A 57671-nucleotide genomic window follows, 5' to 3' on the forward strand; every position below is an offset into this window, starting at 1 on the left:
CGAGAGCACGAAATAATGCATGCGCCGGCGCACTCCCTTCCAGTACACGTCGCTCTGGCCGAAATCGGCCTGCGCCTCGCCAGGATGCCACGACAGGTCCAGAAAGCCGCGCTGGCGTTCAAGGCCGAACTCACGTTTGAGCTCGCGCACCTTGCGCGTCACGGTGGACAATGACACATCAGCGCCGCACTCATCAACCAGACGCCGGTGGATACGGGTCGCCGTATGACGCTGCTTCGACCACGTCCGCCGGTCCTCGGCCAACCAGCCCTCGATCAACGGCACCCACCGGTCGATCTTCGACGGCCGCTCACGCCTCACCGGCGGCCTGTCGGACAGGTCGACCTCCCTGAGGTACTTGCGCACCGTCGGCTCGCTGATACCCAGCTCGCGCGCAATCGCGGCGACGGACGCACCTTCCTTTCGCATGCAACGGATAGAGTGAATGACGGACATGCTGATCATTGCCTTTCCGGACCTTTCAACTGGAAGAAGTCAGACGCTCCCAGTCAAACAAGGCCCTGTAACAGTGGTCGGCATGCTCCCATGACCAAACCCGAAACTTTTACATGACTAAAACCGCAATCTCTAATTGAACACAAACAGACGGGCAGGTCCATGACGTGGTGCACCTCGACGGCATCCATCTGGGACGCAAGGCGGTCGTGCTCATCGCCTACGCCGGCGGCCACGTCATCGGCTGGTACGTCGCCCGGCGCGAGACCAGCGCCGCATGGATGAGCCTGATGGCCCGCATCGCCGAGCCCGTGGTCGTCGTATGCGACGGGGGCGGCGGCATCCGCAAGGCCCTCAGGCACGCATGGCCCGGTGCCCGCGTGCAACACTGCCTGTTCCACATCCGCCCCGACATCGGCGCGCTGCTGGGGCAGAAGCCCCGCTACGAGGCCCCACGGCAGCTGCTGCGCCTGGCCAAGGAGCTCACCCGCGTCAAGGACGGCGACGCCATGGCCGCCTGGCTGGGCGCCTACAACGCATGGGAGACGCGCCACAAGGACTTCCTCGAGCAGAAAAGCATCTGGGCCGACGGCAGCGAGAACGACCTGCACCAACGCCTCGCCAAGGCCCGCGACATGCTACGCCGGCGCATCCGCGAACAGGCCATGTTCACGTTCATGGACCCCGGACTGGGCGTCGCGACGCCCGTGCCGACCACCAACAACGCCATCGAATCAGTCAACGCGCGCATCCGCGAGATGCCCGGGAACCACCGCGGCCTGTGCTTGATCCGGCGCATCAAGGCCGTGTGCTGGTGGTGCCACCAGCACACCGAGCGCCCCGAAAGCGCCGCATGGCTCGCCCGCCACGCATGGCGCGACGAACAGATCGAACACCTCTACCGACAGGCATGGGAACACAGCGACGAAGGCAGACAGCAAGTCTTCGGCATCCCCGCCAGATACGGAACCGTCATCGACTGGAACGAATTCCACACCAGCACACCATGGAAGGACACCGACTAGCCAGACACACATTTTGGCCTATAACCCGAAAAAAAGATGTGCGGCTACCCGTTGTTGCCGGATGGCCGCACACCTACGACTCGCGGAAGAGGTCCGTTCGCGGCTTGTTCCTTGTGGGAACCGTGGACGATGACTTCGTTCCGTTGACGTTGTTCCGTCTTTTTTTCACGAACAAAATGAAGATTGTGTCATCACTTTGTTCGCTTGTCGCTGAATCACATGATGCCATATTGTGGCGTGCGTCACATGATTTGCTCACATATTGAACACACGTACCGCAATGATCGCGAGGATCGTCGCCACGATGCATATGCAGAATGCCCAATCGCGCATATGCATCCTGAGAGGATGCCACAGTGTGCGCCGCACTCCTTCCTGATAACAGCGGGCGTCGAGCGCGAGCGCGAGATTGTCGGCGTGACGTATTGCACCGGCGAATACGGGGATGACGATCGCGCACATCGCGCGCACGCGTTGCGGCAGCGTGCCGGATTCGATGGATCCGCCACGTGCCGCCTGCGCATCGCGGATCGAGACCGCTTCGGTGACGAGTGTCGGAAGGAAGCGCAGCGAAAGCGACAGTACGAGGCAGATCTCCTGCACGTGGATCCACCGTCGTAACGGATGCAGCATCCGTTCGAACGCGTTCGACATCGCTGTGGGTGCAGTGGTGAGCAGGACGACCGCACCGAGGATGATGACGAACGCAAATCGCAGCATGTACAGCAGCGCGATGTGTATGCCTCCTGTTGTGATCGCCCAACCACCGATATGCACCAAAGGGGTGCCGTCATGCACGACGGCGAGGTTCAATAGGCCGGTGACGGCGAACAGGATGAGGAACACACGCACCGAGGACAGCAGCCGTCGGAGACCGATGCGGCTTGCGCATGCGATGACGCCCGTGGCGATGCCTCCGATAAGGAGCTGTGGCCAGGATGACATTGCGAATGCCGAGAACATGAGCGCGAGGATGCCGAGCATCTTCGCACGGGGGTCGAGTGAGGCAATCCACGAATAGTGCGGATCGCTCATCGACATGGTCTCGTGTGCCGCGTCCTGCGGCCTGCAGCTGGTGTCGGCCAGACTGTTACCGGTAGCGCGCGTATCGCTATCGGTAGTATGCGTACTGCTGCGGGTGGCATTCGTGCTGTCGGCAGCGTTCATGTTGTTACCGGTGGTGGTCGCGCTACCGGTAACAACATGAACGCTGCTCTTTGCGGTTGGTGAGGATGTGCTACCGGTAGCGCGATTGGCATTCGTGGAGCTGTGTGTGGATGGATGGGCGCGGCCGGGGAAATCGACGATGCTGTCGGCGAGTGTGTGCGCCATCGCCAGGTCATGGGTGATCATGACAATCGTGACGCCTTGGTCATGCAGTCTGCGGATGATGCCACGAATACGTGTGCATGCCGTTTCATCGAGGGAGGCGGTTGGTTCATCCATGACGAGGACGTTTGGGTGGCATGCGAGCACGCCGGCAATGGCGACGAGTCGTTGCTGGCCGCCCGAAAGCGTGAACGGGTCGCGGTCCGCCAAGTGCCCGGCGCCTACAATGTGCAGCGCATCCTCCACGCGATGTTGTGTCTCCTCCTCGTCCAGTCCTTGATTGCGTGGCCCATACGCGACATCCTGGGCGACCGTCGGCGCGAAGAGCTGACGTTCCGGATGTTGCATGATGAAGCCGAGACTGCGCCGAAGGGTTGCACGTTCCTTTCTGTTCGCTTTCGTGAGCGTGACACCATCGACCGTGATCGTTCCTGAATCCGGTTTCAACAATGCGCACAGCAGTTTCGCGAACGTTGTTTTCCCTGACCCGTTCCTACCTACGATCGCCATCGTGGAGCCGCGTGCCACCCGTAACGAATAGTCGTCAAGTATAGGGGTGGCGTCCCCGGGGTAGGCGAAAGTCACATGATCGAATCTGACCGCATCCGGTAACGTCCCGCGCACTGTTGTGGACACGTTGGTCTGTGGTACCGGTGGTACGGTTGCATCCGGGGATGCTGCCGGTAGTGCATCGTCTACTTGCGCTGCCGGTAGTGCATCGTTTGGCGATGTTATCGGTAGCGCATTGTCGGGGCACACTGACGGCGTCATCGTGGATGGCGGGTGGGACGCGTCGTCGACCGGTTCGTCGGAGAGGATGCGCCCATGTTCCAGACGGATGATACGGGTCGCATGGGCGAGTTCCTCGGCGCTGTGCGTCACGATGATAATCGATGTGCCGCGCGACTGGATGTCGTCGAGTGCGGCAAGCACGTCGGCGCGGGCGTCCGGATCGAGCATCGCGGTCGGTTCGTCGAGGATAAGCAGACGCGAATGCATCGCGAGCATCCCCGCGATTGCCACCCGTTGCTGTTGGCCGCCCGACAGATTCGCGGGATTCGCGTCTGCGAACGTGGTCATGCCGACGGTGGCGAGTGCATCGTGCACACGTTCGCCAATCTGTGCACGCGGCGTCGCGAGATTCTCCGGGCCGAACGCGACGTCTTCGCAGACGACTGTCGTGACGATCTGGTCCTCGGGATTCTGGAACACGATGCCGATGTCGCGGCGCGCGCGGCGGTATGCATCCGCGCGCGCGCCTTCGGCGTCGTCGAACACCAGTTCGCCGGCGAGCTCGACAGTGCCGGAATCCGGCGCGGTAAGCCCCGCGGTCAGCAAAGCCAACGTCGACTTGCCTGAACCATTCGCGCCGACGAGCGCGATGCGCTCTCCTTCGCGAACGCAAAAGCCGATGCCGTCAAGCGCCCACGTCTCGCCACCGTCGTAACTGAAACGCACATCGCGCATCTCGACGATGGAATGTGCGGCGTCGCTCATGCCTGACCCCGGTTGAGGAGTGTGGAAACCGGCTTGTATATGAGGAATGTGATGACGCCGTTGAGCACGAATTTGATGATGTTGAACGGCAAGAGCACAGGCACGATGAGTGCCGCCACCTGTTGCATCGTCATATGCGCGTACATCGGTGTGATGACAAGGTTGGCAGCGAGCACGACGACGAGCGCGATGACGGAGCCGACAAGGATGCCGATGAACGCGGACATGCGCGAGCGACGGCGGCGGTAGATCAGCGCCGCCGGTACGGAAAGCGCGAGCGCGACGAGCACGGCCATGAGCGTTCCCCACGGATTCGTGAACAGATGGGGGAGGAAACCGAGGACGCTGACGATGGCGGCCGCCGACGGGCCGAACGCGAAGCCGGCGACGAGGCAGACGACGCCGGACGGGTCGTACTTGAGCCATGGCGCCGCGGGCATGAGCGGGAATTCGATGAAGCTGAGCGCCATCGCGAGCGCGACGAACAATGCGTACATCGCGATGCGCCGTGTCGACCATCGTCCGCGGTCACCTACACCGGTCGAATGCGCATTGTCGGGGCGGCGGTTGCGCAACGTCGAGGATGCCGGCGATCGATGCATGTCCGCGGTGGTGCTACCGGTAGTGTTTTCGTTTTCGTTATCGGTAGCGGTCGCGTTATCGGTTGCAGTAGTGGTGCTACCGGTGGTGGTGTGCGAAGCGGCATCGGAACCGCTGCCGTCAGCGGTGGGAGTGCCGCCTATACCAGTGACGCCTGTGGTGTCGTTTGTGCCGGTGGTGGCGTCGGAGGGTATGGTTGTGCCATTGGATGTGCTCATCGTGAGCTCCGTTTCTTTCGTCCGGACTATGACCGTTGGCTTCGGAATCCGACCGAGATCCACCGCTTGCGCGGGTTGCGGGCTTCGTCGTAGGCGCATCGTGTGCGCGACGCTACCGCCAGTAAGGAATTGCACCTTCCCTGAAACTTACGTTCCCATCTGTATACGATGGGCAGGATAAATCAGCATCCCGTACATGCCACACACAGACGCACAGTCGGCGATTGCAGGTCCGACATAGGGAAAACGATGGCAGCAAAAAACGCGGCATCACAAAGGTCTCGCGAATGGCCGCACAGGAACAATCGTTTTCAAAAAAGTCGTTCCAAAATGTGAATACTTTGCGAAACATGAATATTTAGCGGATGAACTACTATATCATGGTGATAGTGGCCGGCCATTCGACGGATGCATGGCGTATCCTGCGGCCGCCCCATGAAGGTAAAGCACAGGGTGATTCCTGGACATGGTAAGGAAGGTTGACGATGATTGATACCGCACAGGCGTTCGGCGTGGACATTGGAGGATCGGGCATCAAGGCCGCGCCGGTCAATCTTGAGAAGGGCGAGTTCGCGGAGCCGCGTCTGAAGATCCTCACACCGGAACATTCGACCCCGAAGGCCGTCGGAGACATCGTCCGCCAGCAGCTCGAGCATTTCGAAGTGCCCGAGGACGTCCCGGTCGGCATCGCGTTCCCGGCGCCGATCAAGCCCGGGCAGAAGCTTGATTACATGGCGAACCTCGACCAGTCCTGGATCGGTGTGGATGTCACAGAAGTCTTCTCCGAAGCGTGCGGTCGCCCCGTGACCGTCGTCAACGACGCGGACGCCGCGGGCGTCGCCGAGCAGCGTTTCGGCGCCGCCGCGGGCCAGGAAGGCCTCGTCATCGCGACGACGCTCGGCACCGGCATCGGCACCGCCCTCATCTACGACGGCGTGCTCATTCCGAACACCGAACTCGGCCACATCCAGCTGCCGAAGGGCAAGGGCGACGCCGAGAAGTACGCGGCGTCCTCGGTGCGCGAAAAGCTCGACATGGGCTACAAGAAGTGGGCGAAACGCCTCACGAAGTACTACAGCCTCATGGAACTGTATTTCAGCCCGCAGCTGTTCGTCGTCGGCGGTGGTGTGAGCCGTGTGTCGGAGAAGTTCCTTCCGTACATCGACATCAAGACGCCGATCGTCGCCGCGAAACTGCACAACGAGGCGGGCATCATTGGCGCCGCGTACCATGCGAGCACGCAGATGCACAAGAACGACTGAACCATCCGTGTGAACGGAAAACGGGCGGCCGCCGGTACGATGTTCCGGCGGCCGCCTTTGTCGTTGACGATGGTGGTGGCTGATGGTGTCGTGCGCGCATTGTGTGGAGTGTGGAATGAGGTGCGTGGATTCATTCAATGGTCGGGGAGAGAAAAGATGGGTGGGTCGATGAGGGAATGGAAGAGGAGGACGCGAGGGGGAAAGGGGGGCGGCACAGGAGTGGGGTCGTGGAAGCCGTCTTGTGCTGGCGAAGGTGTCGTGATGCGCGTAGATTGGTATCGTGCGTTTTTCCCACAGAGTAGACATCGACGAACCCAATCCGATCGCGAAGGCCGAAGCCGCGCTCAAAGCCCAGGGCGTGCGGCTGCGTGCGCTCAACGATTCGAATCCGACGAGGCATGGTCTTGCGCCGTCATCGTTACCGGAGGCATATGCCGCAGATCCGCGGGGGCAACGGTATGCGCGCGAGGCGATAGCCGCATACATCAACGCCTCCGTGAATGCTGCCGGTAGTGGTGCCATTACTGGCACCAGTGGCCATGATGACGTTACCGGTAGCGGAGATGTTACCAGTAACGGTGGTGGCGATGATATTAGCGGCGACGAGATGCTTACCGGCAGTAGTGGGATCGATGACAGTACCGGTGGTGATGGCGGCAACGCCAACGGTGGTGAGAGTGCAGCCCGTAACAATGCGGCCCATAGTGGTGACACTACCGGTAACGGTGCTGCCACCTGCAATCGTGCAACCGGTGACAGTAGCGGTGCGGCCTATAACGGTGCCCTAGGTGACGAGGGACCTACCAGTGGCATGGGTGCTGCCCGTAACAATGCCGCCCGTGATGGGGATGCTGCCTGCGGCAGTGCTGCCGGTAGCGGTGGGGCTGGGGCAGAGGCGACGGCGCAGGATGTGTATCTGCTCAGTTCCACATCGCAGGCCTATGCGTGGCTCATGAAACTGCTGTGTGACGCAGGGGATGCGATCCTCGCGCCGAAGCCGGGGTATCCGCTCATCGAATCGATCGCGCGCCTCGAATGCGTTAAGACACAGTGCTACCAGTTGCGTTTCGACGGATCGTGGTTCATCGACGTGCCGCAGATCGCACGCATGCTCGAAGAGGACACGGCGCGCCGCATACGCGCCCTCGTCGTCATCAACCCGAACAATCCAACCGGCTCCTACGTCAAACCATCGGAGCGTGAGGCGCTTGTCGAGTTGTGCATCCGGTACGGGATCGCGATCATCGCGGATGAGGTGTTCTTCGACTACCCGTTGGAGCCGTTCGCCGGCAACCGTAGGTTCTCGGGGGAGTCACGTGTGCTCACGTTCGCACTCGACGGGTTTTCGAAGACACTGGCGGCGCCGCATGCGAAGGTCGGTTGGATACGCGTGAGCGGCCCTGCGGCCGATGTGCGCGAGGCACGGCGCCGCCTTGACGTCATCGCCGACGATTTCCTGCCGATGAGCGAGTTCGTCGCGCGTGAAGTGCCCGGCATGCTGCGTGAGGCGCCACGCCAGCTCGCCGCCGTCGGCGAGCGCGTGCGCGCCAACCTCGCCGTGTTGCATCGGATGCTCGATGCCGACGTCCTTGGCGTCGTCGACGTCCTGCGCGCGGAGGGCGGTTGGAACGTGCTGTTGCGCTTCCCGGGCGTCATCGACGAGAACGACCTTGTGCTCTCGATGATCGATACCGCCCGTACGAGTGGGCAACCCGGTTATTTCTTTGACATGACGTCGAACGGGTATTTGGCGATCTCATTGCTGCCGGTAACGGGAATATTCGAGGAGCATGTGCGCATCGTGCTCGACGCCGTGCGTCAGCGGCTCGACAACCGCTGATATTTGCTGCGGATGAGTTGTGTGTAGAACGCGGCCGCATGCTCCGGGGAACCATCGAACACGACGCGTGTGTCGTCCATGACGAGTGTGCGTCGGATCATGTACTGTTCCTCGGTGACGAGGTCGACATCGTGCGTCGTGAACACGACCGGCTTGCCATAGCGGAACAGCCGTTGCGCGACGTGTGCGGAACTGATCTCGTCAAGTCCACGCGTCGGTTCGTCGGCGACGAGCATCGCGGGCAGATGGCAGCAAGCGACCGCCATCGCGAGTAGGTGCACACGTTCGCCGTCGAGTGCGTCGAGCTGCATATGCCGCACTTCGTTGAGGTCGAATTTCGTGAGCAGGTCGCCGATGCGCGCGGCGCGTTCGACGGGTGGCACATGGTGCCTGCCGAGATAGTCGTTGAGCGCGTCCTCGACCGATTTCGCACGTTGGAAGTGCGTACGCACATGGTCGAGGCTCACATAACCGATCGCCGATTCGATGACCGGCCGACCATCGCGCGTCGCGAGTGCACGCACGTCGCCGTCGACGATGTAGTCGACCGCGCCCGTCGTCGGTGACGTGCGCGCGCCAAGCATGCGGATGAGCGTCGATTTTCCCGCTCCGTTGAGCCCGATGACCGCGACGTTGCCGCCGTCGTGCGCGATGCGCAGGTCTGTCGGGGCGCAGCCGACCGCACCATCCTCATAGACGTAGCCTGCGTCATGCATCTCGATATCGACGGTCTCGGCCGGTGACCAGCGGTGGCGGGAGGGGAACAACGAATCGAAAACGCTCATACCGCCATTGTATCCACGCACCCTATCCGCTCTTGGCGCACGCCGCTCACAGCAGTGCGCACCAGGAACGCACACGGTGGAAGAGTGCGGGGTCGTTCGCGATGAGCATGTCGTCACGTCCGACGACGAACATCGACATGACGGCGACGACAATCGCGAAACACACGACGACCGTGACCAGGGCGCGTGTCCACGGCCACTTTCGCATCATGAGCGCAGTGACCGGTATCGCCGCAATCATGAACAACCATCCGAAATCGGCGATGTACCGCCATCCGAAGCCGCCGACGTACGCGTCGAAGACGACAAGTGCGAGCGCGAGCGTGAGTGCCATGGCAAGCGTGGGCCACCATGCGCCGAACCGACGGCGCACCGCCGGCCATGGGATCGCGAACGCGCATGCGGCGAGCGGCATGAGCGCGAACAGGCCTCCGACGCATGGTTCGGTGAACGACCAACGTGGCAGTGGTGTTGGCGACAGCGCGAGGAACGGGAACGTGTCCGTGAAGCGCAATGGGAGGAACAGGTAGTACAGGACCGTGAGCGGCATGTTCGCGGCGGGCGTGTGGAACGCCGTCATATCGGTCACGGTGAGCTGGTAGGCGTTGCCGAAATCGAACAACGAACCGAAACGCATATGGTTGTAGGCAAGGATGGGCACCGCCACGACGAGTGCGGGAACGCACAGCGCGGCGATGAGCCGGCCGGCGGACCGCGCGTCATGCGCGCGCACGCGGCGGACGGCGTCGGGCGCGAACAGCGGGATCGCGAACAGCGCGGTGCATGCGAACGTCGGGCGGCAGCCGAGCGTTGCGGCGATGCACAACGCGCCCCCTGCGGCGCGCGGCACCGACGTGACCGTCAATGCCCGTGGGCGCGGGCCGCCATCGGCACGCACGGCGCCGAGCCACAGCCACAGGCCGAGCGTCGCGAGCAGGAGCGCCGATGAGAACGGAATCGAATAGAAGTTCGTACGGAACCACAGATACGGCAGGTTCGCGCCGAGCATGGCCATGCAGCACAGCAGGATGACGGCGGCGAGCGACGTACGCGGGACGAGGCGGTCGATGAGGCGGATGACGAGCAGGCACATGACGACGCTCACGGCGCCCATGAGCCACAATTGCGCGCATGTCGCCGGCAGCATGATGCCACCGGGGATGAGCCACGACGTGACGGCGCGGAACGGCACGAACAGCAGGAGGGCGGGCAGGACGCCGAAATACGCATACCACCTTCCGTCATGGAACGCGTAATCCCAGTAGATGGGACTTGTACCGTCCGCGAGCAGACGTGAGCGTTCGGCGACGTCGTACGGGTTCGCCGCATGCGCGAGCGCATCGGGGACTGGAAGGTCGAGCGATGTACGGCCTGCGAGCAATGCGTCGGCGAGGTGGCCGTACTGGTCGAAGTCGAAGGTGTATCCGCCGTCCTCATGGAAGGCGAGCGGCTGCGCATAGGAGATGACCGCGACGCTGCGCGCGACGACGAACACGCCGAGCGCGCCGGCGGCGGCGGCGAATGCGAGGCGTTGGCGCCGGCTTGATGTGTCGAGCGTGACCGTCCACAACCCTGTTGCCGGCAGCAGCAGGATGATGAACGCGGCCGCCGCGAGCATCGTCGCGATGCGCGCCCAATCGACCGAGAACGGCACACGCACGTTCGCACGGAAGTTCTCGATCGGCACAAGCGTGCCGCGCGGCTCCTCGATCCATATGCGCACGAGACCGTGTGCGGGTGCCTTGAAGTACAGCGAGGACGGCGCCGACGGGCTTACGACCGCGGACACGCCCCCGGACGCGCCATCCATGGCGTTCACGCGCAGATGGACGGTCGAGACGACATCATCGCCGCGTGCACCCTCCAACGCCGCCGTGACATGCGCCGCCGACGTCGCGTCGGCGCGCCAGTAGGGGCTGCTGCCATCCGCGACCACTTCGACGTACGCGTGCGCGGGGTCGCGCACTTCGAGCAGACCCTGCGCGGTGCGCGTCACCCCCGGTCCGAGTGCGTTGTTCGCCGACGCCGAATCGGTCGACGCCCCGATCGAACGCCAATGCGCGAGATTGCACACGACGCATTCGACGATGAAGACGAGCGCGAGCGCGATGAGCACGGCGCGCGCGACGCGCAGCGGACGCGAACGGTTGACGCAGGATTTCACAGCCTTTATTCTAACGGCACCTTGGCTATCGGCGAGAACGTTGTACATTAGTTCCTATGGCACAACGGCATGGAGCGCGAGAACGGCGAGGGCGGAACGGGACACATCGGACACAGGAGCGCCGCCCGGGGGAGGCCGCCATTGCCGACACGCTCACACGCACGTCACGTGCGTTGCGCGCGGCGCTGCATTGGAGCGCCGACGCCACACCGGACACCTACCGTGTGGGCGCGTTCGCGCGCAGGCATGTGTTCGTCGATTTCCCGATGGAACGGCACAACGCCGACCCTGGATGGCTGCAGATCCCCGGTACGCGGACGTTCGCGCTTGGCTTGTTCGTCGATCGTTCCCATTTCATGCAGCTCGCGCTCGCCGACGACCGCGGGCGCGTGTTCGCGACGGGTGATCCGCACGCGGACCTGCAGCTGCTCGACCCTTCACTCATCTTCGACGTCGACAAGGCGCGCGCATTCGATGCCCCATTCGACAACGCGGACGGTGCGGACAACATCGACGGTGCCGATGGCGCGCGCGCACGTCGTGCACACCGCACACCCGCGGTGAAACGCGGACGGATCACGGCCATTACCGACGTATCCGACGACATCATCGTCGGACGGTGGTCGAAGGTGCGCGACTCCTATGCGCTCGAATCGACACGTGCGGTGCTCCCGGACGCGTTGCGCAGCGGATTGGGCTATCGTGACCTTGTGACGGTCGCGTTCTTCGCATGCTATCTGCAACCGCATATGCAAGGCCGTCTCATCCCCTTTGGCATCGGTGACCTTGCCAGGCGGCTGTCAAGGCAGGCGCCATTGAGCGCGATCCGCATGGCCGTGCGCGACGAGGAGGAGACAAGGATGCGTGGCATGCGTGTCTCCGGACTCGAGGAGTTCGCGACACGCCTCATGCGCGAGGCGGGCGCGTTCGACGACATACCGGGACTGCAGCCCGAGCATGGAGCGGAGCCGATGCATACGTTGCGTTCGCCGTATTCAGGCAACTATTTCCTGACATGGGATACGCCGATGCCGTTCGACGCCGCGCTCACCTCACTCAAGATCGAAGGCAACCTCAACCGTATCGCTGCGTTGCGCGCATGGCTCGACGCGAACGCGGCGCGCGGCGCGCAGCCAACCGAGGAGACCGCCTCCGCCGCCGAGGTCGCGTTCGTCGACCGCGCGTTCCTGCGCAATCCAGCGCTCGTCGCGTTCGACGGCGTGTGCGACGCGACGATGTTCGACGACGAAGGCTTCGGCGTCGTCAACGATTTCCCCGCGGTCGCGCAGGCGGTTGTGCATGCGCTCGCGGCGAGGTATCCCGATCCCGTATCCGGAGACGGTACGGTGACGCACAGTGAATGGATCGCGCGGCAGGCGATTGCGCGGCTCATCCGCACGATACGCCTGCCGTACCGGTTCGACTGCGACATGCGCATGGACATCGAACGTGGCGCGGCCGCGCTCGCGTTCACGACGGCCGGTCCCGCGCTCATGCCGCACAAGACATACGACGTCGAACATGGCGATTGGGAGACGTTGGACGACGCGCAGCGCGCGCGCATGAGCGCCCGCTACAACCTGCGCGTTGGCCTCATCATCGCGGCCCTCATGTTCGGCGTTGACGAACGGATCGACGAAGTCGCCATCCGCATCGATTCGATCGGTCTGGAGGAGGCGATCGCGGAACAGGACAACGTCATCCGTTCGACGATAAGCGACGCACTCAACGCGTTCGAACGACTCAGCGACATCGTCTACGACAGGCCCGGCGACAAATCCGATCCGAAGGACGGCGACCGCCACGGCAACCCGACACGCATCATCGCATCCGCGTCTCCACTCGACCCGACGCGCGCGGACGACGACGTGCTCGCGGATGGTGATATGGACACGGGCACTGCGCACGACGAGGACTTCGACGCGCTCATGCGCGGCGACGGCATCGACGAAGTGACGTTCGCGTTCGACGACATCCATCCCGAACCGCATCCGGCGGCGTTCGACGACGCTGCCGACGCGGACGATGCGGACGAGGAAGCACGCGCAAACGGCGATGGTATGCATACGGCGGCGCCATCCGTGGATGCAATCGAACGGCTCCGTCAAGGACCGACGATGCGTGCGATGACGACCGTCACGTTCAACCGTGGCCAGTTCCTCGCACGTCTCAACGACGTCGGCCTCGCCCGTCCAATCGACACGTACCGGATGTTCGACGCGGCGCTCGCGCTCGACGAGGAAGGCGCGCTCACACCCATCGAACCGGGATTCTCGATATCGGATGCACACTTCTCGCCCACGGGTGCACAGGACACGCCCGAAGAGCATGACAGGACGCTCGACCCAGGGGCTGCACGCGTGCTCGGAACCGACGACACGTTCGGACTCGCGATCCAACGTGACGACCTCATCAGCAACGCCGTATCCCATTTCCATGCACTCGCGTCGGACAACCACATCGCATCCGCCGAAAAAGCACAACGCGCGATGGCGCTCATCGAACGCATCGGCGACCCCGAACTGCTCAACCATGCGACCGACATCACATCGGCGCTCATCGACGGCAACGACACGCCCGACTTCACATCGACGCTCCTCAAGGAACTCGACGACGCGCGGCTCAAAGCGCGCGACCTCGTGTTCTCAGGACAGGCGAGGCAGGCAATCGACGGCATCAGCCAAGCCGTCGAGGCACTCGACGACGTCTACCGCGGCATCGACGGCGTGCCACGGTTCTTCAACTCATACGCCGACCGCATCGTCTACAACCGGCTGTTCGCACTACCTGACGAACGCACCGTGCTCATCCCGGACGCGCTCTTCTACGCACACCTCGAACTCGCGGACGCGCTCGCCCAGTTCGACGGCCCCGAAGCGGCGCTCGCCCATCTCAACGCGCTCGTCTCCTACGCACCATCCTATGCGCTCACGCACCTCAAACTCGCGATCCAGCTCGCACAGAACGAGGATTGGGATTCGGCGAAGGCGGCGTGCCTCAACGCGTTGCGCGTCTCGCTTGACCGTGGAGACGCGTCCTACGCCTACTACCGCCTCGCGCAGGCGGCGTGGATGCACGACGAATTCGATGTCGCGTACGCCGCATACATGCTCAGTGGGGCGATCGGCGGCGACGCGACACCGACGCGCATGAACGAGATGAACGAAGTCCAAGCGCGCGCGGCGTCGCAATGCATCCATCTGCCCGTCACGCTCGAGGACGCGACGCGCACACTCGACGCACACGACATTCCGGTATGGCCGCGCACCGAAGTCGCACCAATCGTGCTCGACGCTGCGCGCGTATGCGTCGACCGTGCGATGTTCGTGCCCGCGCGCACCCTCGCCGTCGCCGCGATGCGCCTCGTCGGCGACGAGAACGACGCCGTGCAGATGCAGTTCCTGCGCTCGCTGAGCGCGTAAGGTGACCGAGGCTCGGCGGCGCGGCGAGGGCGTATCGCCGATATATTAAGTAAGGACGTCGGCGGCACAGTGGTTTTTGGTACGGCAACAGCTGTGACGCCTGTGGCACAACGAGAAAGGTGCGGGACATGGATGCAGGTCGGCGGACGACGCAGGAGGCGGGCGCGAAGGACACAATCGGCACGGACGCGTGGATTGACGCGCTGAAGTACGCCGACAACGACGCGATGGAGCTCGACGACCTCGACGTCGACACGTTGACGGCCGAACAGGCGGCGCGGCTGTGGTCGAGGATCGCGGCATGGGCGGAGACCGACCAGATGGCCTACTATGTGGACGACGCGCCCGTCTCGTCCGATGCCGCCTACGACGCACGCCTGCGCTGCCTGCAGCGGCTTGAGGCCGCGTTCCCACAACTGGATTCGCCGCAGTCGCCGACAAGGCGCGTCGGAGGTACGTTCTCGAATGAGTTCGCGTCGGTCCGGCATCCGTCGCGCATGATGAGCCTCGACGATGTGTTCTCGTACGAGGAGCTGCGCGCATGGTACGACGGTGTGCGCAACGCGCTCGAATGGCCCGAAGGCAAGCCGTTGCCGATGACATGCGAGATCAAGATCGACGGCCTCGCGCTCAACCTCATCTACCGCAACGGCGTGCTCACCCAAGGGCTCACACGAGGCGACGGCGTGACTGGCGAGGACATCACGATGAACGTGCGCACATTCCAGACGATTCCCGCGACACTCGGCGGCCCGGAAGGCGACATCCCCGAACTCGTCGAGATCCGTGGCGAGGTGTTCATGCGCTGGGATGATTTCCACGCACTCAACGAACGCCAGGAGGACGAAGGCAAGACGCCGTTCGCCAACCCCCGCAACGCCGCGGCCGGTTCGCTGCGCCAGAAGGACCCGCGCATCACTGCGAGCCGCCATCTGAGCTTCTATGCGCATGGCCTCGGCGAACTCGTCTGGGGGCCAGGCAAGCCCGTTGACGTTGCCGACGAGGTGCACGACCAGTCCGAAGCGTACGAACTGTACCACCGCTGGGGTGTGCCGATCTCACCGCACACACGTGAAGTGACGAACTTCGATGAGATCATCGCGATGATCGAATATTACGGCGAGCACCGGTACGACATCGAGCATGCACTCGACGGCATCGTCGTCAAAGTCGATGACCTCGCATTGCAGCGCCGCCTCGGCGCGACGTCGCGCGCGCCACGTTGGGCGATTGCATACAAATATCCACCGGAGGAAGTGAACACGGAACTGCTCGACATCATCGTGCAGGTCGGACGGACCGGACGCGTCACCCCCGTCGCGATCCTCAAACCCGTCTACGTCGCCGGTTCGACCGTCTCACGCACGACACTGCACAACGGCTACGAAGTCAAACGCAAAGGCATCCTCATCGGCGACACCGTCGTCGTGCGCAAGGCCGGCGACGTCATCCCCGAACTCGTCGGGCCGGTCCTCGCGCGCCGTGAAGGGCGTGAAGACAAACTGCGCGAATTCCATATGCCGACGCATTGCCCATCATGTGGCACATTGTTGCGGCCGATGAAGGAAGGGGACAAGGACCTGCGTTGCCCGAACGCGCAATCATGCCCCGCGCAGCTGACGGAACGCATCATCAACCTCGCCTCGCGCAAGGCGTTCGACATCGAACACCTCGGCGAACAGAGCGCGATCGCGCTCACGAACCCGGAGGACAACCGGCCTGACACAGTCGAGGCGTACGCGCCCGGCATAACCGAACTGCGCGTCAAACCGGGCGATGAGACTGAGCCATACATCGCCCCCGAGGGGCTCGCATTGCCCGAGGCGCAGCGGCCTGTGCTCACGAGCGAGGCGGACGTGTTCGGCATCGACGCGCGCGCACTCAAGGATGTGCGCGTATGGCGTGAGGCGCCGATCATCGAAATCGGCGAACGCATCGACGAGAACGGCAAAAAGCACAAGGTGCGCAAACGCATCGGCGGCTCCGGACTGTGGCACCAAGTGCCGGCGTTCTGGACGGCGCCGACGAAGGCGAGCGACGCGAAACCGGTGCCGGGGGATGGCGTCGTCATCGCTGTCGACGAGCGCACAGGACGTGACATCTATGTGTGTCCCGCCGAGAACACGCGCAAGATGCTCGACGAAATCGACAAGGCGAAGCACACGGACCTCGACAGGGTACTCGTCGCGTTGTCGATACGGCGTCTCGGGCCGCCCACAGCACGGCTCATCGCGCAGCATTTCGGCACACTCGACGCGGTTGCCGACGCGAGCGTCGACGACCTTGTGCAGATTGACGGCATCGGCCCGGAAATCGCCGAATCGGTCGTCGCATGGTTCGCCGAGGCGAAAGACCCGACGAGCTGGCGTGGACGCGTGCTCGACGCGTGGAAGAAGGCCGGCGTCGGCATGGAAGCGGACCGGAGCGATCTGCCACAGACGCTCGCGGGACAGACCGTCGTCGTGACCGGATCGCTCGAAACCTACTCGCGTGACTCGGCGAAGGAGGCGATCATGGAACGCGGCGGACGCGCAGCCGGATCCGTGAGCACAAAGACGGACTGGGTCGTCGTCGGCGCGAACGCGGGGTCGAAGGCGACAAAGGCGGAGGAACTCGGCATCCCGATGATCGACGAGGCACAATTCGACGAACTGCTCGAAACAGGCACCGTCGTCGGCGTCGCCGCTGCGAACGCCAGCGAACGCAGTGTGTCTGCGGAAGCGTGACGCCGGTCCGCCTTGGCGACGTGTGATGTTGTGTTACCGGTAGCGGTGGCACTTGCACTGTACTGCCGGTAGCGGTACCGCTACCGGCAGCCACGATGTCAGTTCGTCGTTGGGCCGACGTTGTTCGTGTTCCCCTCGATGAGCGCGTGCGCGAGACGGACGAACGTCGCACCGAAATCGTCGTCGCGCAAGGTTCCGTCCTCATTGAGCACGGCGGGACGCCCCGATGTCTCTCCCGTCTCACGGATGCGCGGATCGAGCGGCAGCTGCGCGAGCATCGGGACGTCATAGCCGAGCGCGCGCGACAGCTGCGCGCTCACGCGTGCGCCGCCACCGGCGCCGAAGATCTCGAGACGTTCGCCTGCGTGGTCGAAATAGCTCATGTTCTCGACGACGCCGCGCACACGCATCGGCACCTGCAGTGCGACGAGCCCCGAACGGGCGGCGATGTCCGACGCGGACGGCTGCGGCGTCGTGATGACGACGAGTTCCGCATTCGGCAGCGCCTGCGCGACGGAGATCGCCATATCTCCCGTGCCGGGGGCGAGGTCGAGGATGAGGACATCCGGTTCGCCCCACCATACGTCCGCGAGGAATTGTTCGAGCGAACGTTGCAGACGCGGGCCTCGCCATAGGATCGCACGGTCGGAACCCGCGAACATGCCGATTGACATGAGTTTGACACCCCACGCCGTGACCGGCATGAGCATCCCGTTGAGATTCGTCGGCTGGCTGCGCGCGCCGAAGAGGCGGGGGAGGGAGAAACCATAGATGTCGGCGTCGATTGCCGCCGTGTCGTAGCCTAGCGCGGCAAAGGTCGCGGCAAGGTTCGCGGAAATGGAGGATTTGCCGACGCCACCCTTACCGGAGGCAATCGCGAAGACACGTGTCTTGATGCCGGGTTTGTTGAATGGGTTCTCGCGGCGCGCGGCCTTGAGGTCGTTCACAAGCGCGTGCAGCTTCTCGTCGGCCATCGTGCCGACGGTGATCTTCGGCGTGAGCCGTGCGTACGGGTAGCTTGCGACCGCTTGCTCTATCTGGGCGGCGATCTGCTCGGAAAGCGGACATCCCGGAACGGTCAGCTCGACATCGATGAGTACATCACAAGCATGTGCCGCATCGTCGGATGTGTTACGGGCGGCATCATCCTCGTTACAGGCAGCACTGTCGTCACTGGCAGCGCGTATGTTACCGGCGGCATCATCCTCGTTATTGGCAGTACCGCCATTACCGGTGGCGTGTGAGTGACCATTGGCAACGCTCATGTGGTTATCGGCAGCACTGCCGTCATAGGAACATCCCGCATTGGCGATGGTGCATCCCGTGCTACTGCCGGTAGCGTTGTTCTCCGCGCTACCGGTAATGGAAGGTCGAGCATCGTTGACGGCGTCGATATCTGGGGTGCCACCGGTAACGATTTCAGGAGTGCCACCGGTAACGATTTCTGAGGTGCCACCGATAGTGGTTGTAGGAATGACGGTGACGTTCGCGATCATGCCCAACTGCGTCACGGAACGGCCGAGTTCAGGATCGATGACGTGGTCCAGACGGTCCATAATGGCTTGTGTGATGGCGGTCGTCTCGTCGTTCATAGGGTGCCTTTCCGCGCGCAATGGGGAATCTCGTTCGAATGGTCGGATATCGAACAACGTCCCACTGTATTGCATGATCGCATGACGCGCCAGTGTTTCGGAAATTGGAAAGAAAAGGGAGGGGTACGTGGCGCATATGAAGAAGGGATGGGACGTGGTTCGAAAAGACCACATCCCATCCCTTGTCATCATGACCATGTGCCACCGGTAAGACGCATGTGCCACCGGTAAGGCATTGAACACATGTACTAGCGGCAAGATAATGAATATTCTTTATATATATACGATATCCATCTGAAATTATATTGCGTATTACTTGACGCGTCCGGATGCGAAATGGTCGAGCGCACCCGTCTTCGCGAGCGCACGGCACAACACCCAGCTCACGATGCCGGCGATAAGTGCACCCGATACGATGGACGTACCAAGATAGATGCTCGCACGCAATGCGCCCCATCCTGGATTCGTGAACCAGTAATACATGCCGCAGGCCACGCCGGACAACGCTCCGGACAGCATCGTGCTCATCAGGTTCCAAGTCTTGTATGCGAAGAGCGCGAAGCCGAGTTCCGCACCCAATCCCTGCATGATGCCGACGACGAGCGATCCACCGGCACCCCATTGGTTGCCGAGAAGGAGCTCAAGCATCGCCGCGATGGTCTCCGCGTACAACGCGGCACCGGGTTTGCGGATGATGATCGCCGCAAGTGGCCCCGCGAAGAGCCAGAACGCGTTGAGCAGACCTTCGAATCCTGGGGTGATGGATTCGAACAGCGTCAACGGCGCCGTGCAGAGGAAATCCCACATCCAGAAGATGACGCCGGATGCGGCGGCGATGGCCGTCGCGGTCACCACGTCGACGACGCGCCATCGGCGGGACATATGGATGGAAGATGACGCGATGGAAGTGGCATCGGTTTCGATGTTGGTCATAGGAGTGCCTTTCCTGTCATATGTGATGTTGGAAGGCACGGGGAAAGAGACGTCCGTGCGCCGGCATTATCCGGTTCACGTTCATGCGGTCGAAGCTCGCGCTTCCTCTCAGCCTGCTTGGCAAGCCCCCGTGTCCGCATCCAGTAAAGCAGGGGTACTACCCAAAACCTTTGGCTTCCATGTGTTTTTGCTACCGGTGGTATGTGTATGACGGGTACATGCACGCATATACCGATGCAGCCTGTAAGTGTATCGATGAAGCCTGTACGTTCACGACTTCTGTGACACCCATACAAACCATACTCACCGTATGCCCCGTATCGCTTATACCACCCGTAACGCTGTATCCGGTACGGGTTACGGGATGCGTCGGACGTTACAGGTGGTACGAATGTTACGGGATGCATCAGAACAGTGGATGGGTAACACAAAAAGTGGGGAACCGGTTGGTTCCCCACTTGGCTACTACCCATAAACTACAGGCACACGAATCCAGTAGTCGGCATCGAATCCGGAAAAGAGGATCAGATGTGGAAGTACAGCTCGTATTCGAGCGGCGTCGGCTGCAGGCGCGCCTGATCGATCTCGCCACGCTTGAGATCGATCCATGTCTCGATGAGATCCTCGGTGAAAACGTCACCGGCGGTCAGGAAGTCGTGGTCCTCCTCGAGCGCATCAAGCGCCTCGGCGAGCGAGCTCGGCACCTGCTTGATGCCGGCATGCTCCTCCGGAGGAAGCTCATAGAGGTCCTTGTCGACCGGCTCCGGCGGCTCGATGTGGTTGAGGATGCCGTCGAGGCCCGCCATGAGCTGCGCGGAGAACGCGAGGAACGGGTTGCACGATGGATCGGGGGCGCGGAACTCGATTCGCTTCGCGGCCGGCGACGTACCCGCGAGCGGGATGCGAATCGCGGCGGAGCGGTTGCGCGCGGAGTATACGAGGTTGACCGGGGCTTCGAAGCCCGGGACAAGACGGTGGTACGAATTGAGCGACGGGTTCGTGAACGCGAGCACCGAAGACGAATGCCTGATGAGGCCACCGATGTACCAGCGCGCCATGTCGGACAGGCCACCGTAGTTCTTCTCATCGTAGAACAGCGGCTTGCCGTCCTTCCACAGCGACTGGTGGCAGTGCATGCCGGTGCCGTTGTCGCCCGCGATCGGTTTCGGCATGAACGTCGCCGCCTTGCCGGCGAGTGCAGCCGTCTCATGGACGACATACTTGTACTTCATCAGGTCGTCACCCGCATGCTGCAGCGAGTTGAAACGGTAGTTGATCTCCTGCTGTCCCGCGCCGGCGACCTCGTGGTGCGCGCGTTCGAGCGTCAGGCCGACCTTCTGCAGGTTCGCGACCATGTCGTCGCGCAGGTCCTGCGTATGGTCGATCGGCGGGACCGGGAAGTAGCCGCGCTTGACGCGGTTCTTGAAACCGATGTTCGGAGTGCCGTCCTCTTCGACGTCGAGGCCGGAGTTCCAGGGGGCCTCAACGGAATCGACCTCGTAGAAGGAACCGCGCATGTCGTTACCGAAGCGGACCTTGTCGAAGATGAAGAATTCGGCTTCAGGCGCGAAGGAGGCGGTGTCGGCGATGCCAGTGGACTTCAGATAGGCTTCGGCCTTCGCCGCGACCTGACGCGGATCGCGCGAATACGGCTCGTCGGTCAGCGGGTCGACGATCGAGAACGCGACATTGAGCGTCTTGTGCTTGCGGAACGGATCGACGTAGGCCGTCGTGATGTCCGGGACAAGCTTCATATCGGACTCGTTGATGGCCTGGAAACCTTCGATCGAGGAGCCATCGAACGGCATGCCCTCGTCGAACGCGTCCTTGAGGAATTCGCTGGCAGGGACCGTGAAGTGCTGCTGAACACCAATCAGATCGGTGAAGCGAACGGAGACATATTCGATGCCTTCCTGATTGATCAGGGCCTCGGCGTCTGCCTTGGTTTCAAGTGTGGTCACGGGACCGCTCCTTTCAATAAGTGGCTTACGAGATATCAGCATAGGGCGCAGCGTTTCACTCGCTCGAAGGTTGAGTTACGAACATGTTTCGAGCTGGGCGAACAAAGCTGTGTCGGCGTCGATCCCCGTTGGAACGCCAACGATGCGCGTGGAAACGATCCCATCCCGACGACATCGCCGCGATGCGCACAATGTGGACATCGCGGCATGCGCAGACGTTTGCGGGTGCGGCTTGCGCGTAGTCGTGCTTACCGGTAGCCGTGTACGGGTAATCGTTGTATGGGTGTTCGTATCACGGGTGCCCGTATGTGATGAGCTCGTAGTCGAATGTACGGGTAGTCGTACCATCGACAGACATAGGTACAGGTAGTCGTATTACCGTCGGTCGTATCTACTGGTAGTCAGGCAATCCATGGACGTATCGCATGGCTGCGGGCCGCACGTATCTCTATGGGATGTACCCCCCTGTTTCTCTACGGGACGTATCTCTACGGGTGGCACATGGTTATCGGCGGTAGTGGATGCTGATGGAATATCCCTCGAATCTGGTCGCACGTGGGATATGGGACCATCCACCGGGAGCGGGAACGCACAGTGCGGAAACAAAAAAAGGACCGGAACAACCGGTCCTTTGATGAAATGGAGGGTCAGCGGCCACGCATCGCACGTTTGCTGACCTTCTGCATGCGCATCGGATCAATGCCCTTCGGGATGCCCATGCCGCTCTTGCGCTGCAACGTATGCAGACGCTCGTTGAGCGTGATGAGCTGGTCCTTGCTCATCATGAAACGGCGACGTTTCTTGACCATGCGCACAAGCTTGTTTGAGCTTGTGTTCGGGATGTACGTGCGCTTCTTGAGGATGACGTTGCGCAGGTCCTTGAGCCGGACCTGCTTGGGGCCGGTGCCGACGCAGATGCGGTAGATCGGAATCTGCGAACCCGCCGTCACACCTTTGATCTGCTTCTCCTGGCGGTCCATCGCGCGCATGACACGGCCATAATCGCCTTCACCGATCAGATAGATGCCTTGATAACCGGTGCCACGCCAGATCGCATCATGCGAGCGCGGGTCGACCCATACCGGCTCCTGCGGGAAATCGTAGCCCGCGCGCTTCATGTTGCCGAGGACGCTGATGGCGGCACCAGGCTGCCCTTCGAGCTGTTTGAAACCGACGGCGTCGGCGCGGCGTGTGAGCACGATCGTCGCGAGCAGCAGCCCGGTGACGGCTGCGAGGACCATCCAGCTGACCCAACCGAACCATCCCCAATGGAATACGAACCCACAGATCAGGCCGATCACCAGCGGAAGCGCGAAGACACCGCCGACGATCCACGGCAGCGCCTTGTCCTCTTTGTGCGTGAACTGGTAGATCTGCTTAATCTGGCTGAACATGCCACGCTTTTTCTTCTTCGGCTGTTCGTCCTTCGATGCCATGTGTCGCCTCTCTTACACTCTGCGAACGTTATCGGATGCGTGCTGTCGCAATGGTTCCATACTGTATCAGCTAACCATCCCCATGTATCGTCGCGTCTCGCGGAGGACAACGTGTGTGCCGCCGTCGGTTGTTACCGGACGCACCGCCGGTAACGGACGCGCCACCAATAACGGGGATGTGCGACCAGTAACGGATATGCCACCGCCAGCAGCAGACACGTACTACCGGTAAGCAGATACATGCTGCCGGTACGCATATGGTGGCACTTGGGCATCCGTCAACGTGTGTGCAACGGACGTCCGTCAGCCTTCAACAAGGTTTCCCCGACCATTTCACTGAACGTCGGATGGGGATGGATCACATTCGCCGCTTCGTGCAACGGGATGCGGTTGGCGATGATCTGCTGCGCCTCAGCGATCATGTCGCTCGCGTCGGGTGCCACGACGTGCACGCCGAGGACGTACTCGGTGCCATCACCGTCCGCGTCGCGTCCGCTGATGATCGAGAACGAACCACCGGTCGCGCTCATGATCATCCGTGGATTCGCCATGACCGGGAACACCGTCTCCTCGACATCCGCATACCGCGCGTCCGCTTGTGCCTCCCGTAGCGTGAGGCCGGCGGTCGCGAATTCCGGGGAGCTGAAGACGATGTTCGCGACCGTGTTCTCGTCGACTGGTTTGGTGTCGAGTCCCGCCACCGTCTCCGCGATGACGATCCCCTGCGCGAACGCGCGGTGCGCGAGCGCGTGGCCGGCGGTGATGTCGCCGAGTGCCCAGACATGGTCGATGTTCGTACGCCCATACGCGTCGACGACGACCATGCCCGCGTCGTCGAGCTGCACACCGCACGTGGAGAACCACGGTTCGTCCGTGTTTGGTGTACGTCCGATGGCGCCAAGCGCGATCTCCGCCTCGATCGTATGCCCGCTGTGCCCATCGTCCGCGCCATCCTCACTATCGAGTGTGTAGTGCACGACGGCGCCAAGGTTCTCACCTGTGTCGATGCGCTCGACGTGCGCTCCACGGATGATCGTGATACCGCGGCGTTTGAGTTCACGTGACAACGCGAGTGCGGCACGACGGTCGCTCTTCGAAAGTACATTGTCTTTGCGGATGAGCAGCGTCACATCACTACCGGCGGTATTCCAGATCGACGCGAACTCCAATGCGACGGCACCGGAACCGATGATGACGGCACTATGGGGGAATGTGTTGAGCGAAAGCGCCGTCGTCGAATCGATGAGCGCACCGTGGAATGGCGTGTCTGGAAGTTCACGGGGACGTGAACCGGTCGCGAGGACGACGTCGGTCGCGGTGATGTCGAGGTCGCCCGCGATGTCGTCGAAACCACCATTCGCAGCGAACATGCGCACATGTTCCTGGCCGTCGGCGGGGGTGACATGGACGTGGCGGTCGGCGGTGAGTTCGGCGTTTCCACGGTAGACGGTGATGCCGCGGAATGCGATGAGCCCCCGAAGGCTGCCGACAATCGTCGAGACGGTGCCTTCGCGGTAGTCGCGCAGCCGTCCGAAATCTATCTCCTCGAGTGTGGAGACGATGCCCATCCGCTTGCCGTTGTCGAGTGTGCCGATCGTACGGGTGGCGGTGATGAGCGCTTTCGAAGGGATGCAGCCGCGGTTGAGGCATGTGCCGCCGAGTGTCTCATCCCGTTCGATCATGACGACCGATTTTCCGAGTTCCGCCGCGCGCAAGGCGGTGGAATATCCGCCTGGGCCTGCGCCGATGATCGCGATATCGAATTGCAGTGCTGACAACGTTGCCTCCCGAAACTCCATGGTCGACCACACAGGGCCGCTATGACGGCAACCATTGTAGTGCACGGCGTGCGCGGACGGGGTCGCGCCCATAGGCGACAGGCGGCTGTTGAAGTTACCGGTAGCATGAAGTCGTTACGGGTGGTACGGATTCGTTATGGGTCTTGGATGTGTTACCGGTGGCAGATGTGTGTATGGGTAGCGCGGAGTTCTTATGGGTAGTTGATGCGATTATGGGTGGTCGATGAGGTTATGGGCAGACGACGCGTTACCGGTAGTGGAGAGAGTGGACTGCCATCGATGGCATTTCCGTTATAGATTGATAGAAAATCCATGTCCGAGGACAAAAGGTCGTGCCGCAGTGGTTACGGGAAGTGGGTGTAGGGGAGTTGGTTACGGGAGGTATGCGGGAACGGTCGATTACGGGAAGTGGACGATCGCAGAAAGTGAATATGAAGAAGGAGTTGCGGGTGAGGAGATATCTGCGTAGGCGCCCCCTGTAGGAAACGACAATGTCGGGTTCGATTGCTCGTGGTCGATATGGAAAGTGCCGATTGTGACGAAAGGGGAGCGCCACCTGTAACTAAAGGGACGTGCCACCGATAGCGATGCGCAGGATGCGCGTAATGATGAACAGGATGTACGATCCCATGCCAACGAAGTGGGAATGCGCCACCCGTAACCAACGTTCGATATGTGCCACCCGTAACGTACTCCCCGTAACGGAAAAAGGTGGGATATGAAAAGTCGGGATAACAAAAGGGTGGGAAGGAACAATCGTTCCTTCCCACCCTTTTTGTCGCTTTGTCGCAAAGATCACTTGGGCCAGTGGCCACGTTCCTTGTACCGTGGCTTCGGCAGACGCCAACGCCGCAGCTGGATCGCACGGCTCCATGCATAGGATCCCGTGCGCATGCCCTTCGCGACGGACTGTTCCCCGAATTTGGCGATGAGCAGTTTCTTGAGCTTGCGCCACATCACGACGACATCGATGACAATCGCGAACAGATACAGGTACAGGATCGTCATCAGAATCATCGTGATCTGGATGCTGTAGGGAATCTGCCTCGCGAACGCGGTGACGATGACTGACAGCAGCAGGATGACGAGTGCCACCGGAATGAAGAACTCGCCGATATTGAATCGCGCATCCACATAGTCGCGCACATAGACACGCCAGGGGAGACGCTCCGCTTTCGGCATGTTCTGCAGGTCGCCAGTACGCATCGCCTCATACTCCCGGTTCTCGCGTTCTCGCAGGCGCTGCTTCGCCGCCTTCCGCTGCACGGCGCTGTCCTTCGGCACGAGAGGTCGGATGTTCTGGGCCTGCGCGACCTTGCGCTTCGGCGTAGGCCGCCCCTTGCCGACCTGCCCGTCCTTGTTGTCCTGCGGGGCTTGCGTCCGCTGGGTCCGCTTCGCAGACTGTCCTTCATTGTCTGCGTCCTTTTTGTTCACTGCCATGAACCATGAGAATACGTGAAGATATCGACGCATTACGGGAGGGTGCTGCGTTGCGGCCGCTCCCGTAAAAGGAGGCTGCGGAGTTCGTGCAGGTTGTGCTTCCCGTAAGGATGTGCTGCCTGTAAGAAGGTGCTTCCCGTAAGGATGTGTTTCTTCGTAGGGAGGCACCGCCTGTAAGGATGTGCTTCCGGTAAGGGGAGGGACTTGCAGGTTGTGCATCCCGTAAGGGGCGGACGGCTTACGGGTCGTGCCTATACCTCCACACTCACATTCATGCCCCTTTGCGCTCATGCACTCACACACCCACATGCTTACGAGTGGTGCTTCCCGTACGGGTATCGCAGGGGTGCAGGGGCAGGCATCCGGTTGGGGCATACGGTGACGGTGGCGCCTACAATCGATACGGCACAACACCATATCCATCACTACGGTGGGGACATCCCCTCGATATGTACGTCGGTGACTACGTCATACGGTATGGGTGGTAGGCGATCGGAACGACGAAAGGAACGGCATGGAAATATCCGTACAGAAGATCCGCGAACGTGTGGCGGCGGAATGGACGAGCATCATGGACGTCGTGAGGACGAAGGTCACGCTCAAATCGGTGTCCGCGCAAGGCATCACAGGTCCCCATATGAAGGAATCGGCCGAATATGTCGCGCGCATCATGCGTGAGGTCGGCGTCGACGCGCGCGTCGTGCAGTCACACAATCCAGACGGCAGCGCGGGCGCCTGGGAGGTCATCGGCTCCCTCGAAACCAACCCGGATGCGCCGACCGTGCTTTTGTACGCGCATCACGATGTGCAACCCGTACCCGATGCGAGCGTATGGGACACCGATCCGTTCGAGGTCACCCAGCGGGGTGACCGCCTCTACGGACGCGGCACATGCGACGATACGGGTGGCATCGCTATCCACTACGGGGCTCTCAAGGCGCTCGGCGACGACCTCGGCGTTAACATCAAGATCTTCTTCGAAGGCGAGGAGGAGATGGGGTCGGCGAGCTTCATCCCGTTCATCGAGGAACATCACGACGAATTCGATTCCGACGTCATCATCGTCGCCGACTCGGGCAACTGGGCGCCCGATGTGCCATCGCTCACGACATCGCTGCGCGGCAATGCGACATGCGATGTGCACGTCAAGGTACTCGAACACCCGGTGCACTCCGGTCAGTATGGCGGCCCGGTGCTCGACGCGAACACGATCGCGGCGATGCTCATCGCGAAGATGTACGACAAGGATGGCGCGCTCGCGATTCCAGGCGTTGAAGGCGGCGAACCGATCGGTGGATTGGTGCGCGACGTTGACGAAACGGACATGCGCGCCGCAGCAGGTGTCGTCGACTCCTACAGGCTCGCGGGGACCGGATCGCTCGCCTCGCGGCTGTGGACGAAACCGAGCGCGACCGTTATCGGATTCGACGCGCATCCCGTAACGGGATCGTTCAACGTCATTAGTCCCGAGACTACGTTCCGTGTGAGCCTGCGCGTCTCGCCACTGCAGGATCCAAACGCCGCGATGAACGCGATGGTCGAGTTCTTTGAATCGAACGCGCCATTCGGCGCCGATGTGCACGTCACGCCGCTCGACGCTGGCATGGGATGGGCGATGGACCCCGCATGCACGGCGACGAAGGACGCGATGGACGCACTCGAGGAGGCGTTCGGTGTGCAACCGGTAAACAAGGGTGAGGGTGGGTCGATTCCGTTCATTCCGGAATTGCAGAAGATCTTCCCCGACGCGCAGGTGCTCGTCACAGGACCCGAAGATCCGATTTCGAACGCGCACAGCCCGAACGAATCGGTGAGTGTCTCAGGCCTTGAGAAGGACGTCGTCGCCGAAGCGCTGCTGCTTGATAAGCTTGGCAGGAAATGAAACCACGGATGACATGGATTACCACGGATAAGGGAGAAGAACATCATGTCCATCACCTCCATCATCGCCTCCCTCGGTCTGGTCTGCTCGCTGCAGGCGGTGCCAGCCGCCTCCATGCGGATCGACACGACGGGCGTCGCCGCGCCGGCAGCGGCTGCATCGACTCGCGACTGCAATGCGGTCATGCATTGGCTCGGCCTGTGCTGAGCGGCGGGACGCGCGCGCGATGACATCGAAACAGCGTGGGACAAGGCGCATCCAGCACCCATACACGGCTTTCTTCATTTTCGTGTTCTCGCTGTTGTTTGAGATGAATGTATGGGTGTACGCCGTGCCCGAGCCTCCGCCCGCTACCTTGGTGTGGCTGATGCTGGCCCAGGTCATCGTCGTAGGCTGCTATTGGTTTCCGGTAGGGGCGTCCGCCGCGGTATTGTTGCTCAATGGCGTCGGCGAATACGCCATCCCCGGCTATGGGCAGTTCACGGCCTACTTTCTGTTCCTCGCCGTGGTGCTGGTCAGTTATAGGACATCGACCAGAATCGCCGCGACCCTGTGGCTCGTGATGGTCGCATATACATGCATAGAGACGGGCGTAAAGCCGGGTTCCTTTTCCACCTATGGTTGCACGGCGTTCTGCATGGTGTATCTCATCATGGTCATCGTCGGACGGTTCCTGGCCTGGAACGACCGGCGCAACGTGCAGCTGCGCAGGACCGTGGAGCTCGAAGCCAAGGTCAGGCAGCTGGAATCGAACCAGTATCTGGCTGCCTATCTGCATGACGCCCTGTCACAGGAATTGGCGCTCATCGCCATGGAGGTGCAGTTGCGGAACGCAGATCCGAGCAAATCCGACGACGAACGGTGGGAACGTGTCGGGGAATACGCCGGCAACGCTTTGGGAGACCTGCGTGAGATCATCATGCAACTGCGCAATGATTCGATGTCGCTGCGGCTGTCCGACAGCCAGGACGAGGACATCGCCACGGTACTGAACAATCAGGGGAGGGCGGGTGACGAACTGCTGCACCAGCATGGATTCACCGGTGGCACCGACGTGGCGGTCATGTGCAACGCGGACGTCCACGACCGTGACATCAACGGACTGATCACGCTGATCTGCCACGAGATCTATACGAACATTCTCAAGCACGGCGACGCCGCGGGGCGATACCAGGTGCGCATGAAGGAGACTGCTACCCATGTGCACATCGTCTACGAGAACGACGTCGCCGAATCGGGCGCAGGAAAGATACAGGGAGGCAACGGCATCCGTGTCCTGCGCTCGCTCATCACGTCAATGGGCGGTACGTTCAGCTATGAACGGGCGGATGGCGTCTGGAAGGGGCTCGTCGACCTTCCGGTCGGCGGGGATGAGCACGTGCACTCGGCGCGCGCCGTCAATGCCCGTTCAGCAGCAGCCTGACGACGTTCTTGGGCTCGCATACTGCTCAAGCATCGTTGACGACTGAATGCGGAGCCTTATAGGCGGTACGTGCGAGTCTTCACCGGTGGCGCGGATCCTTATGGGTAGTGGTTGGACCCCTACGGGTAGCATAAATCCGAGCAACCGCTGCATGTGGCGCCGACCATGTAACAGGTAGCGGCGCGGATATGTCGCATCGCCCATCAGGCTGTGTCGGCAATGCACGTTGCTCGGCCGCACGGCATTGTGGGCATCGGTGGGCTACCGGTAGTTGACATCGGCGAAGCCGCCAGCGGACAGGTGATGCACGGACGCTACCGGTTGCGGCGCCGCAGCAGCAGGCGCATGAGGTCCTTCGTCGTCGGCAGGTTGAGTTTGTGGCGTATCGCGCGGATGTGGGTGCGCACCGTCGACGGTTTGACGCCGATCTGCGCGGCGATCTGTATCGGATCGTTGCCGTATTCGCCCATGAGGCGGTATACGGTGCGTTCGGTCGGCGTCAGCGCCTCCGGCGTGCCGTCGTCGGCCGTCGCATCCGGCTGGACGTCGCGTGCGAGCACGGCACGCCGCGCAGCGTCTGGTGTCAGATATCCCGGTTCGGCCCCGCCGCGCAGCAATCGGTCGATCATCGTCAGCAGCGTGCCGAGTTCCTCCTTGTGCACGAGCCCTTGGCCTCCCGCTTCTTTGAACCGCTCATCGTAGTAGGCTTTCGGGAAGCAGGTCATGCCGAGCACAGGCGTGCGTCCGTTGGTCCTGCGCAGCTTCGTGCACAGTTCTGGCCCCGATTCCTCGAACAGTTGCATATCCATCACGATGAGGTCCGCGGCGCCGAATTCCATGACGATGTTCGGCTCGGTGCCACGCAGCTGATGGATGATCGCCTGAGGATAGGCGGACCTGATGAACCCTGCGATACTGTCCGCGGCGCGCGGGTCATTGTCTACGATGATGAACTGCATATCGGCCTTCCGTCGGATGTGCCATGTGGCTGCGCATCATGCCACCCGTAACAATCATACGATGCTGAACATGACTATAGTCGGCGCGGTTATCGTTGATGCCATACGCTCGCCGCCACGCGCGGCGAAGCGGTGACTCCGTCCGCGGTCGCCGGCTCGCAATAGACTCATGGGCGACACGGGGGCTGGTACCTCATGCGCGAATCCGGGAGGATTGCGTCAATGTACCGGCTGAGAGAGGGCTCACCTCGACCGATTGAACGTGAATCCGGACAATGCCGGCGCACGGACGTCGAACATCTCCCGTGCCTGAACGGCCGTGGCGGATCCTCCGTCGCGGCATATGAGAACAGAAAGGCACATCATCATGTCTGCTTCAGTCATCGAAGCAAAACCGCAATTGAAATGGCGTGTCGTCGACATCGCCGTGGCGTCCGTCGTGGGCGTCGCATCCGCGCTGATCTATTGGGGCGTCGCGTTCTTCTCGGCTGCGCCGTGGGGTTTCCTCGAAGCGGTGGTACCGGGACTCGCCGGCGTCATCAATGGGCTGTGGCTGTTCGCCGGTCCGCTCGCCGCGGTCATCGTGCGCAAACCGGGGGCTGCGCTGTACGCGGAAGTCGTTGCCGGAGTGCTCGAAGCGCTCATGGGTAACGCATGGGGTGGGGTCGGAACCTTCATGATCGCCTTCGTACAAGGGTTGGGAGCCGAAACCGCCTTCGCGGTGTTCCTGTACCGCAAATGGAACCTCGCGACGGTGACGCTTTCCGGTGCGCTGAGCGGCGTGGGCTGCTGGGCGTATTCGTTCCTCACGAACCTGCAGGCGATCGATGTGGGCAAGACGTATGGCGTCGTCTACCTGCTCGCGACTGTCGTCTCAGGTGCGCTCATCGCAGGCGTCGCAATGTGGTACCTCTATATCGCGATCGCGAAGACGGGCGCACTCGACAACTTCGAATCGGGGCGACAGATTCGTCGTGTGAAGAGGATGAAGATGCCGTCCGACCGATGACACATCAACTGACACATCAACGCTACGGGAGGCGGCCTGTTGTGGGCAATTGCGCGCTTATTGGCGGTATCTTGTTCCAGAAGGCTGACGGTAACGGACGACATCCATTACGGGATGCAGACTGTTACGGGCGGCAGTGTCGGAACAGGGAATTATAGGAAATATAATAAAAAATAATCAACAATTACAATAATCACCATTAAAGGAAACGATTCCAAGTGCCCCAGGCAGTCGAACACACGCTCACGTCGGCACCGCATCCCGACGAACGCACGGATATTCAGGAACGCAATGGACGACGAGGCGGGCGACTGCGCCTGCATGATTGGGGATACCGCCACGCGTCGCGTGACCACTTCGCCGTCCGCGGACTCAACCTGACAATCGAAGCGGGTGAACGTGTACTGCTGCTCGGGGCATCGGGAATCGGCAAATCGACGATACTCGAAGGCGCCGCGGGGCTGCTCGGGGATGAGGACGCGGCGCACATCGCGGCAAACGATGGCGACACGCCGGTCATGGACGCCGATGGCGGCGTGACCGAAGGTGCCATCGACATCGACGGGACCGAAATCCATCGTGCGCGCGGCGCCGTCGGACTCGTGCTCCAGGATCCCGACGCGCAGGCGATCTTCCAAAGAATCGGGGACAACGTCGCGTTCGGACCGGAAAACCTCGATGTGCCGCGCCGTGAGATCTGGGAACGTGTCGATGCATCGCTTGCAGCCGTGGGGCTTGCGGGACTGCAGCTCGACCGTTCGGTCATGCATCTTTCAGGAGGTCAGATGCAGCGCCTTGCTCTCGCGGGCGCGCTCGCGATGGAACCGAAGGTGCTGCTGCTCGACGAGCCGACCGCGAACCTCGACCCCGACGGAGTCGTGCAGATCGTCGGTGCGGTACGGGATGTGCTTGAGCGTACCGGATGCACGATGGTGCTCGTCGAACACCGTGCAGACCGTTGGATCGACCTCATCGACCGCGTCGTCGTGCTCGGTTTGGAAACGCAGCAGGACGACGCGATCATCAACCAGAAGGGATACGACGAGGAGATTTCACGCGACGGTTTCCGCAACACCGTCGTCATCGCCGACGGCACACCGGATGAGGTCTTCACCGACGACACCCTTGATTTCGCACAACTCGGCATATGGGTGCCTGAACGTTACCGGCGGCAGTGTGACACAATCAACAGGATGCACGTCGATGGCGAACCGGAGTATGCGGCCGACGAAGGACGCGGCGACGTCATACTCAGTACCGATGACCTCGCGATAGGCAGAAACGGAGATGCGATCGCGGAACACATCGGCGTTTCGTTCCGCCCGGGGCAGATTACCGCGCTTGTGGGCGCGAATGGTGCGGGAAAATCCACATTGTCGCTCACATTGGCGGGATTGCTCGAACCGGTCATCGGACGTGTCGTGGCGGGGGACGAGCTCGTACAGGGAGCACATGGGGCGTGGCCGATCGACTGGAGTTCGACGGAACTCGCGTCGCGCATATCATATGTGTTCCAGAATCCGGAACATCAGTTCGCATGCTCAAGTGTGCTCGATGAAGTCATGCTCGGACCACTGCGCACCGGCGTCGATGAGCAGACGGCGCGTACATGTGCGCGGCGCCTGCTTGAACGATTCCACCTCGCGCAGTATGCGGATGTGAACCCATACACGCTTTCGGGAGGCGAAAAACGGCGCCTCACCGTGGCCGCCGCACTCGCCGCGGCGCCGAAGGTGCTCATCCTCGACGAACCGACGTTCGGACAGGACCGTCGCACGTGGATGCAGATCGTCGAACTCATCCTTGGATTGCGCGCCGACGGTGTCGGCATCATCGTCGTGACACACGACAGGGAGCTTGTGACCGCACTCGGTGCAAGGGTCGTCGAACTCGTCGCCGATCAGCGTGCGCGCGTTGGTGGCGGTACAGGCAGTGCGGATGATGATAGTGCGGGAAACGATGATGGTACGGGTAGCAGTGGCGATGGTACGCGGAGTAAGGGGGCCGCTACCGGCGTTGGTGTTGCCTCTGCTACTGACGTTGCTGCTACCGGTGGCAAGGATGCGCCGTCAAGAATCGATGAGGGGATGCACGGCGAGCAGACCGTGCACGTGAGCGCGGTCAACGAACGTGAGGACCGTATCAAACCCGCGAGCCGATCGCCGTATCTGGCTTCGCTCAATCCTGTGTTCCGTCTCGGCGGCGCGTTCCTCGCGTCGCTGCCGTTGCTGATCAGCTTGGATTGGGTTTCGGCGACGGTCGCGCTCGCAGCGGAATTCATCGTGCTCATGGTCATCGGATTCGCGCCGTGGCGTGTCATCAGGTCGACATGGCCGATCTTCATCGGCGCGCCGGGCTCCGCTCTCGCAGTGCTGCTTTACGGGAAGCAGGGCGGCGACACATGGTGGCAATGGGGGTGGATCGCCATCACCGACCGCTCGGCGCAGCTTGCGCTTGCGACGGCGTTGCGCATTCTCGCGATCGGCATACCGGCGATTATCGCGGTGCTCGGCATCGACGCCACGGACCTCGCCGATGGATTCAGTGAACTGTTGCACCTGCCGGACCGTTTCGTCTACGGGGGGTTGGCTGGCATGAGGCTGTTCTCCGTGCTTCAGGATGATTGGACGGCGCTCACGGCGTCGCGCCGCTCACGTGGCCTTGGCGACGACAATAAGGTCGCCGCCTTCTTCCCGCAGGCGTTCGCGCTGCTTGTGCTTTCGATCCGCAGATCCACGACGCTCGCGACGGCGATGCAGGCGCGCGGCTTCGGCGGCAGTTCCCCGCGTAGCCATGCGCGCATCAGCGAAGTGCACGATCGTGACTGGTGGTTCCTCGTCGCGTGCGCGGCGATACCGACGATCGCGCTCGTAAGCGCGGCGTTCGCGGGAACCTTCGCGTTCATGGGCAACTGATATCCGTTACCGGTGGCGCAACGCGCGTGGTGCCACCGGTAACGGTGAAGCCCGTACCGCCTCAGGTAACGGTCACGGTTGCGTTACCGGCAGCAGTGCGTCTGTACCTGTTCGTGCTGCCGGTAACAGTGTCATTCGTGTTGCCTGCAGCACTCACATTCGTACCACCTGTAGCGTTATGTTCACTACCATTCGTATTGCTTCTGCATCGTTTTACATCGTATTTTTCGGTAGCGGTCATGTTCATACTGCCGGTAGTGGTGGCTGAATTCCGCATATCGTGCGCATCGATGATGCTCAGCCCGCCTGCGGCTTGAGGTTGAAGACGGTGTCCGATGCCTGTGCGATTTGCGGACTGTGTGTGACGATGATGACGCAACGGTTCTCCTTGTGCGCCAAATCGGTGAAGATCCTCATGATGTCCGCCTGGGTGGCGTTGTCGAGATTGCCGGTCGGTTCGTCCGCGATGATGACACGTGGATCGTCGCTCAAGGCACGGGCGATCGCCACACGCTGCTGCTCACCGCCGGAAAGATGGAGGATGCGCTCGTTCGCATACCGTTCGGGAAGATGTACCTGACGGAGCAGATTAAGCGCGATTTCCTTCTTCGGACGTGGGAAGCGTTTACCGGAGGCATCCATCGTCAGTATGATGTTCTCAAGCACCGTGAGCTGCGGCAGTAGATTGAAACTCTGGAAAATGACACCGATATCATGACTGCGGTAGTCGTATCTGTCCATGGTCTTCAGGTCGCGACCGTCGAAGATGACGGCACCCTCGGTAGGTGTCGTCAGCCCGCTGATAAGCGAAAGCAGCGTGGTTTTTCCGGCACCTGACGGTCCGACAATCGATGCGACCTCCCCTGTGTGGAACGAAGTGCTGATATGGCTGAGCACATTCCTTCCACCTTTCGTATACGCATAGCTCACATCATCGAGTGTCAGAAGCGTCTTATGGGAAGTAGTCTCGGGGGTGGCGGAAACCTTGGTGGCAGAATCCTTATCGGTCATACCTCCCGTAACGGTGATGTTGTCCAGAATCGTTTGCTGTTTTGCCGTGTTCATTGTGCGTTCCTCTCTCGGTATTCGGAGTTTGATGTGAAGAAATCTTCCGGTCTGAGACGGATCCGATGTGGAGGGGGAAGCTGACGGCGGCAAAATGCTACCGGCAGCATTGGGTGACCACATCATGATTGGTCCGCCAGAATTTGCAGAGGTTCGTAGCGCATGACGAATATTGAGGCGACGAGTGCGGCCAGTAGAGTCAGGCCAAGTCCGATGAGCAGCATCCATCCAAGGGTCGCCCAATTGACGGTCGCATTGAGTTTTGTCATCAGCTGCGATGCATTGCACAATCCTTCGCGCATGCCGCCACATGGCCCGTTGCTTTCCTGAGGCTGCTCGTTGGCATTGCCACCCGTAACATCGTTACCCGTGTCACTGCCTCCCGTAGCGGAGTCGCCATCCGCGGAACCGGGGCGTTCACCCGGCACGCCTTGCATGTCTCGCCCGAACTGTTCACGTTGTTGGGCCTGTTGTGTCTGTTGCTCCTCCATTTGGGAGGAGAGAAGTGCGTTCGAAACCGGTACCGATGTCGCCGCTCCGACGCCCACGCCCACTGCAAGTCCGATGAGCGTCACAACGAGCAGCTCGACTGCGTATTGCGCGGCGACCTTGGCTTTCTTCACGCCGATCGCCGTCAGTACGCCAATCTCGTATTTGCGTTCGCGGATGTTGAAAATCGTCAACACGACAAGCACGACGGCGCCTACGACCAGTACGACGATAAGCAGCGTCTGCGCGAACCGCGAGAGGTTTTCAATCGGCACAAGGCTCGCTTCATACCGCTGCACATCCTCGGAAGACACTGTATATTCGTCGCCGAGCCCCGCGGATTTCACATCATGGACGAACTTGTCGTAGTTCGCTTTGCCGTCGAACACATAGGTGTAGCTGAGCGTAGCCGCCTGCGTCTCGCGTGTGTTCCCACGAGCATCGGTCACCTCGATTGTCTTATCGGAGGTAAGCCCGAGTTTGTTGAGCGTCGCGACCGATGCGTAGATCGCGTTCGCTGGATCGTTCGCGTTCGATGCCATCGGACCTCCCATCGGCATCTGCGCGTCGCTTGTGTTGCTGTAGACGCCGACGACCTTGAACGTGTACGTCGTGTCCTCATCGGATGCACTTGCGACCTTGAATGTATCGCCGACCTTGAGGTCGTTCGCGTCCGCGAGCGTGTCGGAGATGATGACATCGTTGTCGTCGGTGGCGTCATATTCGAAGACCTGGCCGCTGTCCATCGTGAATGCACCGTTCGGGGCGTTTGCGATGGCCTCGTCGGAAGAGAATCCAACGAGTGCGAAGTCGCCGGTCGTCATCCGCATGCCGCCTGCGTCCCCGGTAGGACCTCCCGCCATACCGTCTTCCGGCATTGGCGGGGAATCGTTGTCTTTTCCGTTACGTGCATCATTGGATTGTGCGTTACCGGTGGTTTCCGACGATTCGGACGACTGCTTGGAAGATGCGTCCTGTTTGATGACGCCGCCATTTGCATCGACTGCCTCGATGCCATCATCCGCGACGGCCGCGGACGCCGTTTCGATGTAATAGGACGATGAGACGCCGTATGACGTGCTGTCGTATCGTTCGTAGTCTTCGAGTGTGAGTGTCTTGTTGGCCATCAACTGGCGCATCGCATCCATGTCGGGCTTGCCGTTATTGGTGTCATTATTACGGGATGCATTCATGAGCGCGCCGCGGTCGAGTGATATCTGCGCCGATATCGTCGTGTTCGCAAGCGCGTTCGTTCGAGCGTTCTCTGCCGCCTGTACGATGGCGAGTCCTATCGTGGCCGCCGCGGTGATGATGGCGACGATGATGATCATGAGGGCATTGCGCCCTTTGTTCCTCACTATGTTTTCAGTGCGTTCCTGACGATGAACATGGTCATCCTTCGGGATCGTTGATTCGTTGTCTGTGGTATCGGCAGCTGCCGTATGCCGTCAGCGTAAGCAGTGAACGTTGGGTGGAGTGAGGAAAACGCTGAAGTGGTTCTGGATTGTTCTCGACAGGTTTCTGAAAGTTTTCTGTGAGTATATTGAATGAAGTTGTCTGCAGATGGGCATGGTTATGTGATGAGATGCTTCCGGTACGCTTCGATGATGGTGTACATCCAGTAAGCTCCGTAGAAGAGAATGCTGCGCGGTACATGTTGCCGCCCGTACGTTGTGCGATATGCCATTTGTAGGATACATGCGGTCCGTAAGATGTTGTGTCATCCGTGCGATGTGCTGCCCGTAAGGTTATTCCCGTAAGGTTTAAGGTTATTTGGTCGCGGGGTGCTGGGGCGGCGAGGCCCGTCGTGGGCGTGACGCGGGGCCGGCGCCCAAGAGTCTGACGTCGAAGGGACAGGTATCACGGTAGGGTGGCGGGTATGCCGATCGACAATCATGTAATGACGAATACGAAGGCCGAGCGTGTGCGCAGGCTTGTGGAGGCCACCACCCGTAAGCACAGGGAGAAGAACGGACGATTCCTCATTGAAGGTCCGCAGGCGGTGCGCGAGGCGCTCACCTGGCAGCCGGACATCGTGCGTGACCTGTATGTCACGGTGGATGGCGACGCCCCTGACGCCGCATTCGCGAACGCGACAGTGGGCTCGCTCGCTGGGCTTGCGATGGCGGAAGGCGTATACGTGCACAAAGCCACCCGTAACGTCATCGAACATGTGAGCAGGGACGCACAGGGTGTGCTCGCGATTGCCGACCTCGAACGTTGCCGCGAACGGCTAGTCGTACTCCCCGAAACACCGAGTCCGTTCATCGCCGCGTTCTGGCAGGTGCGCGACCCGGGCAACGCTGGCACCGTCATCCGCAGCGCCGATGCCGCCGGTTGCGATGCGGTCGTTTTCGTCGGCGACTGCGTCGATGTGTTCAATCCGAAGGTCATCCGGGCGACGACGGGATCGCTTTTCCACCTACCGGTGGCACATATGGATGAGGATGCGTTCTTCGCACTGTGCGACGCGCGCGAAGCGAGCGTCATCGCCGCGGACGTGTACGGGACCGAGGAAGTGCCACCCGTAAGCCTTCCCGACCTCATACGGCAGGGGGATGCGGTGGATGGCGCGAAGGCGGTCCTCTTCGGCAATGAGGCGCGCGGACTCGACGATGCACTGCTCGCGCGCGCCGACGTCATCTGCTCGATTCCGATCTACGGGAAAGCGGAGTCGCTCAATCTTGGCACAAGCGCCGCCGTCATGCTCATGACGCTCGCTATGTCGAGTCGTATTGAAAGAATGTGAAGTCGATAAAACGTTGGAATGACGCGATTTCGCGCCAGAAGACGCCTGTTGATGAAAGGTTACTCGTGGCAGGGAACACGCAATTCGATGCCGATGCGGTGCAGCAAGCCGTCGCCGAAGGCATCGCCGCAGTCGAACAAGCCTCCAGCATGGAGGAGCTCAAGGCCATTAAAAGCACATACGCCGGCGCACAATCGGCGATGACGCTCGCGAGCAAGGCCATCGGCTCGCTCGACAAGGACGAGAAGAAGGAAGCCGGCAAGCTCATGGGCAAGCTGCGCGCCGATTTCGGTCGCGCGTACGGTACGAAGGAGGCGCAGGTCAAGGCCGCCGAAGAGGCCGCGGAACTCGCCGCCGAGACCGTTGACATGACGCTGCCCGTAAGTCGTAAGCCACTCGGCGCACGCCACCCGTTGACCAAGCTCATGGAAGACATCGAAGACTTTTTCGTCGGCATGGGCTGGCAGATCTCCGATGGTCCGGAGGTCGAGACCGAATGGTTCGATTTCGACGCGCTCAACTTCGGACCCGACCATCCGGCGCGCCAGATGCAGGACACGTTCTATGTCAAAGGCAATCAGGCGAAGGACGCGGCGGGCTTCGTCGGCTCGAACATGATCCTGCGCACGCAGACGTCGTCCGACCAGGTTCGTGGCCTCATCTCGCATGGCGTCCCGCTGTACATCGCATGCCCAGGACGCGTGTTCCGCACCGATGAGCTTGACGCGACGCATACGCCGGTCTTCCATCAGGTCGAGGCGCTTGCCGTCGACAAGGACCTGACGATGGCCGACCTCAAAGGCGTCCTCGACAAGCTCGCCGTCGCGATGTTCGGCCCCGAGGCGAAGAGCCGGTTGCGACCGAGCTACTTCCCGTTCACCGAACCGAGCGCGGAAATCGACCTGTGGTTCCCGGACAAAAAGGGCGGACCGGGCTGGATCGAATGGGGCGGCTGCGGCATGGTCAATCCAAACGTGCTGCGCTCCGCCGGCATCGATCCGGACGATTACACCGGATTTGCATTCGGTGTCGGCGTGGAGCGCACATTGCTGCTGCGCCATGACATCAACGACATGCACGACCTCGTCGAAGGCGACGTGCGCTTCAGCGAACAGTTTGTGATGGGGAAGTGATACCCAATGCCAATGGTAGATATTGATTGGCTGCGCGACGACGTCGAGATCCCCGAGGGTCTCACCTACGAGCAGCTTGCGAAGGACCTCGTCCGCGTCGGACTCGAGGAGGAGGAGATCCACACGTCCCAGCTGACCGGGCCGATCGTCGTCGGCTACGTCGTTGACGCGACGCCCGAGCCGCAGAAGAACGGAAAGACGATCAACTGGTGCCATGTCGACGTCGGCGACGCGTACAACGATGTCGATGAGAACGGCAACAAAGTACCGCGAGGCATCGTGTGCGGCGCGCCGAATATGAAGGCGGGGGAGAAGGTCGTCGTGACGCTCCCCGGCGCCGTGCTGCCGGGCGACTTCAGGATCGAGCCGCGCAAGACCTACGGGCACATCTCCGATGGCATGTGCGCGTCGGAACGTGAACTCGGCCTCGGCGACAGTCATGACGGCATCATCCTGCTGCGCGACTACGGCTTCACCCCCGAGGAATACGAAGCACTCAAGCCGGGCGACGACGCGATGCACCTGCTGCACCTCGATCAGCCGATTCTTGAGATCAACGTGACCCCCGACCGTGGGTATGCGTTCTCCTACCGCGGCATCGCGCGCGAATTCCACAATTCCACGGGCGTCAAGTTCACCGATCCGGTCACCGCGCTCAACGAACGCGCACCGCACATCGAAGAGAACAGTGATGAGACGACATACGACATCGACGTCATCATCGACGACGACAACCCGATCCACGGTGTCGTCGGTTGCGACCGGTACTATGCTCGCGCTGTGCACGGATACAAGCCCGGCAGCAAGACGCCGAACTGGATGCGCCGCCGCCTCACTCGTGCAGGCATGCGCTCGCTTTCGCTCCCGGTGGATGTGACGAACTATGTCATGCTCGACCTCGGGCAGCCGATGCACGCCTACGACCTCGACAAGCTCGAGGCGCCGATCGTCGTGCGTCGCGCGAAGGAAGGCGAGAAGCTGACGACGCTCGACGGCAAGGAGCACGACCTCGATCCCGAGGACCTGCTCATCACCGATTCACCCAACGGGCAGCAGGGCTCGCGTATCCTCGGCATCGCCGGCGTCATGGGCGGCATGTACGGGGAAGTGACCGACGAGACGACGAACATCCTGCTCGAGGCCGCGCACTTCGACCCGATCACGATCGCACGTTCGGCGCGCAGGCACAAGATTCCATCGGAGGCGTCGCGACGCTTCGAACGCGGCGTCGACGACAAGCTGCAGCCGGCAGCCGGGCAGATGGCGGCCGAACTGCTTGAGAAGTACGGCGACGCGACGCCGTCGCTCACACCTCGGGACGTCGACAACACGCCGCGCCGCACGCCGATCGTCTTCAAGGCGAGCGAGGTCAAGCGTCTTGCCGGGCTCGACCTCGACCTCAACGAGATCAACGGCATCCTCACCGACATCGGATGCGCGGTCGGTGGCGGTGGCAACGGGGAGTTCACCGTGGCGCCACCGTCCTGGAGGCCCGACCTGACCGAGGCATGCGACCTCGTCGAGGAGATCGCGCGCATCTACGGGTATGACCAGATTCCCACACGTGTGCCGCACGCGCCCGTCGAAGGCCATGTGGGACTGACCGCCGACCAGAAGCGCAAGCGTGAGGTCGCGGATGAGCTCGCCGAATACGGACTCGTCGAAACGCTCAGCTACCCGTTCGTGGGACCCGCCGACTACAAGGCGTTCATGCTCGATGCGGACGAGGTCGAACCGGTGAGCGTGCAGATCGTGAACCCGCTCGCCGACGACAGGCCGAACCTGCGCCGCGATGTGCTCCTCACGCTCGCGCAGACCGTGCGCCGCAACATCCGCCGCGGCATCGAGAACGTCAGCTGCTATGAGATCGGCCACGTCTACCTCGCCGATCCGAACGCGCCGGCGATTCCCGCGTTACCGGGAGCAGTGCGTCCGACCGACGAACAGCTCGTCGCACTCGACGCCGGTCTGCCGAAGCAGCCGCTGCATGTGGCCGCGATCATGACGGGGCGCGCCGAGGACGACGGATGGCTTGGAGACAAGCGCGCCGTCGACTGGACCGACGCCGTCGAGGCTGCGCGCCGCGTCGTCTCCCGACTTGGCGCGGACATCGTCCTCGATCAGCCGAAGGCCGAGGATGTGCCGGCGCAGTGGCATCCGGGACGCGCCGCGCGCATCGTCGCGAACGGTGAGGAAATCGGTTTCGTCGGCGAACTGCATCCGAAGGTGGACGACGAACTCGGCTTCCCCCACCATACCGCGGCGTTCGAGATCGATTTGACCGCGCTGTTCGCGACACTCAGCGACAAGCCGGTGCAGGCCAAGCCGATCTCGACATTCCCGCCGGTCAAGCAGGACCTCGCGTTCACGATGCCCGATGCGGTCACAGCGCACGCCTTGGAGGAGACGATCCGACAGGCCGCCGGCGATGTGCTCGAATCGATTGAGCTGTTCGACGTGTATGAAGGAGACCAGCTCGGCGAAGGCAAGAAGTCGCTCGCATACGCGGTGACGTTCCGTGCGCTCGACCGTACACTCACAAGCGAGGACAGCGAGGCGATCCGCGCGAGGATCATCGAGCAGGCGGCGACGCTCGGCGCGCAGCTGCGCGCGTAACGCCATACGGGACATGGTTCGTGGCGCGTACGCTTACCGGTAGTGGATGCGCATGCGCCACGGACCCGTCGTATTCGAACGGATGAACACGTACGCCGCGGTCGTTGGTCGCTGTGGTCGTTGCGGTTGCCACGTTCATCATGGGGACTGCTGCTGTCACGGCGGTTGTGTTCGTTGTGGTTGCTGTGGTTATCGGTAGTAGCGCAAGCCACTGGCTTGCGGTTGCCACGATATCCGCGACGACCACGGCGTAACGGCGGCCATCGTCCGTACGTCGCCCACGTGCGCGTTTGTGTTACCGGTGGCACATCATGTGCGGTAGACATCGGCAGCGTCAGGACGAGACAGAACGAAGGACGTCGTAATCGACGACCGGTAAGGACATGAGATGAGCGAACCGAATCAGGACACGCCACAGACCCGTACTGGATACGAGACGGCCACACAAGCCGGTGTGAATAACGACGCCCAGAAAGCAGCAGAAGAACGCGGCAATACGGCACACGACGCCGCGCCGACACCCTTGGAATCGAAGGACAAAAGCGCCGCGGACATTCCGGAATCGGAAGTGTCACAAGCCATCCTCGAAACCGATATGCCTGTCGAAGGCCAGCCGAACGAGCTCGCCTACGGGGCGATGGACAACCAGTTCCCGAAGGACTACGACCCGTACCTTTTCGGACGTCCGGAGAATGGGGAAACGCACGAGCAAGTCGAACGGGATGCGCGCGATGAGGAGAACCGCATCGAACAACGCCGAGCGCAACGTCGGGCGGGCAACCCGATGAATATGCCCGTCATGGGTTACGGGAGGCAAATGGGTGCTTCCGGAATGCCGGGGATGGGCCAGAATGTCGATCCGAACGCCCCGTTCGGTGACCGGCGCAATTACGGTGCTGACAACAGGAAACTGCCGCGCTATGTGCAAGGCATCGATCTTGATGATCCGAACCAGAACGTGTATTACGGGAGGTGGGACACGAGCTCAATCATCGCGTTCGTACTGTCGATCCTCCTTCCAGTGCCGTTCCTGCCGGCGTTGCTCGGCGCTTTCGGGATGTACCGGACGAAACTGATGAGGATGAAAGGGTTTGGCTTCGCGTTGGCGGCCGTCATCATCAACATCATCTATTCGATTGCGGTGATCTGGATGATGATCAACGGCGTCTCCACGCAGGAGATGCTCAATGATGTGTTGCACATGCTTGGCCTGAACGGTTCCGTGGGCGGCACCGACGGTTCCTCCGCCACTCCTACGCCGACCGCCACCCCGAGTGATACCGCGACGCCCACGCCTACGGGTAGTGCATCCAATAATGATGGCGTGACATCGGCGATGGGCAGCTGAAGTGTTCCGGCTGCAGTGGCCAGGGAGGTCGTTCGTCAGGAATCGCCTATCCGTCGGGCGTCGGCATATGAGTGGCATAGACGTTACAGGCAGCAGGCCACCAGAACGGTATCGAAGCGAAGTGATATGTCTGCTGCAGCATATATCTTTCCTAAAACGAAAATGATTGATGACGGATGATGGCAGGGTGTACAGAGTGCCACCGGTAAGAAATCTGCAATCATGGGTTTGTATTTATTATTTAAAATTTGAAATAGTATAGTATATAATATTATTATATAGATTTGATTTCATGAGTGTCGAGGGGGGTCGTTCTCTGTCGCTGTGGGGGTGGGTAGTGTGAAGTCCTTGGAAATCCATGTTGGATTGTGGAACATTGTGGATAATCATGAAGTTGTCCACAATGGGACAATCATTTGTACGACGACACGCCGACGACACACCCTTCCGTACACATACCTCTGTTTGAGTGGACGCGGCGGAGTCTACTGCTCTACCGTCGAAGCATGGACAAGAACAAGAATAATAATAATAATATATCTGACAATATGGCAGATGAATATGAGAAGCGGTTGAGGGAAGGCCGCGTGCCCAACCTCATCCCCATGCGCTTGCAACTCATTGAGCGGCAGGCGCACGAATTCAGCGTCTGCCTTGACGCGCGGTCGAGAGTCGGCCGCGACCTGCTCTTCGGCGGCTTCACCGCGCTCCGACTGCAAGGTGTGCCGCTGCCGTTCACATTGCCGAAGTACGAGGACACCGTCGGCGGTGAACAGTTGAGCGTGCTTGCAAGCGCACGCAACGCGCGCACGCGTCTGCGCGGCGCACGGTTCTACCATATGAACATTCCGCTGGACACCATTCAGGTGATGCCAGGGGTGCATTGCGTGGGCGTCGTATGCGCATGGTTCATGCTCGCGCGGTTCCTGACGTTGGACGAGCTTGTCGTGCTCGGTGACAGCATCCTTATGCGTGACACGCTGCATGCAAAGGTGACGATCGACGATTTCGAGATATTTGTGACACGTATGGAGAGTCTGGGGAAGCTGCGCGCGTACGGCAGGAAACGGGCCCCGCGTGGCGTCGGCAAAGCGAGGCGAGCGATCGCCATGCTCAGGGAGAACATGGAATCGCCGCAGGAGGCGCGACTGTTCCTCGAACTGATCAAACGCGGCCTTCCGGAGCCGGGCATCAATGTGCCGGTGACGCTGTGCACGGGCGACGGTGCGCGCTTCGACCTGCTGCTCGACGGGGGCGTCGTATGCGAATACGACGGCGCGCACCATCTTGGGCAATTGGAAGAGGACAGGATACGTCGTGCGAACATCGAGCGTTCGGGGTACCTGTATGTGCAGGTGACGCGTGCGGACATGGCAACGCCCGACGCGCGTGCGTGGATGGCGCGCAGGGTCGCGCATGCGTTGGAGGAGCGCACTGGCGTGTCGTATGTCACCGATGGGGTGATTCCGCTTGAGGCAATCGCCGACGAGGCTTTGCGTGCGATGGTGCCGCGATGGAGATGTGTCGCGTGAGCGGGGATGGTGGTGTGTGGCGTGCCGCGAACGGGGGTGTCGCATATGCGCCGAATACGTATGGGGGTCAGGGGTGTGATGTCGGGAAGTCGGCGGTGTCGGGGAAGTCGGAAATTTCAGGAGAGGAGTGGATGCGTTGTTGGGGGCTTGCATCGCTGCGGATGGGATTGCGTTGTGTGGTGTTATGGTTGGCATATGGTGAACGATGTCTGTGCGGGGATGACTTGACGCGTCTTGGTATGGGCGATGGAGGAGGCTATGGGTAGTGGAGTCACGCCTCGGTGGAGTCGAGGGGGCAAGGACATCGGGGGAGAAGGTAAGGGCGACGCTAAAGGTTGCGTTGATGGAGGGGGCGACGCAATCGTTGCTGCCGTTCCACGTCGTACGAGAACATTCCTTGGAAGCTGCCAACGTTGTGATTCTGTCAACGTGTATTACTGCATAATTATGCAATGTACTGTATAAAGTGTATGCTCGTATGCATAAACGATACCGGTCATGCCGACACGGCTTCGCATACTGCTACCTGTAGGTCGCGAACGTACGCACACTCATGATCTGATGGTCTGGTGATGCGCGACGTGTGGTCGATTTGTGTGGATATGTGCTGCCGCCCGTAACGACATGCCGTCGGTAGTGCGTTGTATGTCAATGCCTGTGCAGACTGCCGCCTGTAAGCATATGCTCCTTGTGGGCGCGCATGGCGGAGGCATGGCGGCACGTGTCCAACGGTTACCGGTGGTAGGATCCGGTTTCCGGACGGAACGGCTATAGATGGCATACGCATGTCAGGAAGGAAGGCGACGGGAATGGCGAAATACACCGTAGCGGTTGCAGGCGCGACCGGATATGCGGGAGGGGAGGCGCTGCGCATCCTCGCCACGCATCCCGACTTCGAGGTGACGACCGTTGCGGGATATTCGTCGGTCGGGGAGAGGCTCGGCGCCTATCAACCGCATATCCCCCAACTGGCGGATATGACGATCGTCGACACCACCGCGGATGAACTCAACGGACATGATGTCATCATCCTGGCGTTGCCCCATGGCGCTTCAGGTGCATTGGCCGCGCAACTGGACGCATCGGCCACCGTCGTCGACCTCGGTGCGGACCATCGTCTCGAACGGCAGCAGGCGTGGGATGAATACTATGGCGGCGCGTTCTACGAACATTGGACGTACGGCATGCCGGAGCTCATCCTCGGCAAAGACGCCAACGGGGAGTACCTGCGGCAGCGTGACGTCATCCGCGGAACAGTGCAGTCCGTAATCGAGGCCGATGGCGCGCAGGACATGCCGCCCGTAGGCAAATTGGTGACAGGAGGAACGAAACGGATCGCGGGACCTGGTTGCAACGTCACCGCCACGACGCTTGCGTTGCAGCCTGCGATAGCCGAGAATCTTGTCGTGCCACACACCATCGTTGCCGATCTGGCCGTCGGATACTCAGGGGCGGGCAAAAGCCTCAAACGGACGAATCTGCTCGCCTCGGAGGCCCTCAATTCCGCAGTGCCGTATTCGGTAGGCGGCACACACCGCCACATTCCGGAGATACTCCAGAACTTCGCACATGCGGCAGGTCTTGACGCGACCGCAGCCAATGAATTCACGCTCGCGTTCACGCCAATGCTCGTGCCGATGTCCCGGGGAATCCTCGCATCGGTGAGCGCAAAGCTCACCGACAAGGCGATGGACATGAGCGACGATGACATACGGGAGGTATGGGCGCATGCATATGCGGGGCAGCAGTTCATCACGGTGCTACCCGAAGGAGTGATGCCGGCGACACAGAACGTGCTCGGCTCGAACACGGCGCATCTGCAGGTCGCGGTCGATCGACGAAGCCGGACACTGCACGCGTTCGCGGCAATCGACAACCTCAATCGAGGAACCGCGGGGCAGGCGGTGGAATCGCTCAACCTCGCATTCGGACTCAACGAAGCAACAGGACTCAGCAAGATTGGAGTGGCACCATGAGTGTAACGTTCGCAAAAGGTTTCACGGCGGCGGGGGTGGTTGCGGGCATCTCCGCCACCGCCGGTAAGAAGGATCTCGCACTCGTCGTGAACAACGGGCCGCTCAAGGCGGGCGCCGGCGTCTTCACGACGAACCGGTTCTGCGCCGCGCCCGTGCAGTGGTCGCGTGACGTGGTCAAGGACGGCACGGTCGACGCGGTCATCCTCAATTCAGGTGGCGCCAACGCCTGCACCGGCGTCGAAGGATACGAGCAGTCGGTGAAGACCGCCGAAACGGTCGGCGAACTGCTTGGATGTGACGCTCATGACGTGGCGGTGTGTTCGACCGGACTCATCGGAGAGCTGCTACCGTTAGACAATGTGCTCGCGGGAGCGAGGGAAGCATACGCTGCGCTCGACGACACTGTGAGCAGTGGTGAGGACGCGTCCCAGGCGATCATGACGACGGACACGAAACCAAAGACCGTGACAAGGTTGGGGTCCAACGGATTCCGTATCGGTGGCATGGTCAAGGGATCCGGCATGATCGCGCCGCAGCTCGCGACGATGCTGTGCGTCATCACGACGGACGCCGTCGTCTCCGCGCAACAGCTACAGGCGGCACTGAGCGCCGCCGTGGACACGTCATTCAACAGGATAGACGTCGACGGATGCATGTCGACAAACGATACGGTCATATTGATGGCCTCCGGTGCATCCGGTATCGAACCGGATCCGGACGAGTTCAACGGCATCGTCGCCAATTGTTGTGCCGCGCTCGCACGTCAGATCATCGGAGATGGCGAAGGTTCGAGCCATGACATCAAGATCACCGTGAATGGTGCGACCGATGAGGACGCCGCACTTGCGTGCGGACGGGCGGTGGCCGCGTCCAACCTGCTCAAATGCGCGATCAGCGGCAACGATCCCAACTGGGGGCGCATCGTGAGCTCGCTTGGCACTGTGCCGGTGGATGTCGCACCGTACGATCCTGATCAGGTGACCGTCGACGTCAACGGGGTGCGTGTATGCGACGGCGGCAAGCCGGGGCATGACCGCAGCGAAGTGGATATGACGCCACGTGAGATCGATATCGTCATCGACCTCAACTCGGGCGATGCCACGGCGACAGTCTGGACGGACGATCTCACGCATGAATACGTGCACATCAATGCCGATTACGAGAGCTGAAGCTGCCACATGTAGCTGTGTGACGCGGTGTTGTGTGACGCGGTGTTGTGTGACGCGGTGTTGTGTGACGCGGTGTTGTGTGACGCGGTGTTGTGTGACGCGGTGTTGTGTGACGCGGTGTTGTGTGACGCGGTGTTGTGTGACGCGGTGTTGTGTGACGCGGTGTTGTGTGGTTATGGGTGGTATGCACCACCCATAACCACAGGTATCACGAATCCGCTACCGGTAGCAGAACATGGTCTCCCTCAACGAAATCGAAATGGTGACCGATGATGGTGGTCGACTGCGACAATGGAGATGGTACTGGTGGTATGGCGTTGCTTTTGCAAGTCATAGGCAGTGCCACCGGTAACCAATTACGAGTGGTGTTTTTCCGGTAGCGAATAACAGCAGAACAACAGGTGGTACTTCCGGTAGCACAACAGGCATGTGAAATGCCGCTTGCGACGGACGGTATCGAGCGGTGCCACCGGTAATGAATACGGATGATAGGAAACGGACAACCGTAAGGAACGGAATCGGAAAACGGAACATGACGAAACCATTGAAAGGTCCAGGATTCCACTTGGACGTACACACCGATCTACGGCCGGACCAGAAAGCCGAAGTGCTCATCGAAGCGCTGCCCTGGCTCGAGGAATTCTACGGGAAGACAGTCGTCATCAAATACGGTGGCAACGCGATGGTCGACGACCATCTCAAAAGCTGCTTCGCCGACGACATGGTGTTCCTGCGACAGGTCGGATTGCATCCCGTGGTCGTGCATGGCGGCGGTCCGCAGATCTCGCAGATGCTCAAGGCGCTTGGCATCCATTCGGAATTCAAAGGCGGCCTGCGCGTCACGACGCCTGAGGCGATGGATGTCGTGCGCATGGTGCTTACGGGAAAAGTGTCACGTGAACTCGTCGGACTCATCAACGCCCATGGACCGTACGCGGTGGGATTGTCCGGGGAGGATGGCGCGCTCTTCTCGGCGACGCAACGTAAGCCGGTCATCGATGGGACGCCGACGGATATCGGCCTTGTCGGGGATGTGATCGGCGTTGACGCATCCGCCGTCGTCGACCTCATCCGTTCGGGACGCATACCGGTGGTATCCTCTGTCGCCCCCAATGAGGACGACGCTACAGAGGTGCTCAACGTGAATGCGGACTCCGCGGCCGCCGCGCTTGCGACCGCCTTGGGGGCGCACAAACTCATCATCCTCACGGACGTCGATGGGCTCTACGCCGACTGGCCGAACCGTGATTCGCTTATCGGACGCATTGGTGCCGAAGACCTGCGCGATATGCTGCCGCAGCTCGAAAGCGGTATGCGCCCGAAGATGGAGGCTTGCATCCGTGCGATCGACGGAGGTGTGCAGCAGGCGCATATCATCGACGGGCGCAAGCCGCACTCGATACTCAACGAGGTGTTCACCAGCGCCGGCATCGGCACGATGGTCGAACCAGGCGAGGGATTGGAAATGAGGAACGCATATGGACAATGAATACAGTGGATATGGGAGGGATGACGTGAACGACATCAATAATATGAACGACGGCGACCAGCAGGTGCACTCTGCCGCCGGTAACGATCGTGGCCATGGTGGTGCCACCGCTAGCGGCGACGCATTGCCGGAGGACCATCGGCTCCTCGACGAATACAACGATGTGCACATGCATGTCTTCGGCACGCCGCTGCGTGTCCTCGACCATGGGCAGGGCGTGCATGTATGGGACGTCGATGGCAACAAATACCTTGATTTCCTCGCGGGAATCGCCGTCAATTCGATTGGATACGCGCATCCGAAGTGGATCGAAGCGGTCGCCGCGCAAGCCGCACAGGTCGCACATGTGAGCAACTACTTCGCGACACGTCCGCAGATCCATCTTGCGCAGAAGCTCATCGCGCTCGCAGGCGCCCCAGAAGGTTCGCATGTCTACTTCGGAAACTCGGGTGCCGAGGCGAACGAGGCGGCGCTCAAGATGGCGAAGCTGTACGGGGCACAGCGGTGCGCGGAGCTCGGCACTGACAAGCCGTACCGCATCATCGCGCTCACCCATGGATTCCATGGACGTACGATGGGAGCTCTTTCCGCCACGTGGAAACCGGCGATTCGCGAACCGTTCGAGCCGCTCGTGCCGAACATCGAGTTTGTGGAAGCGAATGACATCGAGGCGATGAAGGCCGCATTCGACGCGACCGGTAAAGGACCCATCACCGCCGTCATCATGGAGCTCATCCAAGGGGAGGCTGGTGTACTGCCGCTTGACGCCCAATACATCCGCGATGTGCGCGCGCTGTGCGATGAGCATCGCGCGCTCATGATCGTGGACGAAGTGCAGACGGGCATCGGTCGCACGGGCTCATGGTTCGCGTTCCAACGTGAGGACCTCGGGGGCGTCACCCCGAACATCGTCACGTTCGCCAAGGGTGTCGCTGGAGGATTCCCCATGGGTGGCATGATCAGTTTCGGTGAGGGACTGTCGTCGCTCTTCTCTCCGGGAACCCACGGTTCGACCTTCGCAGGCAACCCGTTGGCTGCAGCCGCCGCGCTTGCGACGATCGGTGTGATCGAGGACGAGGGTCTTGTGCAACGCGCCGAAGTACGCGGCGAACAGCTGCGCACCGATCTGCGTGCCACCGATAACCCATTGTTCGCGCAGGTGCGTGGCCGCGGCCTGCTCAATGCGATCGTGCTCAAACGTCCGTGCGCCCATGCCGCCGTGGACTGGGCGCTCGAACATGGCCTCATCATCAACGCGTGTGCGCCCGACGTCATCCGTCTTGCGCCTCCGCTCATCGTCAGTGAGCAGGACGTGAACGAAGCCGTGGCGATCCTCGCGATGCTACCCGAAGACCTTCCCGAGGACTGAGCGGCGACGCCACGGAAGACGCCGCCCGTGACATAGGTCGGTAATGTGCTGCCGGTAGTGTGACGTCTATCGCATACCACCTGCAGCGCATATCGCCTGTAACAGGCAGTGGCGTCACAGGGCGTGGGGCCCCGATAAGCGGATGGGAAGGTGCTTCCAGCCAGTACAGAGGTGCCTCCGGTAAACCGGTAGGGTGCCATCGGCGGGGAACGGACTGTTGTTCGCAGTCGTGACGCCTCGGATGGGACATAATCAAAACACCATAATCGCAACACAACGCGTGACGCGCGGCGGAACGCGACACAACACACAACACGCAACCCATAACACAACCAACGAACAGAAGGAGGTCGCCATGGGACAGCTTCGTCACATGCTGCGCGACGACGACGTCAACCACGAGGAACAGAAGCAGATTCTTGAACTCGGTATGAAATTCCGCGAAAACCGCTTCTACCATCGTCCGTTCGAAGGGCCACAGGGTGTCGCCGTGCTCTTCGACAAGCCGAGCACGCGCACGCGTTCGAGTTTCTCGATCGGTGTGGCGGAACTTGGCGGCTATCCGCTTGTCATCGACAAATCCGGATCGCAGCTCGGACGCGGCGAACCGATCAGTGACACGACCGAAGTGCTCACGCGCATGGCGTACGCACTTGTGTGGCGTACATTCGAGCAATCGCGCATCGAGGAGATGGCGAGCGTCGCTACGGTACCGGTGGTCAACGCGCTCACCGACGAATTCCACCCATGCCAGGTGCTCGCCGACTTCCTCACGATCGCGCAGTTCAAAGGTGGTGTCGACGCGCTTGCGGGCATGACGATCGCCTACCTCGGCGACGCGGCGAACAACATGGCCAATTCCTATCTGCTCGCGGGTGCCGTCGCAGGCATGCACGTGCGCGTTTCGGGGCCGAACGGATTCCTTCCCGATGACGCCATCGTGCAGGATGCGGAGGCGATCGCCGCCACTACGGGTGGCAGCATCCTCGTGACGACGGATCCGAAGGAGGCGATGCGCGATGCGGACTGCGTCTTCACCGACACGTGGGTGTCGATGGGTGAGGAGAACCAGTACGCCGTGCGCTCGAAGCCGTTCTGGCAGTACCAGGTCAATGCGGACCTCATGGCGCTCGCGAAGCCGGACGCGTTGTTCCAGCACTGCCTGCCCGCCTACCGTGGCAAAGAGGTGACCGCCGAGGTCATCGACGGACCGCAATCCGTCGTCTGGGATGAGGCCGAGAACCGTCTGCATGCGCAGAAGGCGCTTCTGACATGGCTCATCGGCAAGCAGCGCGGCGACGAGAGCCTGCTCGTCTGATGACCGATCCGACCATGCCGCTCCAACGCCCCGCAAGCCGCGCCGCACGTCTCAACGCGATCGAACAGGCGCTCGTCGACCATGTGGTCACGTCACAGTCGCAGCTCTCCGCAATCCTCGCGAATCAGGGGATCGAAGTGACCCAGGCGACGCTCAGCCGCGACCTTGACGAAATGAACGCGACGAAAACACGGATGCCGGATGGCACCGTGGCGTATACGATCGACGACCAGGCGCCGACATCATCCACCGACTGCGACAGCGACGAGCGCGCGCAGCAGCAGATGACGCGGATTCTGTCCGGGCTCGTCACATCGGTCGCCGCCGCCCGTAACCTCATCGTCGTGCACACGTCGTCGGGAGCGGCACAATATGTCGCGAGCGTCATCGACAAACATACGATCGGTGGCGTTCTCGGGACGATTGCGGGTGACGACACCGTACTCGTCATATGTGTGAACGATGCGATGGCGGAACGTCGCTCCGCGTGGCTGTTGGAAGTCGCCTCGACGCAGAATTGATGGATGCGCTACCGGTAGTGAGCGTGAGTGGCTGTGGGTTCTGTGATTCTGGCAATCGATGTTACCGGTAGCACGATGTTCGACTTGTAAATCGATACGCTACCGGTCGCACATCCGTCATCGGAACGCGGACATCGAATGCATATTTATACAGAGCACTGTATATACTTATGAATATCTGAACAGAAAGGTCAAGTCATGAGCGAACAGAATCGCATTGTGCTGGCGTATTCCGGTGGTCTCGACACCTCGGTCGCCATCCCGTATCTCAAGGACCGCACGGGCAAGGACGTCGTCGCCGTCTCCCTCGATGTCGGACAGGGCGGCGAAAGCCTTGAGACAATCAAGGAACGCGCGCTCGCGTGCGGTGCCGTCGAAGCCTATGTCGTCGACGCGCGCGACGAATTCGCGAACGAATACTGCATGCAGGCGCTCAAGGCAAACGCGATGTACGAGGGCGTGTATCCACTCGTCTCCGCGATCTCGCGTCCGCTCATCACGAAGCACCTTGTGCGCGCCGCCCATCAGTTCGGTGCTGACACGATCGCGCACGGTTGCACCGGCAAAGGCAACGATCAGGTGCGTTTCGAGGTCTCGATCCAGTCGATCGACCCGGAACTCAAGGCAATCAGCCCGATTCGTGACCTTTCGCTCACGCGTGACGTGGAGATCGCGTACGCGAACGACCACAAACTGCCGATTGTGCAGACGGAGAAGAGCCCGTTCTCAATCGACCAGAACGTCTGGGGACGCGCCATCGAGACCGGTTTCCTTGAGGACCCATGGAATGCGCCGACGAAGGACTGCTACTCGTACACCGACGATCCGGACTTCCCGCCGGTCGAGGATGAGGTCGTCATCGAATTCAAGCAGGGTGTGCCGGTCAAGCTCGACGGTCGTGACGTCACGCCGCTGCAGGCAATCGAGGAGATGAACCGCCGAGCCGGCGCGCAGGGCATCGGCCGCGTCGACCTCATCGAGGACCGCCTCGTCGGCATCAAGTCCCGCGAACTGTATGAGGCGCCAGGTGCGATCGCGCTCATCACCGCGCATGAGGAGCTTGAGAACATGTGCCTCGAACGCGAACAGCACCGCATCAAGCGTGACATCGACAAGCGTTGGGCCGAACTCGTCTACGACGCGCAGTGGTTCTCGCCGGCCGTCAAGTCGCTCAACGCGTTCATCAACGACACGCAGCAGTACGTCTCGGGTGAGATCCGCATGGTCATGCACGGCGGCCGCGCCGTCGTCGTCGGACGCCGTTCCGCGGAATCGCTCTACGATTACAACCTCGCCACCTACGATTCGGGTGACACCTTCGACCAGAACGCGTCGAACGGCTTCATCGAGATCTACGGGCTGCCGACGAAGGTCGCCGCGGCGCGCGACGTGAAGTTCGGCAACGGCATCGAGGTCCCGGACAACGACGTCGAGTGACATCCGCTTACGGGATGCACCTATCCGCGCGACGCATATGAGGGGAGAGGCCGCTGGGAACCGCGGTCTCTCCCTTTCGTCGTCTTAGTGTGTGGTTACGGGTCGCAGTGTCCGTGCAGCGCGCGGCCGCGAGTTGCGAGTGCTTTGCGAGCCCGCTGACGCTCTTCCGGTTCACTGGTGCTTATGGGCAGCATCGAATATGTGCGGATTGTCGATATCATCCCCTTCTCTTCATCGTGTTGCGGAATGTTGTGTTACGGGATGCAATCATCGGTCGTGATGGGCATTGAGCGGTGGCGCCACCCATAGCATGTCGCATACAGAATGCCACCCGTACCATCATTGTGCGCAGGATGCATCGTCCGTAAGTGTTGGATGTGCCACCCGTAAGACGACGGTGGATGGTTTTCGACGAACGACGGTAGGATGGGCAGTGGTAACCGGAAACATATGTGCAATCGGCATCCCGTACGACATCATTCGTATGCGCACGACACGTGTCACCATGGTCGCCGCGCGCGGATGGACGACGGTGGACGGATATGTAGATACGGAAAACAGCACTACCGATAACAGACACGGATACATAGGAAGGCCACCGCTACCCGTAGCGGTGGGCGAAGGAGACAAAGACAACATGATCGATGAACAGATCATCGGAACCGCTGGTGTCGAGATGACGGAAACACGACAGGCGCAACCGGCCGAAGAACACCTCGCGCTGTGGGGAGGACGGTTCTCGTCGGGGCCGTCACCGGAACTCGCGCTGCTGAGCAAGTCCACACAATTCGACTGGCGACTCGCCGACGATGACATCGCCGGTTCGCGCGCTCACGCACGCGCACTCGGGCGCGCAGGCCTGCTCACCCCCGACGAACTGCAGCGTATGGAATCCGCCCTCGACGAACTGCAGCGCCGTGTGGACAGCGGTGTGTTCGCGCCGATCGAGGACGACGAGGACGAGGCAACCGCGCTCGAACGTGGACTCATCGGCATCGCCGGGGACGAACTCGGCGGCAAGTTGCGCGCGGGACGTTCCCGCAACGACCAGATCGCGACACTCATCCGCATGTGGTTGCGTCGTCACGCGCGTGTTGTCGCGAACCAGGTGCTTGCGCTCGCGGACGCGTTGTGCGAGCAGGCGAAGGCCGCAGGCCGTACCGTCATGCCGGGGCGTACACATATGCAGCATGCGCAGCCGGTGCTTCTCGCGCATCAGCTCATGGCGCACGTGTGGCCGTTGCTGCGCGACGTCGAACGCTTCATTGATTGGGATAGTCGCATCGATGCGAGCCCTTACGGTTCCGGCGCGCTCGCTGGCAACACGCTCGGCCTGGAGCCGACGGCCGTCGCGCGTGAGCTTGGCTTCACCAAAGTCACCGAAAATTCCATCGATGGAACATCAAGCCGCGATCTCGTCGCCGAATACTCGTTCATCGCGGCGATGGTCGGCGTCGACATCTCACGTATCGCTGAGGAAATCATCATCTGGAACAGTCAGGAATTCGATTTCGTCACACTCGACGACGCGTATTCGACCGGTTCATCGATCATGCCGCAGAAGAAGAACCCCGACATCGCGGAACTCGCGCGTGGCAAGGCTGGACGTCTCATCGGTGATCTGACGGGGCTGCTCGCGACGCTCAAGGGACTGCCGACGGCGTATGCGCGCGACCTGCAGGAGGACAAGGAAGCGGTCTTCGACCAGACCGATACGCTCGAAGTGCTGTTGCCGGCGTTCACAGGTATGGTGCGCACGATGAAGTTCAATGCGGAACGTCTCGAACAGGAGGCGCCCACTGGTTTCGCATTGGCGACCGACATCGCCGAATGGCTCGTCAAGAACGGTGTCCCGTTCCGCCATGCGCATGAGCTTTCCGGTGCGTGCGTCAAGGTCGCCGAGAGCCGCCATGAGGAGCTGTGGGATCTGTCGGATGATGATTTCATTGAGATCTTCCGTGATTTCGTGGCACCTGAGCAAGCGGTCAAAGTGCGCGAGGTGCTTTCGACAGAGGGCTCCGTCTCCGCCCGCGCCGGTAAGGGTGGCACCGCGCCGACACGTGTTCGTGAACAGATCATGTCTGCGAAGTCGCAGATCGAGCGTCTGCACAACACGTTCCAGACGAAGAGCGATGGCATCGCGTTCAAGGCGGCCGGCTCCCTAGAGAAGAAGCAGTGACGGGGACAGGCGGCGAACAGGTTCTGGACTGATCCGGGCTGCTCTGGACTGACGTTACGGGAGGCATGATGGGGCGCTTCGCATCACGGGGCACCCCATCCTCCGCGCATCGGCAAGGCACCGCCCATGGCCGTTTCTGTTTCTCTGTATGTTCCTGCCATTTTGTTTGTCGTGCGCATTCCGCCTCTGTATCATGACGGATTCATCCACCTCCACATCCATCCACATCCTCTTCCATCTCCACCATTGTTACGGGTAGCACCCTTCGCTTACAGGTAGCGCCACCTATCGCTTACGGGTGGTATCGCCTAATGTCTATGTCGATCGCTTACGGGTTGTCACCTATCGCTTTGCCTACGGGTGGCGTCACCTGCTTATCTCTTACGGGTGGCAATGCGCGCAGACGTTGCAGACGATGACGTTGAAGGATGAAACGATGGAATCGGCCATATGTGGGATCTATCGTTACGGGCAGCAATGGGATCGTGGATGTGTCGGGAACAAAGGCAGAAAGGGAATGGATATGCTGAGCCGTGAGCGCATCGATGCGATCGTGCATCGTTACGGGCGGGACATCCTCGAACATGAGCATATGGAGATCGCCAAAC

The 57671-nt window shown here is 61.2% G+C and carries 37 protein-coding genes, 2 pseudogenes and 2 riboswitches (1 of these 41 running past the window's edge); of the genes and pseudogenes, 24 read left to right on the forward strand and 15 right to left on the reverse strand.

Annotated features, from left to right (window positions below):
* The coding region (locus B1526_RS05385; protein ID WP_235607063.1) for a helix-turn-helix domain-containing protein at positions 1 to 456 on the reverse strand (456 nt) is incomplete at its 3' end.
* A 155-nt stretch (positions 457 to 611) separates the two neighbouring features.
* Here B1526_RS05385 and B1526_RS05390 point away from each other — a divergent pair.
* Positions 612 to 1481, forward strand: a pseudogene (locus tag B1526_RS05390) (IS1249 family transposase); the annotation flags it as partial.
* A gap of 255 nt (positions 1482 to 1736) precedes the next feature.
* Here the strand turns inward: B1526_RS05390 and B1526_RS05395 are convergent.
* Positions 1737 to 4307, reverse strand: coding sequence for an energy-coupling factor transporter ATPase (locus tag B1526_RS05395; protein ID WP_095615061.1), 2571 nt, complete (start codon positions 4305 to 4307; stop codon positions 1737 to 1739).
* The gene (locus B1526_RS05400; RefSeq protein ID WP_095615062.1) at positions 4304 to 4909 is read right to left on the reverse strand and encodes an ECF transporter S component; all 606 of its coding nucleotides are present in this window, start codon (positions 4907 to 4909) and stop codon (positions 4304 to 4306) included. The genes B1526_RS05395 and B1526_RS05400 overlap by 4 nt, the downstream gene beginning before the upstream one ends.
* A 221-nt stretch (positions 4910 to 5130) precedes the next feature.
* Positions 5131 to 5277: riboswitch (FMN riboswitch) on the reverse strand.
* Between the two features lie 333 nt (positions 5278 to 5610).
* Between B1526_RS05400 and ppgK the strand changes: the two genes are divergently transcribed.
* Both ppgK and B1526_RS05410 read left to right on the forward strand, forming a co-directional pair.
* On the forward strand, positions 5611 to 6387 hold the full coding sequence (gene ppgK, locus B1526_RS05405) for a polyphosphate--glucose phosphotransferase (RefSeq protein WP_095615063.1): 777 nt from the start codon (positions 5611 to 5613) through the stop codon (positions 6385 to 6387).
* 280 nt (positions 6388 to 6667) lie between these two features.
* A complete protein-coding gene (locus B1526_RS05410; RefSeq protein WP_235607058.1) occupies positions 6668 to 8227 on the forward strand; it encodes a pyridoxal phosphate-dependent aminotransferase in 1560 nt (519 codons plus the stop codon).
* On the opposite strand, the gene B1526_RS05415 is transcribed toward B1526_RS05410, so the two are convergent.
* Both B1526_RS05415 and B1526_RS05420 read right to left on the reverse strand, forming a co-directional pair.
* Entirely contained in the window at positions 8206 to 9012 is an 807-nt protein-coding gene (locus tag B1526_RS05415; RefSeq protein ID WP_095615065.1) for an ATP-binding cassette domain-containing protein, read from the reverse strand. The genes B1526_RS05410 and B1526_RS05415 overlap by 22 nt on opposite strands.
* 46 nt (positions 9013 to 9058) lie before the next feature.
* Positions 9059 to 11176 carry a hypothetical protein gene (locus B1526_RS05420; RefSeq protein WP_235607059.1) on the reverse strand — a complete coding sequence of 706 codons (2118 nt, stop codon included), beginning with the start codon at positions 11174 to 11176 and terminating at the stop codon, positions 9059 to 9061.
* Between the two features lie 56 nt (positions 11177 to 11232).
* Between B1526_RS05420 and B1526_RS05425 the strand changes: the two genes are divergently transcribed.
* Entirely contained in the window at positions 11233 to 14598 is a 3366-nt protein-coding gene (locus B1526_RS05425; protein WP_133088476.1) for a tetratricopeptide repeat protein, read from the forward strand.
* A 128-nt stretch (positions 14599 to 14726) separates the two neighbouring features.
* Positions 14727 to 17324 (forward strand): NAD-dependent DNA ligase LigA, encoded by a 2598-nt coding sequence (gene ligA, locus B1526_RS05430; RefSeq protein WP_095615067.1) that lies wholly within the window; start codon positions 14727 to 14729, stop codon positions 17322 to 17324.
* Positions 17325 to 17422: 98 nt separating this feature from the next.
* Here the strand turns inward: ligA and B1526_RS05435 are convergent, their stop codons facing one another.
* The 7 genes and pseudogenes from B1526_RS05435 to B1526_RS05465 all read right to left on the reverse strand — a co-directional run bounded on the left by B1526_RS05435 (position 17423) and on the right by B1526_RS05465 (position 26485).
* Positions 17423 to 18511, reverse strand: coding sequence for an Mrp/NBP35 family ATP-binding protein (locus B1526_RS05435; protein ID WP_407641003.1), 1089 nt, complete (start codon positions 18509 to 18511; stop codon positions 17423 to 17425).
* Between the two features lie 300 nt (positions 18512 to 18811).
* Positions 18812 to 19114: pseudogene (locus B1526_RS09400) on the reverse strand (iron-sulfur cluster assembly protein); the annotation flags it as partial.
* A gap of 114 nt (positions 19115 to 19228) precedes the next feature.
* Positions 19229 to 19849, reverse strand: a complete 621-nt coding sequence (locus B1526_RS05445; RefSeq protein ID WP_095615068.1) for an ECF transporter S component — start codon at positions 19847 to 19849, stop codon at positions 19229 to 19231.
* A 34-nt stretch (positions 19850 to 19883) separates the two neighbouring features.
* Positions 19884 to 19991, reverse strand: a riboswitch (TPP riboswitch).
* Positions 19992 to 20373: 382 nt separating this feature from the next.
* Entirely contained in the window at positions 20374 to 21810 is a 1437-nt protein-coding gene (gene glnA / locus B1526_RS05450; RefSeq protein WP_095615069.1) for a type I glutamate--ammonia ligase, read from the reverse strand.
* A gap of 647 nt (positions 21811 to 22457) precedes the next feature.
* Positions 22458 to 23246, reverse strand: coding sequence for a DUF4191 domain-containing protein (locus tag B1526_RS05455; protein ID WP_095615070.1), 789 nt, complete (start codon positions 23244 to 23246; stop codon positions 22458 to 22460).
* Positions 23247 to 23524: 278 nt separating this feature from the next.
* Entirely contained in the window at positions 23525 to 25045 is a 1521-nt protein-coding gene (locus B1526_RS05460) for a dihydrolipoyl dehydrogenase family protein (protein ID WP_095615071.1), read from the reverse strand.
* Positions 25046 to 25840: 795 nt separating this feature from the next.
* Positions 25841 to 26485, reverse strand: coding sequence for a DUF3043 domain-containing protein (locus B1526_RS05465; protein ID WP_095615072.1), 645 nt, complete (start codon positions 26483 to 26485; stop codon positions 25841 to 25843).
* A 514-nt stretch (positions 26486 to 26999) separates the two neighbouring features.
* Between B1526_RS05465 and B1526_RS05470 the strand changes: the two genes are divergently transcribed.
* The 3 genes from B1526_RS05470 (at position 27000) to B1526_RS05475 (ending at position 29790) form a co-directional block, all read left to right on the forward strand.
* The gene (locus tag B1526_RS05470) at positions 27000 to 28367 is read left to right on the forward strand and encodes a dipeptidase (protein ID WP_095615073.1); all 1368 of its coding nucleotides are present in this window, start codon (positions 27000 to 27002) and stop codon (positions 28365 to 28367) included.
* A 45-nt stretch (positions 28368 to 28412) separates the two neighbouring features.
* Entirely contained in the window at positions 28413 to 28574 is a 162-nt protein-coding gene (locus B1526_RS09125) for a hypothetical protein (RefSeq protein ID WP_157908701.1), read from the forward strand.
* 82 nt (positions 28575 to 28656) lie between these two features.
* Entirely contained in the window at positions 28657 to 29790 is a 1134-nt protein-coding gene (locus B1526_RS05475; RefSeq protein WP_235607060.1) for a sensor histidine kinase, read from the forward strand.
* Positions 29791 to 30104: 314 nt separating this feature from the next.
* Here B1526_RS05475 and B1526_RS05480 read toward each other — a convergent pair whose 3' ends face one another.
* A complete protein-coding gene (locus B1526_RS05480; protein ID WP_095615075.1) occupies positions 30105 to 30749 on the reverse strand; it encodes a response regulator transcription factor in 645 nt (214 codons plus the stop codon).
* 367 nt (positions 30750 to 31116) lie between these two features.
* Between B1526_RS05480 and B1526_RS05485 the strand changes: the two genes are divergently transcribed.
* The gene (locus tag B1526_RS05485; protein WP_095615076.1) at positions 31117 to 31758 is read left to right on the forward strand and encodes an ECF transporter S component; all 642 of its coding nucleotides are present in this window, start codon (positions 31117 to 31119) and stop codon (positions 31756 to 31758) included.
* Between the two features lie 278 nt (positions 31759 to 32036).
* Positions 32037 to 34673 (forward strand): ATP-binding cassette domain-containing protein, encoded by a 2637-nt coding sequence (locus B1526_RS05490; RefSeq protein ID WP_095615094.1) that lies wholly within the window; start codon positions 32037 to 32039, stop codon positions 34671 to 34673.
* A 297-nt stretch (positions 34674 to 34970) separates the two neighbouring features.
* On the opposite strand, the gene B1526_RS05495 is transcribed toward B1526_RS05490, so the two are convergent.
* Complete coding sequence (locus B1526_RS05495; protein ID WP_407641002.1) at positions 34971 to 35738, reverse strand: ABC transporter ATP-binding protein; 768 nt, start codon at positions 35736 to 35738, stop codon at positions 34971 to 34973.
* Between the two features lie 122 nt (positions 35739 to 35860).
* Complete coding sequence (locus B1526_RS05500; RefSeq protein ID WP_235607061.1) at positions 35861 to 37585, reverse strand: ABC transporter permease; 1725 nt, start codon at positions 37583 to 37585, stop codon at positions 35861 to 35863.
* Between the two features lie 521 nt (positions 37586 to 38106).
* On the opposite strand from B1526_RS05500, the gene B1526_RS05505 reads away from it, so the two are divergent.
* From B1526_RS05505 to B1526_RS05570, 14 genes are all read left to right on the forward strand, one after another.
* Positions 38107 to 38976 carry a TrmH family RNA methyltransferase gene (locus B1526_RS05505; protein ID WP_095615078.1) on the forward strand — a complete coding sequence of 290 codons (870 nt, stop codon included), beginning with the start codon at positions 38107 to 38109 and terminating at the stop codon, positions 38974 to 38976.
* A 65-nt stretch (positions 38977 to 39041) separates the two neighbouring features.
* On the forward strand, positions 39042 to 40109 hold the full coding sequence (pheS, locus tag B1526_RS05510) for a phenylalanine--tRNA ligase subunit alpha (protein WP_095615096.1): 1068 nt from the start codon (positions 39042 to 39044) through the stop codon (positions 40107 to 40109).
* A gap of 6 nt (positions 40110 to 40115) precedes the next feature.
* Complete coding sequence (gene pheT, locus B1526_RS05515; RefSeq protein WP_095615079.1) at positions 40116 to 42725, forward strand: phenylalanine--tRNA ligase subunit beta; 2610 nt, start codon at positions 40116 to 40118, stop codon at positions 42723 to 42725.
* Between the two features lie 388 nt (positions 42726 to 43113).
* Positions 43114 to 44073: a hypothetical protein gene (locus tag B1526_RS09215; RefSeq protein WP_095615080.1), complete on the forward strand. Its 960-nt coding sequence runs from the start codon at positions 43114 to 43116 to the stop codon at positions 44071 to 44073.
* 506 nt (positions 44074 to 44579) lie between these two features.
* A complete protein-coding gene (locus B1526_RS05525; protein WP_133088478.1) occupies positions 44580 to 45605 on the forward strand; it encodes a hypothetical protein in 1026 nt (341 codons plus the stop codon).
* A gap of 809 nt (positions 45606 to 46414) precedes the next feature.
* Positions 46415 to 47581 (forward strand): N-acetyl-gamma-glutamyl-phosphate reductase, encoded by a 1167-nt coding sequence (locus B1526_RS05530; RefSeq protein ID WP_095615082.1) that lies wholly within the window; start codon positions 46415 to 46417, stop codon positions 47579 to 47581.
* Complete coding sequence (gene argJ / locus B1526_RS05535; RefSeq protein WP_095615083.1) at positions 47578 to 48750, forward strand: bifunctional glutamate N-acetyltransferase/amino-acid acetyltransferase ArgJ; 1173 nt, start codon at positions 47578 to 47580, stop codon at positions 48748 to 48750. The genes B1526_RS05530 and argJ overlap by 4 nt, the downstream gene beginning before the upstream one ends.
* Positions 48751 to 49282: 532 nt before the next feature.
* Positions 49283 to 50239 carry an acetylglutamate kinase gene (argB, locus tag B1526_RS05540; RefSeq protein ID WP_095615084.1) on the forward strand — a complete coding sequence of 319 codons (957 nt, stop codon included), beginning with the start codon at positions 49283 to 49285 and terminating at the stop codon, positions 50237 to 50239.
* Complete coding sequence (locus B1526_RS05545) at positions 50229 to 51608, forward strand: acetylornithine transaminase (RefSeq protein ID WP_268802226.1); 1380 nt, start codon at positions 50229 to 50231, stop codon at positions 51606 to 51608. The genes argB and B1526_RS05545 overlap by 11 nt, the downstream gene beginning before the upstream one ends.
* Before the next feature lie 355 nt (positions 51609 to 51963).
* Positions 51964 to 52926: an ornithine carbamoyltransferase gene (argF, locus tag B1526_RS05550; RefSeq protein ID WP_095615085.1), complete on the forward strand. Its 963-nt coding sequence runs from the start codon at positions 51964 to 51966 to the stop codon at positions 52924 to 52926.
* Positions 52926 to 53447: an arginine repressor gene (locus B1526_RS05555; protein ID WP_095615086.1), complete on the forward strand. Its 522-nt coding sequence runs from the start codon at positions 52926 to 52928 to the stop codon at positions 53445 to 53447. The genes argF and B1526_RS05555 overlap by 1 nt, the downstream gene beginning before the upstream one ends.
* A gap of 198 nt (positions 53448 to 53645) precedes the next feature.
* Positions 53646 to 54884, forward strand: coding sequence for an argininosuccinate synthase (locus B1526_RS05560; protein WP_095615087.1), 1239 nt, complete (start codon positions 53646 to 53648; stop codon positions 54882 to 54884).
* 676 nt (positions 54885 to 55560) lie between these two features.
* On the forward strand, positions 55561 to 57063 hold the full coding sequence (gene argH, locus B1526_RS05565; protein ID WP_095615098.1) for an argininosuccinate lyase: 1503 nt from the start codon (positions 55561 to 55563) through the stop codon (positions 57061 to 57063).
* A 298-nt stretch (positions 57064 to 57361) separates the two neighbouring features.
* Positions 57362 to 57671: the 5' end (the start) of an HD domain-containing protein gene (locus B1526_RS05570; RefSeq protein ID WP_235607062.1), read on the forward strand. It continues 413 nt past the right edge of the window; 310 of the gene's 723 nt are visible here — the first part of the coding sequence; it begins with the start codon at positions 57362 to 57364; the stop codon falls past the right edge of the window.

The organism is Bifidobacterium criceti (assembly GCF_002286935.1).
Taxonomy (GTDB): domain Bacteria; phylum Actinomycetota; class Actinomycetes; order Actinomycetales; family Bifidobacteriaceae; genus Bifidobacterium; species Bifidobacterium criceti.

Coding starts and splice junctions, on each gene's coding strand:
- B1526_RS05480 (WP_095615075.1), bottom strand. CDS start 30,749: ATGCAGTTCATCATCGTAGACAATGACCCGCGCGCCGCGGACAGTATC.
- B1526_RS05425 (WP_133088476.1), top strand. CDS start 11,233: ATGGCACAACGGCATGGAGCGCGAGAACGGCGAGGGCGGAACGGGACA.
- B1526_RS09125 (WP_157908701.1), top strand. CDS start 28,413: ATGTCCATCACCTCCATCATCGCCTCCCTCGGTCTGGTCTGCTCGCTG.
- B1526_RS05465 (WP_095615072.1), bottom strand. CDS start 26,485: ATGGCAGTGAACAAAAAGGACGCAGACAATGAAGGACAGTCTGCGAAG.
- argH (WP_095615098.1), top strand. CDS start 55,561: ATGACGGAAACACGACAGGCGCAACCGGCCGAAGAACACCTCGCGCTG.
- B1526_RS05400 (WP_095615062.1), bottom strand. CDS start 4,909: ATGCATCGATCGCCGGCATCCTCGACGTTGCGCAACCGCCGCCCCGAC.
- B1526_RS05555 (WP_095615086.1), top strand. CDS start 52,926: ATGACCGATCCGACCATGCCGCTCCAACGCCCCGCAAGCCGCGCCGCA.
- B1526_RS05485 (WP_095615076.1), top strand. CDS start 31,117: ATGTCTGCTTCAGTCATCGAAGCAAAACCGCAATTGAAATGGCGTGTC.
- B1526_RS05470 (WP_095615073.1), top strand. CDS start 27,000: ATGGAAATATCCGTACAGAAGATCCGCGAACGTGTGGCGGCGGAATGG.
- B1526_RS05455 (WP_095615070.1), bottom strand. CDS start 23,246: ATGGCATCGAAGGACGAACAGCCGAAGAAGAAAAAGCGTGGCATGTTC.
- B1526_RS05415 (WP_095615065.1), bottom strand. CDS start 9,012: ATGAGCGTTTTCGATTCGTTGTTCCCCTCCCGCCACCGCTGGTCACCG.
- B1526_RS09215 (WP_095615080.1), top strand. CDS start 43,114: ATGAGCGAACCGAATCAGGACACGCCACAGACCCGTACTGGATACGAG.
- B1526_RS05545 (WP_268802226.1), top strand. CDS start 50,229: ATGGACAATGAATACAGTGGATATGGGAGGGATGACGTGAACGACATC.
- B1526_RS05395 (WP_095615061.1), bottom strand. CDS start 4,307: ATGAGCGACGCCGCACATTCCATCGTCGAGATGCGCGATGTGCGTTTC.
- pheT (WP_095615079.1), top strand. CDS start 40,116: ATGCCAATGGTAGATATTGATTGGCTGCGCGACGACGTCGAGATCCCC.
- B1526_RS05525 (WP_133088478.1), top strand. CDS start 44,580: ATGGACAAGAACAAGAATAATAATAATAATATATCTGACAATATGGCA.
- argF (WP_095615085.1), top strand. CDS start 51,964: ATGGGACAGCTTCGTCACATGCTGCGCGACGACGACGTCAACCACGAG.
- ppgK (WP_095615063.1), top strand. CDS start 5,611: ATGATTGATACCGCACAGGCGTTCGGCGTGGACATTGGAGGATCGGGC.
- B1526_RS05505 (WP_095615078.1), top strand. CDS start 38,107: ATGCCGATCGACAATCATGTAATGACGAATACGAAGGCCGAGCGTGTG.
- B1526_RS05445 (WP_095615068.1), bottom strand. CDS start 19,849: ATGACCAACATCGAAACCGATGCCACTTCCATCGCGTCATCTTCCATC.
- B1526_RS05495 (WP_407641002.1), bottom strand. CDS start 35,738: ATGAACACGGCAAAACAGCAAACGATTCTGGACAACATCACCGTTACG.
- B1526_RS05460 (WP_095615071.1), bottom strand. CDS start 25,045: ATGGAGTTTCGGGAGGCAACGTTGTCAGCACTGCAATTCGATATCGCG.
- B1526_RS05530 (WP_095615082.1), top strand. CDS start 46,415: ATGGCGAAATACACCGTAGCGGTTGCAGGCGCGACCGGATATGCGGGA.
- argB (WP_095615084.1), top strand. CDS start 49,283: ATGACGAAACCATTGAAAGGTCCAGGATTCCACTTGGACGTACACACC.
- argJ (WP_095615083.1), top strand. CDS start 47,578: ATGAGTGTAACGTTCGCAAAAGGTTTCACGGCGGCGGGGGTGGTTGCG.
- ligA (WP_095615067.1), top strand. CDS start 14,727: ATGGATGCAGGTCGGCGGACGACGCAGGAGGCGGGCGCGAAGGACACA.
- B1526_RS05560 (WP_095615087.1), top strand. CDS start 53,646: ATGAGCGAACAGAATCGCATTGTGCTGGCGTATTCCGGTGGTCTCGAC.